This window comes from Kordia zhangzhouensis, from assembly GCF_001005305.1.
Classification (GTDB): Bacteria; Bacteroidota; Bacteroidia; order Flavobacteriales; family Flavobacteriaceae; genus Kordia; species Kordia zhangzhouensis.
On the sequence record NZ_LBMH01000018.1, the window covers coordinates 1 to 54,239 of the forward strand.

Sequence of the window (54,239 nt, forward strand, 5' to 3'; positions counted from 1 at the left end):
TCCTTCTCTTGATGGTATTAGTTGTATATTATAACAAGACATATATATTATAACTATTAATGCTTATTAAGCATGATGTCATTAATTCATTATAAGAAGCTACATTTAATCTCCCTCTTTTTTAAGAGAAGAAGTTCCATACAAGTCCAAAGCGAACTATAAAGTCACGATATGGATAATTAGGCGCAGAGAAAAAATCATATCCTGTGAAAGAAGAATTAAGATGTTCTAATTTAAAATAGATTCGTGTTCGACGTACTTTTGCATTAATAAATACATCAAAACGTGGAAAGTTCCCAATTTTTTGTTGATTTTGACTGTAAAACTCCCCTAATAATGGACTATATCCGTTTGCAAAATATTCAGTAAAGTAGTTAAATGTGATTCCTGTTTGAATGAATAACGCTTTTTTAAACCATTTATCTGTATAATATAGTGTATTTCTGGTTACCAATTCAGGCACATTAAATATATCTCCAGATTGCCCCACTTTTTGATACATGATGGTATTATTAAGCGCAAACTTCCCATAGCGAAATTCTTTTCCAACTTTCACTTTTAAGTAAGTAATTGCATCTTCTGTTTGTTGTGGACGTATTTGCGAGTCAACATCCAATCCAGAAAAATAGGTATAATTGTCTAATGACGTAAAGCTTACTTCCGCATTTCCCCATTTTTTTGAGCTTAGTTGAAAGTTTAGACTTTGTGAACGTTCATTTTTAAAGTTATTTCGCCAATTGTAATCTATATAGTCACTTTGATTTACCAAGAAATTAAAGTTAGGTGCTTTTGAATTGATTACAATTGAAGCTTCTGCTTTCATATCGTCATTTAATTGATATCGAGCACGACCTTTAAAATAGTTTCCTCCTAATTCGCCTGAAATATTTGCCAACAAATCAGCTCTAAGTTGTATTCCTGCAATCGTATGTTGCCATTCACCTCCTATAGCAAGCACATCTCCTTCTAGCCTATATGGTATGGCACTTCCATTAGATAAATACAATATTTTATCAAAGAAATAATCATATTTGGTATGATTTGCCTTAAATTTTACATCTCCAAAAGTATTAGTCTTATAGCTAAGATTTGCCTCATTAAAGAACTTTCGTAATTGTGATCGATCTCTTACGTTGGTAGAAACAAAACTTTCTCCAAAAAAATCATTTGCTCTAGTTTGATTGTATATATAGTATTTTGTTTCATAATTAAAAGTATGTCCTATTCGTAAGTTATTATCTCTGATAGAATCTTTCTTTCTTACAATTTTATAGTCATGCTCCAAATAATAGCGTTTTCCAACCAAGATATTTTCTGCATCTTGAAACTGAACTGGCAATCTAGACCGATCTGTAAATTCTTCTACTCCATTTTGAAAATCTTCAACGCCTTCAGTAGTAATTCCTCCATTTTCATTATTTAACACATCTTGAGAGTAAAAGTGCGCACGAAGTGCATATCGATCATTTTTTGTTCGGTAATTAGCTGTTAATCTAAAATTTCCCGTACTACTTAAAATGTTTTGATATTTCCCTAGCGAGCGCATCCCTTTGTAAGCAATTGAAAAGTTCATTCGTTTGGAAGTATTCATTGTAATAAATGCATCAAGAAGCTGCCCTTGTTCCATAGCTGTTTTAAAAAACAGTTCAGTTGTTGGTGTTGGCACATTGAAATACTTTACATCTTCAACTTCATCATAGTTAAAATGTTTAGCTCGCATACCTATGCTTGGAAATGCCGTAGGTATGTTAAAAGAATATGCCAAACTATTATAAGTTTGTCCTAAATTAGAGAAAGGTAACAGTTCAAAATCGTCTTTGCGCAAATAATTATACTTATAATCTTTTTGGATTGTTAACGTGGTATCAAACACCATCGTATCGCGCTCATGCGTAATGATTTTGTACAAATTGATATCGTATTCTTTTCGTTTTCCCGTTCGGTCTTTTTCAGAAGAATTGTTTGCATTCAAAGGTTGCTCCCCTTGCTGGTTGATTCTTGATTTTTTTTCTCCGATAGATTTAAATTTTTCCTGTGCATGTAGCGCAGGAATCATCATACAGGAACATATAAGGAAAAAGATGTACTTCACTTTTTTATTTTTTGGAGCGTATTCTTTCGCATTTACTTAAGCATTTTACGCATATATCGCAACAAAAGTATGCTTTTTGAACGAAATAAAAAGCTAAGAATTGTTATTGAAATCATAAATTGCCAGTTTTACGCCTAAGTGTTTTTTATTTTGAGTTTTGATTTCAGCATCATAACAAATAGATTTGTTACTTTATACCTTATATGTTAGCACTACAATTATTAGATGTATTAGAAGCAGGAACTGATGAAGCTGGGCGCGGATGCTTGGCGGGCCCTGTTACAGCTGCGGCTGTTATTTTACCTAAAGACTTTTCAAATTCACTTCTTAACGATTCGAAACAATTAAGCGAAAGAAAACGTGAAATCTTACGCCCAATAATTGAATTAGAAGCTACAACTTTTGGTGTGGCACATATTTTTCCGAAAGAAATTGATTCCATTAATATATTGAATGCCTCCATTTTAGGTATGCACAAAGCAATCGAGCAATTATCTATTACGCCTGAACATATTATTGTTGACGGCAATAAATTTAAACCGTTTCGCAGCATTCCACACCAAACAATAATCAAAGGTGATGGAAAGTTTCTCAATATTGCAGCTGCTTCAGTATTGGCAAAAACATATCGAGATGCCTACATGGAAAAGATTCACGAAGAATTCCCTATGTATAATTGGAAGAAAAATAAAGGTTATCCAACCGTAGAACATAGAGAAGCAATCAAAAAATATGGAACGACTAAGTACCACCGTATGTCATTTCGACTATTGCCAGAGCAATATACGTTGGATTTTTAATATTAATCATTGAAAAAATATTATGTGGGAAGAACGACTTCAACTTTTTGATGCGATTGTAGAAAAATGTCCGCAGTTTGAACGCCAAGGCAAAAGCATGATTTATGTTTCAGCCAACGGACACATGTTTGGTTTGCTAAACAAAGCTGGCGAAATTGGTTTTCGCTATTCAAAAGACATACAAGAAAAATACATCAAAGAGTTTACTACTGATTATTATAAATCGTACGGAGCTATTATGAAAGGCTATGTGTTAATTCCTGAAAATATGTTGGATGATTTGGACCGATTGGCAGAATTGCTCAACGAAAGTTATGACTATGTGATGTCGCTTCCGCCAAAATAATGCTTCGTTGTTAATAACAACTGGAATTCTATTCCCTGTATACTAATTTCTCTTTTACTAAGTTTTATATTTTTGTAGTCAGATTACTAAAGGGCAACAACATCGAGCGATGTTATAAATAGATTTTACATGAAAAGAATCTTAATTCTTCTTTTTATTTCACTTATAATCGGTTGTACAACCGAAACTCCAAAAGAATATTCTTTACTTAAATTTGCACCTCAAAATGCAGCTATTGTATTACAAATTAACGATTTAGAAAGCTTTCGAAGTGAATTAAAAAACAACCAACTTTTACAGTCATTTAAACAGCCACAGTTTAAGCAAGATTTTAATGGATTTGTTTCCTATTTGCAATACTTGCAACCAAAATCCAAATCGCTATTAACATTTAGCGAGGTAGGAAAAGATAAATTTGAATATACTTTTGTCACAAAAAATCACGAATCGCTTGTTACTTTAGATTCTCTCAAAGCCACTTCAAATCATATCTCATACGAAGGAACATCCATTCTACATACTACAATCAATAATCGTTCAAGTTATACATTTATTGCCGACAGTATTTTTGTAAACTCTTCATCTCAGTTATTGATTGAAAATTGTATTCGCTCGTACCAAAAAGTAACCATTCCTCAATCACTCAAAAAAATTTACGCGAGTTTAGACGAAAATAAATCTGCTAATTTGCTTACTTCCCCAAAAGAATTAGCCCCATTTTTTAAACACCTTTTTCCCAATACTACAAGCAATCTGATTGCACCATTTGGCGAACACGCCGCTTTGGATATCTCAATACTTCCTGATGAAATTTCATTTACAGGAATTATTACCGCCAATGATTCGCTTTCTCATGTTATAAGTTCACTGAAAAACACAAGTCCAAGAGAACACAACGTTGCTAAAGTAATTCCTCCTTTATTTGAATCTTTTTCTACAATCACTTTTGATTCTTATCAAAGTTTTCAACCTAGAAAATCAAATTCTTTGCTAGATGCTTTAGAAGAAGTTAGCTCATTTTCCTTTAATGGAAATAATTTTACAGCTTTACGATTTATTTCGCCTAGCAACGAAGCTATTACACAATTACAAAGCAATAATGTTCATAGTGAGACTAGGTACTTTCCTATTTTTGAAAACACAGACACCCCTCTTTTTATAGATGCTTTTACACCTTTCATCAAAGAGTTTCACAATCAGTTTTTTATGATTATGGATGAGTTTATCATTTTTACAAATGCTGAAGGCATAAAAGACCTTTCTACACTAGCCATTCTCTATAAAAATGAACAAACATTAGCTTTTCAAGAAAATTACCAAGCAACCATTGCAAATTTAAGCGACGAGTCTTCCTATTTAGTTTTCACAAATACACAGACGTTCAAAAAAACATTCGCAGAAAGTGCTCAAAAAGCCTATCAGAAAGAAATACTTAGCATTAACCTTGATGATTATCCGTTTGCAGCACTTCAATTTATTAATGAGCGAGGAAGCAACTATGCACATATACATGGTTTATTGAAACGAAATACGGTAAAGCCTACTGAAAATTCTGCTGCCCAATTTTTAAACATTGTATTGGATGCACCCGTAGCTTCAAATCCGCAATTTGTGAAAAATCATATTACCAAACACAGAGAAATTGTTGTGCAAGATGAAGCAAACATTTTGTATTTGATATCTACGAAAGGAAAAGTATTATGGAAAAAGCAATTGGACGGGCGAATTTTAGGAGAAATTACTCAAGTAGATTTGTATAGAAATGGCAGATTACAACTCGCTTTTACCACACCTCAATCTTTTTATATTTTAGATAGAAATGGAAACGAAGTTAAACCGTATCCTACAAAAGCTGATGTTGCTTATACACAACCTGTATCTATTTTTGATTATGACTCTTCCAAAAATTACCGTTTTGTTTTTACAGAAGGCAACAAAGTTATTATGCGTGATAAAGCTGGGAAACAGGTAACAGGTTTCAAATTTGCAGGTGCAAACACAAATTTTATCAATCCGCCACAACATTTTAGAGTACAAACTAAAGATTATATTGTTTTACAAGAAAGCAACGGGACATTACACATCTTGTCACGTACCGGAAAGCCAAGAATTACTCCTAAAGAAAATATTCAGTTTTCTAACAATACAGTATATATTCACAACAATTTATTTACCACTTCTAATAAAGATGGACATTTAATCCAAATAGATAGTAAAGGGCAAATTGAAAAGACCAAACTACCTGTTCAGACCAATCATGATATAACTATGACTGCCAAGACATTGGTAAGCTTTTCTGAAAACAAATTGCGTATCAAAGATAAAACTGTCGAATTAGACTACGGCTTATACAGCAAACCACAAATTTTCTTAATCCGAAATAAAATATACGTAACAATTACCGATAAAGATGCCCAAAAAGTATATTTGTTTGATAGTAACGCTGAGTTGCTTCCTGGATTTCCTGTATATGGCAGTAGTGTAATTGATCTTGAAAATTTTGACAAGGATAGCAATTTAGAACTCGTTACTCAAGGAGAAAAAAACACAGTTTTAGTGTATAAATTGAATTAGTTTTAGAAACAAACCTTATGACAATTCTTCATTTCCGATTGAACTAATATCGTTTTTCAGTTCACGTTCTTTTCGCAACCTACGTATTCGTTTAATTAGTACAGAAACTTCTATAAAACCTAATATCCCAGGCACTAAAAATATCAAGATAGATACAAAATCTTTGAATGAAAACCCATAGTCCAATTCTAAAAGACGAATCATTGTAAAAAGTAATGATCCTGCAGCAAACAACAAAAACGCATAAAAACTATATGCTCCTACAAAATAGAATTTCGGAAGTTTTTTATCAAGATTCCAACGAGATTCTCCTCTGTAGTATCGAAAACTTTTTATATGATATAGCACACTACATACCGAAGACAAAATCCCTATTCCTAAGTAAATAAAAGCCTCATAATATATCTGTAACTGAAAATCATTTCGTCTGCTCAATTCAAACCAAAACAAATAGCAAGCCAACCCAAAAACAACCACGGAAAACAAAATAAGAAGAATTTTGAGAATACGCATAAAGATTGGTTTTAGATGGTTAATATCGGTAAAATTATTTAGAATGCGGAGTTCCTTGTATTTCTTCAATACTTTTTTGTTGGGCTTTTCTACGTTTATAAATGGACACAAACTGGTTCAATTGGTAAACTTCCCATAAGGTTGTAAGTCCAAAAACACATAGTGATATTGACAACAATTTAAGAATCGTCCCAATCATTATTGTATTTGAAAGAGGTATTAAAAACAGTAATCCTATTCCTAACAATAAGTTGATTAAACCAAAAGCGATATGCAATGCCCAATATTTTTTTGAAATTTCTTCGATTGTCTTACCAAAAATAAATAATGGATAATAGGAAAGAGTTTTGAGATGAAAATATATACTAAAAGCACTTGCACAACCTAAAAAAAAGAATGTCGATACAGACTTCCCAAAATTCTTTTCCTCCAAGAAAATAATCAAACTCATTAAGAATAGTAAAATAGTAATTAGAATCGTAAAGATCAACAACCCTATTTTTACAGCTCTCATTTAGAAAATTTGTTTTAATTCTGCTTCAAATAATTCTTGAAAATGACGCAATAGTTTTTCTTTAACTTCCTCTTCATTCACTTGTGCTTTTCCTAACTCAACATGTAAAGAAGTGACAGCTTTTCCTCGAATTCCACAAGGAATAATATTGTCAAAATACCCTAAATCAGCATTCACGTTCAACGCAAATCCATGCATGGTTACCCATCTACTTGCCCGCACTCCCATAGCACAAATTTTACGAGCAAATGGTGTTCCTACATCTAGCCAAACTCCTGTTTCTCCTTCACTTCGCTCTGCTTTCAAACCATATTCTGCCAAAGTCAGGATAATCATTTCTTCTAAGAGTCGTAAATATTTATGAATATCTGTAAAAAAATTTTCAAGATCCAAAATAGGATACCCTACAATTTGTCCAGGTCCGTGATATGTAATATCTCCTCCGCGGTTTATTTTGTAAAAAGTAGCTTCTTTAGCCGCAAGCTGCGTTTCATCTAATAACAAGTTAGAGATATCACCACTTTTCCCTAATGTATATACATGTGGATGTTCCACAAAAAGAAAATGGTTTTGCGTTATCAAACCTGCATTTTCACGTCGGTTTTTAATCTTTGTATCTAAAATTTCCTTAAAAAGTTCTTCTTGAAAGTCCCAAGTTTCTTTATAATCTTTAAGTCCTAAATCTCGTACTTGTATTGTTTTGTTCAAAGCCTATCAATTTACAAATACAAAAGTACGACATTATCAAAAAAAGCCTTCTGTTTTTGGCGAAAGTATTTCCTTCTGACAATAAACCCCGTGTTTTTCCTCAATCATTTTTAGGGAAATCGCTGTTTTGTAAAAACGGCACTTTAGAGTTCTTTGCCATGAAACAAAAAATAATATATCATGAAGAAAAAAAATTTAAAATCATTGTCGCTTAAAAAAAGTAATGTTGCCAACATTACAGGCGGTTTACAAGACGGCGAAGCAAATCAGGCTCAAAACGCAGTAACACTTGGATGTCCTTTAACCACAATTACATTGACAATTCACTCAATTAGTCCTTTAGTTTGTGAAACACAATGTTGTAGATCAAAATGCGAATCTTGGTGTATTTCATGCTAAGAAAAATAAAAAGCGGCTGTCAATGAACGACAGCCGCTTTTACTTATAACAATTTAAAAGTGAGTTGGCATACTATTTTTCCAATTCAACCTCTACATTTAGTATTTCTGGGTTTTTAATATATTCCATAAAATTAATTTCTGCTGTAAAGCTTTTTCCATCTTCACTAATCACTGCATTTTCCAATGAAACAGATTTGATTTTTTTAGGAAAATGATATTTCAATGTATAATTGGAAGAAGCAAACATCATTTTTGCTTGTCCTAAATTTTGATACAATGAATCAACTTTTTCTTTATCTAAAACTTTTACTGTACGTGTAAATTTATTCCCCTTATATGAATATTGTGTTTTTGTAGAACCGTCAGAACCTAAAGATGCAAGGGGATTTCCTGCTCCACCTGCTTGAGAGCGCTGACTTTTATCCATTTTCCCAGCAGTATTCATTGCCTTGAACATGTCTTGCAATTCGTTTGCATTGTTAAAATCTGCAAACATGTTAAACTTCATCTTTTTATCTTTAGAATTCATCAACATATGCATGTTAAAAGACTCTAATGCTTTAATTTTATTTTGCTCCTCAGCAGATAGTTTAGAAATACTGTCTCGTTCCGCATCAAATATTTCCTTAAACGAAACAATAGAGTCAATAGCAACATCTTCTTCATCAGAAGCCATTTCATCACCCATCATACTCATTAATTCAGATCCATCCATATCAAAAGAAACTTTTCCGCTTCCATCTTCATTGATATAAATATTTTCTGTAAAATGACAGCTCGTAAGTAGCATAGTACACACAGCTAATAGTCCTAAATAAATTTTTTTCATTTGTTTTTAATTAAAGTTAAAGTGTTATTTATCGGTTTGGATTATTTACAATTACCAGCGCAGCAATTGTTCCAGGAACCCAGCCACACAGCCACAAAATAAAGACAATTACTATAGATCCGCAACCTTTATCCAATACAGATAATGGTGGGAAAATAATTGCCAGTAATACTCTCCATATACTCATACTTTTATTTTTATTGATTGATGATGTATATAGGACACAAAAGTCGTAAAAATGTTACAGATTATTCAGGTTGGCACTGAAATTAACACATCAAATATTTCCAAATCAATACATTGGTATACTAATGAAATGTAACTATCTTTGCAAACTTAAATTTACACATCAAAAAATTATGCAATTATCAGAACAAGAAATCGTTCGTAGAGAAAAGCTAGCGAAGCTACGCGAACTCGGAATCAACCCGTATCCAGCAAATTTGTATCCTGTAAACCACACTTCGAAACAGGTAAAGAAATCATTTGCTGAAGGAAAACAGGTGATTATTGCTGGAAGATTGATGTCACGACGTATTCAAGGTTCTGCTTCTTTTGCAGAATTGCAAGATGCTGAAGGAAGAATTCAAGTATACTTTAATAGAGATGAAATTTGTTCAGGAGACGACAAATCTCATTATAATGAAGTGTATAAAAAATTACTAGATATTGGTGATTTTATAGGAATTGAAGGAGAATTATTTACCACAAAAGTGGGAGAAAAAACAGTGATGGTAAAAAACTTTACCTTATTAAGTAAAGCTTTAAAGCCTTTACCTCAACCACGTACGGATAGTGATGGAAAAGTACATGACGCATTTACCGATCCTGAACAACGTTATCGTCAACGATATGCCGATCTTGTTGTAAATCCTCAAGTTAAAGAAGTTTTTGTAAAGCGCACAAAGTTGTTCAATGCTATGCGTACTTTTTTTAATGACGCTGGCTATTTTGAAGTTGAAACTCCAATTTTACAACCTATTCCTGGTGGTGCAGCCGCACGTCCATTTGTAACACATCACAATTCATTAAACATTCCATTGTACATGCGAATTGCGAATGAATTGTACTTAAAACGTTTAATCGTTGGTGGATTTGATGGTGTTTACGAGTTTTCGAAAAACTTTAGAAATGAAGGAATGGACCGCACACACAATCCAGAGTTTACCGCAATGGAAATCTATGTTGCTTACAAAGATTACAACTGGATGATGGAGTTCACTGAAAAGTTATTAGAGTATTGTGCAATTGCCGTTAACGGAACTACAAAAACCACATTTGGCAAACATACAATCGATTTTAAAGCTCCTTACAAACGTGTAACCATGACACAATCGATTATTGACTTTACTGGATTTGACATTACAGGTAAAACTGAAGAAGAAATCCGTGAAGCAGCTCAAAATATGGGCGTTGAAGTTGATGACACGATGGGAAAAGGGAAATTAATCGATGAAATTTTTGGAGAAAAATGTGAAGGAAATTATATAGAACCAACGTTCATTACTGACTACCCAAAGGAAATGAGTCCACTATGTAAAGAACATCGTGACAATCCGGAATTGACAGAACGTTTTGAATTGATGGTTTGCGGAAAAGAAATTGCCAACGCATATTCAGAGTTGAACGACCCAATTGATCAACGAGAACGATTTGAAGCTCAGTTGAAACTCTCTGAAAAAGGAGACGACGAAGCAATGTTTATTGACAATGACTTTATTCGTGCGTTAGAATATGGAATGCCACCAACTTCTGGTTTAGGAATTGGAATGGATCGACTAGTTATGTATTTGACCAACAATTCATCTATTCAAGAAGTTTTGTTCTTCCCACAAATGAAGCCAGAACGCAAACAAGTTCCATTAACCGACGAAGCAAAAGCTATATTAGAGCTATTGAAAAAAGCAGAATCTTTACCATTAGCTGATCTTAAAATACAAGCTGGCTTATCGAATAAAAAATGGGACAAGTCCATCAAAGAATTAACAAAAAACAATTTAGCAAAAGTTGAAAAGAATGATGACGGACTATTTGTTAAACTAGCATAACTTTTAAAGAATACGTTTGAGCTTTCCTCAACGTACTTTTTAAAAAATCAAAAAAGGAACTGCAAAATTGCAGTTCTTTTTTTAATTTACCAACTCCAATGTTGTTTCATACAAATTAGCCTTATTCATTTTTGCTTTCAACCACGCATAAAAACTCATCACAAATATATCTTCTTCTACACGTGCTTTCCACTGAAAAGAATTTTCTACAGTAGTTTTAAACTCTACCGAAGTGACTTTTTCTGGTGTGTGATAGTAGTTTTTTACAAATTTTAAAAAAGTGATTACGCGTGTTTCCTCCACTCTTTTCAAAAATGGATAATAGGACCTTTGAAAGCTTGCAAAACGAGAATCTACATAGGAAATATTCCCCAATTCAATGTGTAATAATATTTCTATGAGATTTTTTTTTATTACCCATTCAATTCCCACTTTCTCTTCGTACCATTTGTCTGTATGGTAAAATTCAGAAAATAGCTGTTGCGCTTTTTTAAAAAGACCTTGCTGAAAGTAACAAACAATTAGACTTATATATACGTCCAACATTTCTTCAATATCATATTTTTTTAAACTTTTGACACGTTCCAATATCGAAATAGCTTTGACTGCATTTCCCAAATAATTATGATTTAATGCATATAAAAATTGATATTTAAGCTCTGAGTCTTTGTAAAACCGTTGTTTTTGTCGCATCATTTGCTCTTTCATTATATCTAAGTAATACAAGCTTTCTCGGAATCTTTTTTTGCGAAAAAAGATGTTCGCTATTAGATAGAGCACTTTAATATGATATATTAAATGCTTGTCTGTTTGCTTTAATCGATTTGATATGTCCTTATAATTATCAACCACAAATGAGGTCACGTTAAAATAATCTCTCTTAACGGCTGCTACGGAATTTATGATTTGCACCAACTGATATAATGATTTGTATGTCAGCCCAATTTCCTTAGAAATATCAAAGCGAGTGTAGGTTTCCTGGAGTAGCTCATTGAGCGATATTACAACTCCTTGATGTTCGACTTTTTGCAGTTGTTCTTTAATAACCGCATACGCCATATTAAGTTTTTCTTCTTGCAAAAAATCTTGTTGATTGGTAGAAAATTTAGCAATCAGCACTTCCAAATCAGGTGCAAACTCTGTAGTATGTGCGTATTGAATTTGTGTATGATAGATTTCATTAAGCAATGAAAAATGCAACGAATCTTTTGCTTTTCTTTCAGCTTTCTGCAATACTTTATATGCTGTTTTATATTGTTTTTGAAGCAATAAATTACGTGCCACAAGTATGTATTTGGTAATTTCTAATTCTGTAGAAACTTCATGTGTTAAACTTTGTGTAGCCATAAAGTCTAACAACGAATTCCATAATCGTTTTCGCAAACCATGATAAGCAGACTTATTCGTAGTTCCATAAAGTTTTTGAGGAATTTCTTTTGAAGGATATTTAGCCAATAACAATTTTACTAATTGAATATTTTTAGTATCCTGACGCTTATTTTTAAGCGATAAATATTTTATAAACTCTTGTTGTTCTTCTTTGGCAAACTGTAAAATAATGGAAGAAATAGCAATCATTATATCATCCTTTTTTTATTATTTAAAAAACTAATATACAATTATTTATGATGAAATATAAACATACTATATAATCCTTTTTCAATAAAATTTAAATTTACAAATAACTATAGCTTTTGCACATTTGTTCCATCAACAACAAAAACAAATCAATCATCATTTAAAAAATTAAAATTATGGAACAACAAACATTTGTAAATTCAGAAGAAACAAAAGAAAAATTTCCTAAAAATGTAATCGAAAAGAATCCTTTCAAACCAACACCGGCTTTTGTTTCTGCATCTTGGGCAGCTTTATTTATAGGAATGGTATCGTATTGCGTTGGTTTATGGAATGCTAATATGGAGTTAAACGAAAAAGGCTACTATTTTACCATTTTACTATTTGGTTTATTCTCTGTAATCTCTGTTCAAAAAGCTGTTCGTGATAAAATGGAAAAAATTCCCGTTACTGAGATTTATTATGGTATTAGTTGGTTTACCACGATTGCTTCTATTGTATTATTAGTGGTTGGATTGTGGAATGCAGAGCTGGCATTAAGCGAAAAAGGATTTTACGGAATGGCATTTACCTTAAGTTTATTTGCTTCAGTATCTGTACAGAAAAATACAAGAGATTTACAAGCATTCAAGAATCAAAACGATTAAATGTTGGTTGATTCACAAACCTCGCAATAACATCATGATACGTTGCGAGGTTTATTTCTCAATATACATAAAATAATATTTGTAAAATGAACGATCATCTAAAGTCTTATATCATCATGAGTAGTGGTTTTTTAACGCTACTGATGAGCTTCTGTATTCCTGTTGGAAATGGCGGTATAAGTATTATACTTGTAATTACAACTCCTCTATGTATCCTTTTAGGAATCATTTTTGGAGTATTTTACCAGATTTTTACTAGAAAAATAAGCAACAAGTCTCTTAAAAATAGTATCTTTTTAGGACTCTTAATAGTACTGCTTTTTTTAACATTAGTAGGATATCCATATCGATAATCACAAACACTCAAAATTTAAAATTATGAGTTCTAAAATTACAAACGACCTGCCAGAATTAGTAGAGAATGGCATTATTTCTACTGAAATTGCGCAACGAATTGAAGCATATTATCAGCAACATAACGAACCTGATTCCAACAAATTATTCACTATTTTCGGAATTTTAGGCGGCACATTAATAGGATTGGGAATCATCCTTATTACGGCACATAATTGGGATCATTTTTCGAGAATAACCAAATTATTTTTTGCCTTCCTTCCCATGTTAATTGGGCAATTTGTATTAGGGTTTAGTATCATAAAAAACAAAAGCGCAGCTTGGAAAGAAGCAGCTACTGTATTCTTATTCTTTTCTGTTGGTGCTTGTATTGCTTTGATAAGTCAAATTTACAACATTCCAGGAAGCTTGGCTGGTTTCTTGCTCTTATGGACTTTACTTTGCGTTCCACTATTGTTCGTTACCAAATCTAAGGCAGCTATAATTTTACATTTGTTTTTTTGCACCTATTATGCTTTAGAAACTGGATATCGTGTGTTTGGCTCAAACGAAACTATTCCTCAGTTTTACTTTTTATTGCTGCTTTTTCCATTATGGAGATATATTCAAATAATTCGGTCACAACAACCAAGTGCAGTCATTCATATACTACATTGGTTATTTCCACTGAGTATTACTATTTCGTTACCAGTATGTATTGAGCAAAGTGAAGGTGTTGGTTTTTTACAATACTTACTCTTATTTGGAATTTTATATAACATTGGACAACTTCCGTATTTTACTAACAAATCTTCCATTAAAAATGGATACCAGGCTTTTGGAACTATTGGAACCACTATTGTGTTACTAATTACCAGTTTCCGTTTTATGTGGAAACACGAATTTGATGATGTAATTTTTAATTCCTTAGAATTTTTCACAGCAGTAGTATTGTTCATGATTGCAAGCGGATTATTATACATAAATAGCAAGCGATTTACTTCTCAGAATTTCAATCTATTCTATTTTGTTTTTCTTTTCTTCGGAATTATCTTTTTCATAGGAATAATCAATGATATTGTGGCAACTATTCTAATCAACGTGTTGCTCTTTGCCTTAGGTGTTACTACCATTCAAATTGGCGCAAAAAAATTAGACTTTGGCTTGCTCAACTTCGGAATGCTAATTATTACAGCAATGATTATCTGTCGCTTCTTTGACACCAATATCGCTTTTGAATTAAGAGGACTCATGTTCGTTTTGGTTGGAATTGGTTTTTTTACCACCAATTATTTTATGTTAAAAAAGCAAAAACGCAGTGAACTCAAAAAATAATACTCATGAAAAAAACATATATCTATCTACTATTTAGCATTATGGTAATTGCGCAAATTGCAGTTGCTGGGCAAATTGTATACAAATACGAACGCACAATTGCTTCTAATAACATGTACAAGTTTAAAACTGCTCCAATTGACCCAAATGACCCTTTTCGCGGCAAGTACATTGCATTGCGATATGAAATCAATTCATTTGCAACAACCGATGACGATTGGGAATATGATCAAAAAGCGTATGTGTATATTTCTAAAGACGAAGATGGATTTGCCGTTTTAGAAACTGTTTCTAAAACCTTGCTCCCAAATACCGATTTTGATTATATAGAAGTTGATAATTTGAATTATTACAGTGGCAAAGTACACTTTGAACTGCCTTTTAATCGCTATTACATGGAAGAATCTAAAGCGTATGATGCAGAAACTTTAGCCAGAGAAGCCCAGCGTGGGGATGCGCCTGCAACAGTTTACGCAGTGGTACATATTGAAAATAATTTACATGTCTTAATCGATATTGTGGTAAATGGTGTTTCTATTAAAGAAGCCGTTGCAAAATAAATCAAGTTGGCAAACTCCCTTCAGAAATATATTTATAATCTTCCAATTCTGTGAGTTTTTTGATACGTGTAGAGCTTCCATTTTTGATTAAATAAAGAGCATCTGAAACTTCTGTAATTTCACGATAAAGATGATCTGTAATAACTATGGCTTTATGCTTTTTCTCTTTTTGCATAAGCTGTTTGATGGCTTCAACTTGTAAAGGTGATATATGTGAAAAAGGTTCGTCTAATAAAATGATTCTTGAAGGTGTTTTTAGCGTCATAAAAACTTCAACAATACGTCGCTGTCCTCCAGAAAGTGTTCCAAACTTTTGATGCATCTCAAAATGATTTGCTTCAAAAAAAGACAGGAAATCACTTTCTGAAACTTGGTATAATTGCAAAGCTTTACGAATGGATAAAAAATTAGGAACGAAATGATGTTGTGGTAAATACTTCACTATACCCGTTTCATACAACTTTTTCAAAACAACTTCCCCATCTACTTTTATCAATTTATACTTAGACCGAAGTGATCCAAAAATAATCTTTAACAAAGTACTTTTGCCACAACCATTACTACCTAATATTCCTGTAATTTGCCCTTCTTCTGCTTTTAAGTACACCCCATACAACAATTGCACACCATGGTAGTACTTCTCTATATTATCTACTTCTAACATATTAATAGTAAAAAAATTGAAGCAGAAAAATATCTACTGTAATGAACAGAAGTAGCAATAATATAATTGTCCGATTACGTATTCCTAAATTGTATAAAAAATACAACGAACTCTGATTATTTACTTTTTTTGAGAGAAAAAATATAAAAGGAAGAAAAATTTTAGCAGAAATGAGTAACGGTTCAGCATGTACTGAAAACCACTTGCAAAGAATATACATAAAAGTCAAAAAAACAGAAAGCATCAGCAATTCCTTTGCGTAAAAAAAGACATATAGAATATTTTTCATTTTTGTTTTGGTTGTTTTTCAAAGAAAAGAATTTCAGTAACGTCAAATCGTTAAGTCCTACCTAAATTCTGTTAAACAATTGCCAAAAATAACTTACACGTTAAACCTTTTGCTTACTAAAAAGTCATAGAAGCAAAATTTAAAACGATAGAAATTATGAAAAACATCCTGTATGCCCTTGCCATCGTATTTACTTTGAATGTAGCTGCTCAAGAAGGCAATGAACGCCATGAACAACACGAAAGAAGAGAAATGAAGAAAGAGTTTTTGCAAAAACTCACACCAGAACAAATTGCAACGTTAAAAACTAAAAAATTAACACTTGCGTTGGATTTATCTGAAGCGCAGCAGCAACGTATATTAGCACTAACTACAGCCGAAGCAAAACAGCGCAAAGCAAAAATGGAAGCGTTACAAGTTAAAAAAGAAAAAGGGGAAAAACCAACAGAAGCAGAACGCTACCAACATATGAATGAACGTTTGGACGCGCAAATCGCTTTGAAGAAAGAAATGAAAAATATCCTCTCTAAAGAACAATATGAAAAATGGGAGAAGATGCAAATGCATAAAAAGAAAGGGAAGAAAAAAATGAAAAGAAAGCACAAAGCGCACAAAGAGTAAAACAAAAAAAGGGAAGCTAAAAAGCTTCTCTTTTTTTGCTATTTCTGTACAATTTTAGTATTATTGATGCATTATTCAGCTAACAACTACTAACAATTATGAAAAAATACATTACACTATTCACGTTCGTGTGTGTTTTATTTTTAGGAATGAATTCCGCAACAGCACAAGAGACGCCTGAAGTAAAGGCCAAAGCGAAAACGCTTGAATTAGTTAAAATGCTTGAATTGTCTGAAGCACAAGTAAAACAAGTATTCGCTATTTATTTAAAATATGAAAACGACCGATTAGAGCAAGGTGCTTCAATGGCAGATGTTCGTAAACAAATCAATCAAGTACTTCTTCCTGCGCAGCAACGAGAATTTAAAGCTAGCTACCACCAAGAGTTAGTAAGAGAAAAAAAAATGAAAAAAGGAAAGACAGTTGTTGACGAACAATAACTGTTTACTTGATACAAAATAAAAAACTCGGCTATTTGCCGAGTTTTTTATTTTGTATCATTAGGAAAAGCTATTTTTTTAAAATTATAATTCAGCAGCCACCTCTTTTACTGCTTGAATAGTTACATCCAAATCTTCATAGGTTAGGGCATCTGATAAAAACCACGTTTCAAAAGCAGATGGCGCAATATATATACCTCTCTCTAAAAGACCATGGAAAAATTTCTTGAACCGATCATTGTTCCCCTTAGCAGCAGAAGCAAAATCTACTACAGGTGCTTCACAAAAATGAACTGAAATCATAGAACCTATTCGGTTAATATAATGATTTACACCTGCTTCAGTAAGCACTTTTTTCATTCCTTCATGTAAATACGCAGTTTTTGCTTGCAAACTAGAAAAAACGGCTCCTTCGTTCAATTCTTTTAGCATTGCCAATCCAGCTGCCATTGCCAACGGATTTCCACTTAAAGTTCCTGCTTGATACACTGGTCCTAATGGAGCTAAATGACTCATAATTTCTTTTCGAGCTGCAAATGCACCCACAGGTAAACCACCTCCTATCACTTTTCCGAAACAAACAATATCTGCATGAATTCCTAACAGTTCTTGTGCTCCTCCTTTTGCCAAGCGAAAACCTGTCATTACCTCATCAAAAATTAATAAAATTTCATGGGCATCGCAAAGGGAACGAAGTCCTTCCAAGAAACCTTTTTTTGGCGGAATGCATCCCATGTTTCCAGCTACTGGTTCAATGATAATACAGGCAATTTCTCCCTGATTTTGAGCAATAATTTCTTTAACATTCTCCAAATCATTAAACCGTGCCAACAAAGTATCTTTTGCAGTTCCTTGAGTAACACCTGGACTATTTGGGCTTCCAAATGTTACAGCACCACTTCCTGCCTGAATTAAAAATGCATCACTATGACCGTGGTAGCAACCTGCAAACTTGATTATTTTGTCTTTCCCGGTATACCCACGTGCCAAACGAACTGCACTCATACAAGCTTCAGTTCCACTGTTTACAAAACGTATCATATCTATATTTGGCACCATAGAAACAGCTAGTTCTGCTATTTTAGTTTCAATTTCTGTAGGCATTCCAAAAGAGGTTCCTTTTTGAGCCTTTTCAATAACCGCATCAATTACAGGAGTATGTGCATGTCCTAAAATCATTGGCCCCCATGAATTGATATATTCAATATATCGTTTCCCATCTTCATCTGTGATATATGCTCCTTTGGCTTCCTTCACAAAAATAGGAGTCCCACCAACTGCTTTAAAGGCACGAACAGGAGAATTGACACCTCCAGGAATTACTTTCTGTGCTTCAGCAAATAACGCGCTGCTACGTTTATATTCCATGTTATATGTTATGTTTTTTTAATTAAAAATCTTTTGGAAGAGGTTTTACAAACAGTACTTGACCTTCAAAAATATCATTACTTTCAAGTCCGTTTAAAGATTTCAACTTTTCTACACTAATTTTATGTTTTCTAGCAATGCTATACAATGTATCTCCTTTGGTTACTGTATATCGATCATTATGTGTAGTTACCTTTTGGGCATCTTCTGGTTTTTTACCTAATACTTCTGCGTCGTATTTGTATAATTCATATCGCTCAATTAAAGAAATCAACTTTGCTGGATATTTTCGGTCGGTGGCATAACCTGCTTTTCTCAATCCTTTTGCCCATGCTTTATAATCATCTTTAGGTAATTTAAAAAGGAAAGCATACCGAGATCTGCCAGTTAAAAACAAGGAATGATCTGTAAAAGAGTATGCTGGATTTGCATATTTTCGAAAACATTCTTGATCTTCATCGTCATCGTGATATACTCGTTGTCCTTTCCAACCTTTGTGACATTTTATACCAAAGTGATTATTAGAGCGAAGAGTTAATGGGCCTTTTCCTGAGCCTGATTCTAAAATTCCCTGAGCCAATGTAATACTTGCAGGAATTCCATGACGTTCCATTTCTTTCTTAGCAACTTCACTGTAAGTCTCAATATATAATTCTGTTGCTGTTTTTCCAGCTGAAGGATTCGGCACAGTTACTTTTACTTCTGGCGAAGTGGTTTCCACTTCCTCAGTTTCCGTTACAGGAGGTTTGGTCTTTACAATTCGTGTTGTTTTTTTTGTAGGCTTTTTTGTTTTAGCCACGCGATTTTGCGTACCACAACTTGATAGTATGAGTAATCCTAAAAGGGTGTAGATGAGTTGTTTTTTCATGAATTATATAATCGTTTCTCGTCCTTTTTTGCGTAATTTCTGATTCATTCCGGCAATTCCTTGCAATCCTCCTGAATGAATTGCTAAAATACGGTTTTGTTTGGCAAAATATCCATTTTTGATCAAATCTACGATTCCATATAGCATTTTTCCCGTATATATAGGATCTAAAGGAATCGCTGTTTGCTCTTTGAAATCATTTATAAAGCGAATCAATTCGTTCGAAACTTTTCCATAGCCGCCAAAATGATAGTTATGGATTAATTGCCAATTTTCTTTTGGTGTGTATTTTTGAATCTCTGCTGATAAAAAATTGCCTTTTAATGCCGGAAAGCCTAAAACACGTTGATGTGGAAAAGCACCATTACTGATTCCTGCTATAGTTCCTCCTGTTCCAACAGCACAGCAAATTACTTCAAAATCACTCGTGGCTGTCGTAATAATTTCTGAGCAACCTTTTACTGCTAGTGTATTTGTTCCTCCTTCTGGAATGATATATAAACGCCCAAATCTTTGTTTTAATTGTGTACGAAATGTTTCCGACGTTTTTTCTCGGTAAGCTTCTCGTGATACAAACTCTAAGTGCATGCCTTGATTTACGGCAAATTGCAAGGTTGGATTACTCCCAACTTTATCAAGCAATTCTTCTCCTCTTATAACACCAATTGTTTGAAAACCGTATAACTTTCCTGCGGCAGCAACTGCTGCAATATGATTGGAATAAGCTCCACCAAACGTAAGTAAGGTATCGTATTGTTGCGCCTGAGCTTCCTTTAGATTATATTTTAGTTTTCTAAACTTATTTCCAGAAACAAATGGATGAATTAAATCTTCTCGCTTTATAAATAAGCGTTTATCGGCAGCAAAGTTCAAGCTTACTTCTTGGATTGGTATGTTTGTCGTTTGAAAATCCATTCAAGCCTCAAAAATACAGCAAAAATTACAACCATCACTTCTTGGAGAAAAACAAATTCCCTACTTCCAATTCTCCTTTTTTCTTTTCCAATCGGACCACTGTAGTTTTCTTTGTTTGGTTCTTCTTTCCATAGTTTGTATACAACGTTACTTTTAATATGGTAGGACCGGATACTTTTTGCATATCATCCGAGTAATGGTTAACATATACAGTATACATTCCTTCAATAGCATCTTTTAGCATAAAATCTTCTGGACCATATCCTTCAGTCAAATCGTTTGACATTCTACCTCCTATTTGTGTAGCAGGATTTTTATAAAATGCTTTTTCTCCATTAGGATCTACTACCCACAAATCAATATCTGTATCTACATGATTCCAATCAATCACCACACGTACATCTACTGGCATGTTTGGTAGTTTTTTTAGCGTTTCTTTGTTTATTTTCAATGTTTGTGAATGTTGCTGCGTTAAGCGCGCTAATTCTGTGAATGCAATCGCTTCCATTCCTAGATAATTTTCTTGTTCGTCTTTTTCGAGTAATTGCCCGTCATAAATTTTATAAAGTAAGTCATAACTCTCTTTAATCTTTCCTACTTGCTCGTATGCTAGTGCCAAATCTCTGTACGATTGCGGTTCTTCTGGGCGCAATTCCAATACTTTTTCATACAATTTCACTGCCGTTTCCATTTGTTCAAAATATTCTAACTTGTATGCAGCCGCTTTTAATAGTTCATAATTAGCCAACTCTATTTCTACAAGATTCGTAATAATGGTTACAGCTAATTCTTTTGCATTTCGCACATAAAAAAAGTCTGCTACATCTATATAGAACGTTGGCATGTTGGTGTATTCACTTCGTATTTGTATATATTTTTGATACGCTGCTGCTACTGATTTTTCTTTTTCCAGCAGCTTGATATATGGCATATCTGCATTCCACGATTTGAGCTGAATTTTTCCTTCTATTTTTTTGTTGAGCGAATCGATTTCTTTTGTATAGGTGCTAGCTCCTTTTTTCGTAGTGATAATCATTACCCCATTTCGTCCACGGATTCCATAAAGTGCTGTGGCGGCAGGTTGTTTAAGTACCGTAATACTTTGAATATCGTCAGGTGGTACGTTTTTAGTTGATGGAACACCGTCAATTACAAATAAAGGATCTCCATTCGAAATAAAAGAACTTCTTCCGCGGATGATGATTGAACTATTTTGCCCTGGCTGTCCTGAACCTGTAGAAATCTGTACACCAGCTGCACTTCCTTGCAATACACGATCTATGGATTCTGACTCTACCGTGGCAATAGCAGAAGCTACTGCTTTCCTTTCTCTTACAGAACCGTAGGCTACTACAACAACTTCGTCCAATACTGCATTGCCCTTCAATTGTATACGCATTTCTGTAGCACTTGCAGGAACATCAACAGCTTCAAAGCCTACATACGCAATTCGTAACATCATACCTTCTGCTCCCTGTAAGGTAAACTTTCCATCAAAATCAGTAGTAGTTCCTCGATTTTCTTCTATTATATACACATTCGCACCTGGAAGCGGCTCACCTTCGTCATCTAAAACAATTCCTGTAATGGTATTCGGTCTTGTCGTATTGGTTGCTTGTTGCATAGTGTTTGATGCTATCGTTGTTGTACTTGTTTTATTTGCTGTATTTTCAGTAGTAGTCGTTGTTGCCTGTGCAGTCCTTGTTGTATTTGCAGTGTTCTCTTTCTGTGGCTTCACTACTTTTTTCTTCCCAAAATACCAATCGATAATATCTTGATAATCTTCTTCAATTTCTTCTTTGTTAAGTTCAATTCTTTTATTTCGTTCTCGTGCTTCCTCAGCTTCTTCTGCCAATAATTCTTTATAATTTTCCATCAGTTCTGCCGGCGGTTCAATTTTATAACGCACATAGTCTTCCAAACGATCCAACACAATCATAGACGTGTAATCTGTTAGGATACGAAATTGTTTAGAGAGTGTAATAATCTTCTCTTTGTTAGCTTCTTTGTCTTGATTGAGATATGTTAATTTTTTCTTTGCCCATAATCGTTTGACCTCTTGGGTTCCTTCGGAAACATTTATATCTAATAAAACTTTCTCCGTTACTTTTCCGCCATAGCCAAACAACAGTGTTACTTGTGTCGCTTCTGCAAACTGTCCACTAATCGAAAAATTTTCCCATACATTTACCTGTGTTTTAGGATATACTTCAAATACTTTGTTATTCTTTTCAATTCCTAAAAACTGGAAGGTTTCTCTTTTTAATGTTTGTACGGCTTTCGGTACAGAAGCTCTAACAAGATTCAAATAATTACCGCCTGTCGCTGTTGCTAACTGTTGCAAATATTCATGATTAGAAGCTCCCAAAGAGTTAATGGTATAAACAGGAATGTGTTGTTGTGTGGTAAGCGTACCCAAATTCAGCAGTCCATCAGAAAACAATAGAATTTCATCTGTATGAAAACGCTTATTATTAAAAATACCCATACTTGTTCCTCCATCATACACTGTATTCTTTATTGATGATATTAATGCACTTGTATCTCCATTTTGAATACTTATTTGGTCTTGTCGCTTAATTTGATTGTTAAACGTAATCAAATCTACGTGAACATTTTGCACATATTTCAAATAACTTTCTAATACTTGCAGCTCTTTGGTTACATCCCGAAATTGCATTGAATACGATGCATCCCAAAGCAAGGTGATTTTTTTCGGTTTCTTTTTAAGTCGTGAAGTAGGTTTAAAAACTTTTGTATAGTAAAAATAACCGTTATAGGTATTCAGATTTTCTTGCTTTATGGAATTTTGAATCCGAACTACGATTGCTTCCGTCGGTGCATGATTTGTTTTTGAAACTGTTGCAACAAATGCATGTTGTTGTTTTTGAAAATAAAAATCTTTGTAGTTGCTTTTTCCTACCAAAGGTGTTTGCTCGGTGTATACATTAATTGTTGCAGAAAAGTTAGAGAGTTTTTCTGTAAAGCCTAGTGGCAACTCGTAAACTTGCATTCCATCAAGTGTATGTAGTTCCTGTTCAAACGTAATGACAATGTGTTTGTGTCGCTTGGCAAGGATTGGATATACGCGCGTTCTGTAATTATTCCCTTCTGTCTTTTCTAACAGCCCTGGATCAATTACTTGTCGCATGGTATTTTCATAGGCAACTCTTCCTAATTCTTTTTCTACAATAACTGCTTCTCTCATAGCGCCATTAACATCCATAGAAAAACCAGACACTATTTGGCCTTCTCCCAAAGGAAAAACCAATTCTCCTTCCAAGGTTCTATCCAAACCATTATAAAATTTCATATCGTAGGTAGTAACAGCTACGTTTCCTATAATCTTTACCTCTACCGCCAGATCCGTAAGTTTCAAATCTGCTGCATCCTTTACTGTTACTTTAGGAATTTGTTGTGCTACTAAAGTGGCGCTAAAAAGGAATATCCAAAAATGTAATATGTGTTTCATACTGCTAGAATTGTAGTTTTCATCAAAGCTCTACATTCTATCCTCTCAAAAAAAACACGAATGAGTTAATCCCCTTTTTTATTGAGTTAACAAGAATACAATTCTTCTTGTTACATTCATTTTATATCCTTATAAGTAGTAAATAAAACTAAACCATTTTTTATTTTTCAAATAGGTAAAGTCATGCTCATTGCAATAAGCTTCCCGCTCAAAACTTAGGTTTACGTATGCTTTATGTCGGTTTCTATAATAGCACAATCGTACCAACCACTCAAGAATGTATAAAACATAAAAAGGAATAACAAGCAGTTCCAATTGTTGACGCAAATGTATACGCTCATGATACACCAATTTTTTATTAAGCATATCATGAGTAGATCTCAAAAAAATAAAAGGATACAATGTGATTCCACGAAAACCCTTAGGAACTATATATTTTGATACAAAAACCATATGTATGTACATTCAAAATTTACGCCAATTTAAGTACCTTTGTAGAAATGAAGAAAATAATTCCTATTGAAGAAGGTGATTTTTACCTTTCACCAGAAGGTTACAAGGTATTTACCGAACAGTTTCATCTAAAAAGAGGGTATTGTTGCGAGAGTGGTTGCAGGCATTGCCCATACGGATTCAATAAAAAAAGAAAATAGATTTCATGGATCGAACCTTAATGAAATATAAAAAAGCTACTGCACATTTTCATCGTGTAGATATTCGTTATCCATAGAAAAAAGTTGTTACATCAGCTTAATAGTATACATAACGAACCTTTCTACAATTTAATTTAACAATGACAGTACAAGAACATATTTTACAAGGAATCCCTAACGAATTACCAAGTCCAAAACCATACGATTCTACCATTAATCATGCGCCTAAGCGCAAAGAAATATTATCTCCTGAAGAGAAAAAATTGGCACTCCGAAATGCATTGCGCTATTTTGATAAAAAACATCATGAAGTGCTACTCCCTGAGTTTAAAGAAGAACTTGAAACGTATGGTCGAATTTACATGTATCGTTTCCGTCCAGACTATAAAATGTATGCTCGTCCTATTAATGAATACCCAGGCAAATCGACACAGGCGAAAGCTATCATGTTGATGATTCAAAACAACCTTGACTATGCAGTTGCTCAACATCCTCATGAACTTATTACCTATGGCGGAAATGGTGGTGTTTTTCAAAATTGGGCACAATACCTACTCACCATGCAGTATCTAGCTACCATGAATGATGAACAAACATTGGTGATGTATTCAGGACATCCGCTAGGTTTATTTCCTTCTCATAAAGATGCGCCACGTGTAGTTGTAACAAATGGTATGATGATTCCTAATTACTCACAACCAGACGACTGGGAAAAATTTAACGCACTAGGTGTAACTCAATACGGACAGATGACCGCAGGAAGCTATATGTACATAGGTCCACAAGGTATTGTACATGGAACCACAATCACTGTATTGAATGGAGGACGAAAAATCTCTAAAAACGGAGAAGGCTTAGAAGGTAAGCTTTTTGTCACAGCAGGTTTAGGAGGTATGAGTGGAGCACAACCTAAAGCGGGAAATATTGCAGGTTGCATTACAGTTTGTGCTGAGGTTAATCCGAAAGCTACCCAAACACGTCACTCGCAAGGATGGGTTGATGAAGTGATTCATGATTTAGACAAATTAGTAAGCAGAGTTCGAACAGCAAAGGCAAATAAGGAAGTTGTTTCAATTGCTTATCAAGGGAATATTGTAGATGTTTGGGAAAAATTTGATGAAGCCGATATATATGTTGACCTTGGAAGTGATCAAACATCTCTCCATAATCCTTGGGCTGGAGGTTATTATCCAGTAGACCTTTCTTATGAAGATGCCAACGACATGATGGCAAATCAACCTGAACTTTTTAAAGAAAAAATACAAGAAACTCTTCGCAGACATGCTGCTGCTGTAAATAAGCATACTGAAAAAGGAACTTACTTCTTTGATTATGGAAATGCGTTTTTACTAGAAGCATCCCGTGCTGGTGCAGATGTGATGGCTAAAAATGGTATTGATTTTAAATATCCTAGCTATGTTCAAGATATCATGGGCCCAATGTGTTTTGATTATGGATTTGGTCCTTTCCGTTGGGTTTGTGCTTCAGGAAAACCAGAAGATCTTGCAAAGACTGACCAAATAGCGTGTAACGTTTTAGAAGAGATTATGAAAGTATCTCCTACTGAAATTCAACAACAAATGGCAGACAACATTCGTTGGATTAAAGGAGCTCAAGAAAACAAACTCGTTGTTGGCTCACAAGCTCGTATCTTATATGCAGATGCTGAAGGACGTATGAAAATTGCCCAAGCATTTAATGAGGCTATTGAACGTGGTGAAATTGGTCCTGTCGTTTTAGGACGTGATCATCATGATGTTTCCGGCACCGATTCTCCATATAGAGAAACCTCCAACATATATGATGGTTCTCGTTTTACTGCTGATATGGCTATCCATAATGTTATAGGAGATAGCTTTAGAGGAGCCACTTGGGTTTCTATTCACAATGGCGGTGGTGTTGGCTGGGGAGAAGTCATCAACGGCGGATTCGGCATGGTTCTTGATGGTAGTATAGAAGCGTCGAGGCGATTACATTCTATGTTATTTTGGGATGTAAACAATGGAATAGCTAGAAGAAGTTGGGCTCGAAATGAAGAAGCTATTTTTGCTATAAAACGCGCCATGGAAGTTGAACCTAATTTACAGGTGACACTTCCAAATATCGTAGACGATACGTTATTAGGCTAAAGTTGTAATCCAAAAAAAGCAGTGATATGAAAACAGTTAAATTACTTTTCCCTGTAGTAGCTCTCCTACTCGTTACTTCTTGTGTTTCAGTCAGAGTGGTTTCTGATTATGATAAAGAAGCAGATTTCAATTCGTATAAAACATTTGCGTTTTACAAAACAGGAATTGATCAAGTAGAAATTTCAGATCTTGATAAAAAACGTATTCTTCGTTCCATTGAAAAAGAACTTACCGACAGAGGCTTTGTAAAATCTGAAAACCCTGACTTGCTAGTCAACATTATGACCAAAGCCAATAAGCGTGTTGATATTAATAATAATGCATACTTTGGTTGGGGATGGGGATTTCAGCCATGGTTTTGGGGAGGTGCTCCTATGAGTACTGTCAGAACTCGTACCGAAGGCGTACTATACATTGATTTAATCGATACTAAGCAAAAAGAGTTGGTTTGGCAAGGAAGAGGTACTGGAAACCTTAACAACAACCGAAGCATTGAGAAAAAAGAAGAGCGTATCCGTGAGTTTGTAGCCGAAATTATGAAAGAATACCCGCCGATGGCAAGCGCAAACTAAAAACATACACACATTACTAAAAGCCTTGAAGCCTTGTGTTTCAAGGCTTTTTTTATGGATTTTTCTCATTTTTACAACGGTATAAAAAAAGCGCTGCACCTTTGCTCAGATTCTGTGCTGCTGTGCATAGGAAAAAACTCTTATTTCGGTTAATTTCAGTAGAAAAAAATACTACAAAGAATAGCCTCTCTTCTATATTCATACTACTACAACGTTGGAATGATTTTTGTTTCCTGTTAAACAAATTAGATTACAGATAGTTACTGTTGTAGATTCTAATTTATGAGTTCATTTATAAACTTGAACGCCACATTTTTATATATTTACCCTTATAAAATATAAGTCCTATGTCGCTAAAAACAGTCTTTTTATTTTTTTGCTGTACACTCTTTTCCATGACACTACTTGCACAAGCGCAACTCTCAATAAAGCTTGACAAAAAAAATTATCTAAAAGAGATTAGCGTAATAGAAAATGGAGAGAAAAAAGGATTATTTTTTCGTTATAAAGCGAATGGTAAACACAAATCATTCATGTATGAGAACGGTAAAAAAAGAAAGCTTTATGAATCAGAACTTTCAGTTCAACATGTATACGATCCGCAATCGAAAGGACAAATTCTTGAAGAGAGTTTTGGCATCCTCCATGACGGAAAACGTGAAGGTTTGTGGCTCACTTTCAATAATAATAAAAAACTAGCTACGGCTACTTTATACAAAGCTGGCATCAAACAAGGAAAAGCATATCGTTTTCACCCTGATGGAGAATTACTTGGTGTAGATACATATGAAAATGGTATAAAACATGGACTGTGTACTGAGTTTCATGCGGGCGGCGCACTACACTACAAAACTGAGTATAGGAATGGAAAAATAGTTGATGGAGAAAATATATACTATCATCCCAATGGAAACAAAAAAATTGTAACTCATTACAAAAATGGGAAAAAGTATGGAAAAAGCACTGTATACTACGAATCAGGTGCCATCGAAATAGAAGGAGAATATCGAGATAAAGGGTTGCCTGAAGGTCCTTGGAAAGAATATTATGAAAATGGTGTCGTGAAAGAAGAATACTATTACAAGCACGGACTTTTTCATGGAGAGTATACTATTTACGATGAACAAGGGAAAATAGTAGAACAATATATTTACAAGGACGATAAACTTATTAAAACCATTATAAATTAGGGACATAATTATTTTCTTGCGCATTTAAAATGAGAAAAGAGGTATATCCTTTTTATCTCCATAACATATTATGATACTTTTTGTATCATCTTTTTCTTAAAAAGCTAGTTTTTAAATTCTTAGCGTTTGTATTTTCAAGATACAAAAACAAAAAAACCATACTCTTATTACAGTTTTCCCCTTTTTTGTCTGCTTCTAATTTTAGTACATTCATCAAAACTTAAAATCACAATTATGAAGAAAAAGAATGTACAATTGGGAAAATTAAAGCTTTCAAAGTCTAACATTGCTTCTTTCAATCAATCGTATAAGATTGTTGGAGGATCGGTAGTAGGACCAGGATGTAGCTTTGGATGTCCACCATTAACGAGTGACTGTCCACCAGCTGAAACGGAAGGATGCCAAACACAATTCCCAGAATGTCAAGCAACCGATGTAGCTTGTGGCTCTGCGTATAACCCAACAAAGTGTAACTGTGGATCTAGTCCAGGAGACTTTTTATGCGAAGCAGGAACCTTTGGAGGACTCGCTTAGTTTATAGTTTTCACTTAACTTTTAATACTAATAAAAAACCCACTTAAAATTTCAAATCATGAAAAAAAAGAATGTACAATTAGGAAAGCTAAAATTAAACAAGTCTAGCATTGCCTCTTTTGACCGAGCAAAACAAATTGTTGGAGGTTCTAACGTTGGGCCAGGTTGTAACTCAGATATTGAATGTACTTTAACATGTGCACAAGACACCTGCACTTCTGTTCCTCAACCAAGTCCTTCGGATAATTGCAATACTCAATTTCCGCAATGTCAAGCGACTGATGTGGCTTGTGGTTCAGCATACAATCCGACACAATGTAACTGCGGATCAAGCCCAGGAGATTTCTTGTGTGAAGCAGTAACTTTTGGCGGAGCATTTTAATTTTTAGTAGACTAATAAAACATAAAAAAGGCTGTTTGATCACGATTTTCAAGCAGCCTTTTTACTTTTTAAGTAGTACAACAGGATACTACATAAATTATTAATACTTCATTAACTCTTCTATTTTTTGTTTCACCTTTTCCGTTGATGGAATCATCGTTTGCTCTAAGGTACTATTCAGCGGAATAGCAGGCATGTTTTCTGAACCAATGACCATGACAGGTGCATCTAGATACTTGAAGCATTTTTCTTGTACCATTCCCGCAATAGCTCTCGCAAATGAATTATTGACAGGTTCTTCGGTTACCACCAAACATTTTCCTGTTTTTTGTACAGACTCAATAATTGTTTCTTCATCTAACGGATAGAGGGTTCGCAAATCAATAATCTCAATTTGCTCGCGTTGTCCCTCAGCTGCATTCATTGCCCAATGTGTTCCCATTCCATACGTAACCACCGTCATAGTTTCTTTTTGATCCTGCTTCCAAATTTCTTGCAACACATTTGCTTTCCCAAACGGCAGCATATAATCTTCCGCAGGTTCAACGGAAGTTGCGCCTTTAGTTCCTGGCACTTTAGACCAATATAATCCTTTATGCTCTAAAATCACTACTGGGTTCGGATCATGGTACGCTGCTTTCATCAATCCCTTTAAGTCTGCCCCATTACTAGGATAGGCAATTTTTATCCCTCGTATGTTTGTCAATACAGATTCTACAGAAGAGGAGTGATACGGTCCACCACTTCCATAGGCACCTATAGGTACGCGCAAAATCATTGAAACTGGCCATTTCCCGTTAGACAGATAACAAGAACGACTTACTTCTGTAAACAATTGATTAAGCCCTGGCCAAATGTAATCAGCAAATTGTACTTCCACGATTGGCTTCAAACCAACTGCACTCATCCCCACAGTTGATCCTACAATAAAAGCTTCTTGTATTGGTGTATTGAATACACGATCGTCCCCAAATTTTTGCGCTAACGTAGCTGCTTCACGGAACACTCCTCCTAAACGCCCTCCTACATCTTGTCCATATAACAAACATTCTTTGTGAGCTCTCATGAGTTCTTCCACAGCAAACAAAGCACAATCAACCATCACAACTTTTTCTTCGCGTTTTGGACTACGCTCTCCAACTTCTTCTGTAATGGTAGTTGGTGCAAAATCATGCGTAAACAAATCTGCAGGTGTTGGATCTTCAGCTTGCAAGGCTTCTTCAAAATCTGCTTTTACTTGAGCAATAGCAGTTGCTTCGATAGTTGAAATTTCCTCATCAGAAAAACCATTATCCTTTAATTGTTGTTTGAGTACTGGATACGGATCGCGCGAACGTGCTTCTTCCAAATCGTCACGATACCACTCCATTCGCACACCAGATGTATGATGATTTAATAATGGAACTTTGGCATGTACGAGTATAGGGCGGCGTTCTTCACGAATCGTCTTAATCACTTTTTCGAGTGTTTCATAGCTTTCAATGAAGTTAGCACCATCAATAGAAACTGCCTCTAATCCTTTGAAACCTTCTGCGTATTCAGCTGCATTTTGCGCTCTGGTTTCTGCGGCATTCGCTGAAATGTCCCATCCATTGTCTTGTACTAAGTATAGAATTGGCAATTGTTTTAAAGCCGCCATTTGAAATGCTTCCGCAATTTCTCCTTCAGTTACAGAAGCATCTCCTAAAGAACAAACAGTAATTGGTTTGAGATGGCGAGTTTCGCCAAAAGGAGAATTTTTCGCCGCTTGATCTTCTATATGTTGCAGTTCTTTATATTGCATTCCCATAGCAGTTCCTGTAGCAGGAATGGCTTGCATTCCCGTAGCGGAAGACTGATGTGGAATTTTAGGTTTATCAACATCTTTCAAGCTTGGATGCGAATAATACGTTCGTCCGCCTGAAAATGGATCTTCTTTTTTAGCCAACAATTGCAACATCAAATCATACGGACGCATTCCTATTGAGAGCAACATAGCATCATCACGATAGTATGGAAACGCATAATCTTGTGGAAGTAATTGCATCCCAACCGCACATTGGATAGCTTCGTGTCCCCGCGAAGTAGCATGTACATATTTGGAAACGACTTTAAAATTGTCTTCATATAATGTTGCCATTGCTTTGGCTGTGCAGAGCAATGAAAATCCTTTTTGTAATATTTCTTTGTTCATAAAAGTTTTATCCTATTTGGTTCCCTTTTACTCCGCTGATATACATATGTACCCTGTTTTTAAAGTGCGTTGAGCGGAGTTAAAACATACTTTTTAATGATTGCTTATTCAGCTACAGCAACCATCCAGTTGTATTTATCTACTAACTTCCCAGAACGAATTCCGTTGATTGTATCCATGACCATTTGTCCCACAGGGCTTTCATCAGATACATGAATTTCTTCTTCTCGATGTCCAATGGCTTGAATCATCGCAATTCCAACAGCAGTTCCTGTTCCAAAAGCTTCTTCTAAAGTTCCGTTGGAAGCAGCTTCTTTTATTTCAGATAGTTTAATTGGGCGTTGCTCTACTTCGTATCCATTATCTTGCAAAATGGAGATTACACTTTTGCGTGTAATTCCATCTAAAATTGCACCATCCAAACTTGGCGTCATGAATTTTCCATCAATCTTAAAGAAAATATTCATTGTTCCTACTTCTTGGATGTATTCGAACTCATGTGCATCCAACCACAAGACTTGATCAAAACCTTTGGCTTTTGCAATTTCTGTAGGACGAATAGCTGCGGCATAATTTCCTGCGGCTTTAGCTTCCCCTGTTCCTCCTTCTGCAGCGCGTATAAACTTAGTTTCTGCATATAGTTTGATACGTTTGGTAAAAAATGGTCCTGCTGGAGACGCAATAATGATAAAATTGTAGCTTGTGGCTGCACGCATACCAATGAATGGTTCTGTTGCGTACATAAACGGACGTAAATACAAAGCACTTCCTTCTTGTGGTGGAATCCAACCACGCTCCATATCTACTAATTTTTTAAGCCCTTCAACAAATAGTGTTTCTGGAAATTCTGGCATTCCCATACGTCTGGCACTAAAATTCAATCGTTTTGCATTTTCATCTGGACGAAAAAGTAAAGGCTCTCCTTGCGCATTTACTGTTGCTTTCATTCCTTCAAAAATGGCTTGTCCATAATGCAATGCCATAGCGGCTGGATGTGTCGGAATCATTCCTAACGGAAGTATTTTTGGTGTTTGCCACTCTCCATCTTCATATGAACAGATAAACATATGATCTGTAAAAGTTCTTCCTAAAGGAATATTGTCAAAGTCAAGCTTAGACACATTTGATGTTGCTGCTTTGGTGATTTGAATTTGTTGTGCTACTTGCATTTTATGGGGAATTTAGTGGTTTGTTTATTTTTATTCAAAACCAAGTTTCTTTGGTCTTTAAAACTATGTTTCAGTTTTTGTATTTATTATTATATATAAATTGGTTGAGTACATCTAGTATTGTCTTGTACTACTTAGAAAGTATTATATCTTTCTTTTTGGATCAAATTCTTCTAGATAATCGCCTACTTTACGTAAAAATGACCCTCCTAGATATCCATCAACAACTCTATGATCAAATGACAAGGATAAATACATCATACTTCTGATTGCAATTTCATCTCCTTTGTTTGTCGTAATTACTTCCGCTCGTTTTTTAATAATTCCTAATGCAAGAATGGCTACTTCTGGCTGATTGATAATTGGTGTTCCCATTAAACTTCCAAAAGTTCCTACATTGGAAATTGTGAATGTACTTCCTTGAATTTCTTCGGGTTTAAGATTGTTGTCACGCGCTGCATTTGCCAAATGATTTACTTCCGAAGCTAATCCTTTTAGATTTTTTTCATCTGCATTTTTTACGACAGGTACTATCAAGTTTCCTGTTGGTAAGGCTGTTGCCATTCCAATATTAATGTCTTTTCGTTGAATTACCTTTTTTCCATCTTCTGAAACAGAAGCGTTGATTCCTGGAAAATCAATGATTGCTTTTGATACAGCTTCAACAAATAGAGGCGTAAACGTTAAACGCTCTCCATATTTTTCTTGAAAAGCTACTTTTTGTTCGTTTCGCCATGCTACCATATTGGTTACATCAATTTCTATATAGGCTGTTACATGAGGCGATGTATGCTTAGAGTACACCATATGATCAGCAATCATTTTGCGCATGCGATTCATTTCGACAATGGTATCATGACCTTCTACAAATTTGATTGGCGATGGGTTGTAAGTACTTTTAGCAACTTTAGGTGCAGTTTGTGGACGACTTGCTAATGGGTATTTTCTATTTTTTAAATAGTTAAACACATCACTCTTTCGAATACGCCCGTCAGCTCCAGTCCCTGGAATGCTTTGCACTTCTTCGATTGTCATGTTTTCTTTTTTTGCAATACTAACAATCAACGGAGAGAGAAAAGCATCTGGATTTCTTACAAATTGAGAGTCTTCTGCCTTTATAGCTGCATGATTTACTACTGCTTTTTCAGTTACTTTTGAAGTTTCTTTCTTTAACTCATTATTTGAAACTTCTGATTGTGTATTTGCTATTTCTGAAGCATCAATCAGTGCCAATATTTCACCTACCGGCACTACTTCATTTGCTTGGTATCTAATTTCAGTTATCGTTCCAGAACAAGGAGAAGGAACTTCAGAGTCTACTTTATCCGTAGCTACTTCTAGTATTGTTTCTTCAATTTCAATGGTATCTCCTACATTTTTTAACCAACTAATAATTGTGGCTTCGGAGATACTTTCTCCCATTTTGGGCATTTTCAACGGTACAATAGGCATGAGCGTTTATTTTATTTTTTCATTTTTCTTCAAAAAAAACTAATCAGATACAAATGAAAAAGTCAGGTTTTATAAGGGAACTTTTTAATCAGAACAAAAATACTGTTTTTGCAACATATAAACGTTAATACACTAACTTCAATATGTTAACTAGATTTTTTTTCTTTATTTTTGAATTTTATAATTGTTTTTTTCTTTTATAGATGAATTCATCTCCTTTTTTTATAATTTTTATCTAAATACTAATGAAATTAGACCGTATAGACTTACAGATTTTAAGACTTTTACAAGAGAATAGCAATCGAACTACTAAAAGCCTTGCCGAAGAACTTAATATGTCAACCACACCTGTTTTTGAACGTATTAAAAAACTTGAAAAAGAAGGATATATTAATAAGTATGTTGCATTATTGAATGCTAAGAAAATAGGGCTCAAGCAAACCGTTTTTATTGGAATTACCTTACAAGGACATACGCGCAGTTATCTAGAAAAATTTGTGAAACAAATCAACGAATTCCCTGAAGTAGTCGAATGTCATCGCGTTACGGGAAATTTTGATTATTTATTGAAACTCGTCGTAAAAGATGTGGAAGCTTACGAAAAATTTATTATTACAAAATTGACGTTACTACCGTATTTGGGAAGTGTACAAAGTTATATTGCATTGTCCAAAGGAAAACAGACACATGAGTTGAATTTGGATGTGTTGTGATTTTAATCGCTATTACTATTGTGTTTTCCACTATCTTTGACCATTAATTTTACAGCATGCCTACTATCTCCAACAGTAAACGAAATTTAGTTCGTATTGTATACGATATTGCCAACGAACATGAAATCACAATTCAATCTTTTTCGTATGACTGGATTTTGAAGTTGTCTAAAAACGATGTCCACAAGCATATTTTTGGCTATAATTTTGAACTGAACTCTGCGACTTCTAAAATGATTGCTGGCGATAAGAGTGCTACAACAGATTTATTAGAAGCTGCACAGATTCCTACAGTACAGCATCGTCTTTTTTTAAATCCTGAGCTAGAGAAATACGTAGGTATTGCTGGAAACTGGCAACACATTTTACAGTTTTTTCAAGACAATGCTCAAAAAATTGTCTGCAAGCCTATTGATGGAACTGGCGGAAATGATGTATTTGTTGTAAAGTCGGTTATACAGCTAGAAAAAGCGCTACATTTATTATTTTCTAAGTATCGAAGTATTTGCTTATCCCCTTTTTATTCGATAAAAAAAGAATACAGAGCTGTAATGCTTGATGGAGAAGTTGAGTTATTGTATCAAAAAAACATTCCTTTTGTTAAAGGCACTGGCACTTCTACTATTTTAGAGCTATTGCAACATACGTTTTCTGAAGAAACGCTGCAGAATATAATTTATGCTTTTGCAAATAGAAGTGACCGCAATTTGAGTGATATTCCGCAAAAAGATGAAATTGTTGAAGTTAATTGGAAGAGTAATTTGGGAGAAGGAGCTCAAGCAGAGATTATTGAAAATAATATAATTTCAGCACTTGCTACCAAAGCTGCTAAAGCAATCAATATTCGCTTTTGTTCTGTAGATATTATTGAAACTGTTACTGGAGAATTTTTTGTCTTAGAAATTAATTCTGGTGTAATGATTGAGCATTTTTTAAATAATCAGCCGCAAGAATACAATCGTGTCAGAGCGATTTATGAAAAAGCCGTATTGCGAATGATGGGAGAATAATATTGCTTTTGAGGGAAACCGTAATTTTTTTTTATTCTTTTCAGATATTTTTATGTGAGAATTAATCAACTGTAAAAAATTATGAATAAAGTATTCTTCTTTGCAATCGTATCACTCATGCTAGTATCTTGTGGAAATTATATCCGCATTGGCGATTTAACAGCTATTAGTAATAGAAATCTTGATGATAGTCAAAATTATGTTTTATTAAAGAGAGATGTTGAAGCTATTGCCAAATCAAAAAATGACGATGCTTTAGAACAAGCTGTAGATAATCTAACTAAAGAGTATGAGGGTGAATTTTTGAGAAATGCTAAAATTTACGTAAAAGATAATGGTAAAAAAGTGAAAGTCATTGGTGATGTTTGGGGCGTACAACTAACTAATGTTAATGTTTCTACAAATGCTAGCGCTAAAATTGAACTCAAGATTGGTGATAATGTTATTTTTAGAAGAAGAGGAAAATTAATAGAAGGGAAAATTGTTGGATTAAATCCAACATCTGTTATTGTTGAATATGGTCGTAAAAATAAGAAAGTAGAGTTAAAGTATGATGAAGTCACTAAGACTAAAACTGAATAACCATTTTATTTTTCATCCATAAAATCGCGCAAGGTATCATAGAATGCTTCTTGTGTAGGACGTTCTTTGGGAATTTCACGTAACGGCTCAACTTCACGTAAAGTTTCATGACAATCTTTCGGTAATTGTTGATACAATTGCGTTCCTTTGGTTTTCCAAGCAATCATTTCGTCACTTACTTGTTTAATGATTTTTGCAGGATTTCCTACGACCAAACTTCGACTCGGAATCACAGTTTGCGCCTTGACAAACGCCATCGCACCAATGATACTTTCGTCACCGATTTCTGCATCATCCATGATTACCGTGTTCATTCCGACCAACACATTTCGTCCAATATTGGCACCGTGAATGATTGCGCCGTGCCCAATGTGCGCACTTTCTTTCAATACAATTGATTTTCCTGGAAACATGTGAACAGTACAATTTTCTTGCACATTCACGCCATCTTCCAAGATAATTTCTCCCCAATCACCACGAATGACTGCACCTGGACCGATGTAACAATCTTTTCCAATAATCACATTTCCTGTCACCGCCGCTAGTGGATGTACAAAACTGCTTTCGTGTACCACAGGAATATAGCCTTTAAATTCGTAGATCATGTTTTATAGTTTGAGCTATGAGTAGTGAAAACTTTGAACTAATCTCAATTCTCACTACTAGTAGCTTTTATTTAAATCGTTTTAATGTTTCTTTGGTAAACTCTGACAATACCAATCGTCCCGAAATTGCTGCACGTTCTGCTAGCAATTCATCCCAGTTTTCTGTTCCTGTCCAAAAGGCTTTTTTCATTTCTGCCATTGCCTCAGGATTGTAGGTACATAAGTGATTAGCAAATGCTGTTACTGCTTCGTCTAATTCTTCATTGGTTTCAAAAACTTGCATATACAAACCTTTGCTTCTTGCCCATTCGGCATCGTAAAAACTATTGGCATCAATGGCAATTTGCGACATACCACTCAATCCTAATTTGCGTTCTACAGCAGGACCTACCACAAAGGGACCAATTCCAACATTCAATTCACTGAGTTTGATTGATGCAAATTTAGACGCCATACAATAATCTACGGCTGAAGCGAGTCCAACGCCTCCACCAACAGTTTTACCTTGTACGCGTCCGATAATGAATTTTGGACATTTACGCATGGCGTTTATCACATTCGCAAAACCAGAGAAGAATACTTTTCCTGTTTCCGCATCGTTGATATTGATGAGTTCTTTAAAGCTCGCTCCTGCACAAAACGTTCGATCTCTTCCGCTTTTCAAGATAATCACTTTAATTTCATCATTCGTTCCAGCATCGATAATAGTTTGTGCTAATTTTGCTAAAATATCACCAGGCAACGAGTTATGTGCTGGATGAAAAAATTCGATAGTGGCTACTCCGTTTTCTATGTGTTGTTGTACGTATGGATCGGTCATATTCATTTCCCGCGAAGGCGGGAATCTTTTTAAGGGTTATACTTATTTTCCCGTGAAAATAGGAATTTTGTTTTTGTTTATTCTATTTTATTTTATCTACTAAATTTTCACAATCAGGGTTTTCTTTTTCTATCAATTCAACTTTCCAATCACGATTCCATTTTTTCATGCGCTTTTCTCTCAAAAGTGCTTCATCTTTGGTTTCAAAGCTTTCAAAATACACCAATCTACTCAAATTATATCGTGCTGAAAATGTTGTTGGTTGTACTTTATTTTTATGCTGCCTGATTCTTCTTTTTAAATCTTTAGTAACTCCAATATACAGAACACCGTTTGGTTTATTTGTGATAATGTAAACGGAGTAAATTTGCATTTTGATTAACTTTTGCTGTTAATTTCTAAGAAATTATTTTCAACAATTCGATTTGTTAGAATACGTTTTGACTTCACATTACAAGGTTCCCGATTTCTCGAGAATTACTTTGAGCAATTTGGCTTGTTACAACAAACCAAATTGCTCAAAGTGGTGATTAAAATGCTTGGTATTCATCAAATCCCACTCAAATTTATCCAAATGCCCAAAAACTGCATTTTTTGTAGTCGCTTCTGGATGTTCTTTGAAATAGGCTTCAAATTCGTCATACGCTTCTAGTAATTTCGTTTTGGCTTCCGCCAGATTTTCATAACGCATGTTAGAAAGCTCTTTCTCTAATAACTTTGGCGCATCATAATTTCTCGGCATTGGATTGTGATTGTACAAGGTTTCGTGTACTTTTTCCAATATTTTTTCAGGTGTTTCAATCTCAAAATCTTGAATTTCTCCAGAAGCCACACGCAAGGAATATTCCAAATGTTCTACCATTTGTTGTGCATTCATTGTTCCCCAAGCAGGTTTGGCATCTTCCATGAGTTTTCCTAGATAGTTTTGTATTGTATTTTTGTTGATGGTTGCAAATGGATTTTTCTTTTGAACCATTGTTAAAATTGTTGCTACAGCAACCAATTCATCTTCTTGATCAAATACTTCCACAAACCATTTTACAATGCCGCTTGGCAATTCTTTTCCTCGTGAATCGCGATCTACTTTTTCTCTACATGTCAATCGCACATAAATGGTATCATTATGATAGATTGGACGCAAGAAACGACATTCTTCCAATCCATAATTTGCCGCAACTGGCCCTTTGTTTGGATAGACAAATAATCCCGCTGCTGCAGAAATGATAAAGTAACCATGTGCCGTACGTTTTTCAAAAATACTTCCATCCAACGATGTAATGTCTGTATGCGCATAGAAATGATCCCACGTTAAATTTCCAAAGTTGATGATATCAGTATCGGTAACCGTACGTTTGTGCGTTTTGATGGACATTCCTGCTTCAATGTCTTCCCAATGATACGCAAACGGATGTTTGTCTGTTTCTTTGTAATTGGCATTCGCCTGATAGATTCCTGTTACTTCCGTCAATGTAGTTGGAGAACCTTGAATGGCACAACGCTGCATATAATGTTTGATGCCTCGCATTCCGCCCATTTCTTCGCCGCCACCAGCACGTCCTGGACCTCCATGAACCAATAACGGTAATGGTGAGCCATGCCCTGTACTTTGCTTTGCCATATCACGATTTCCAACCAAGATACGTCCGTGATGTGATGCTGCTCCAACCACATATTTTCTTGCAATTGTATCATCATTCGTAAAAATAGAAGACACTAGCGAACCTTTCCCCATTTGTGCCAATTGGATAGCTTCGTCCATATTTTTATATGGCATAATAGTACTTACAGGTCCGAAGGCTTCAATTTCGTGTACACTTGTATTTTTGAATGGATTGTTTTCTCTGAGTAAGATAGGGCTCAAAAACGCTCCTTTTTCTCCATCAGCACCAACTGCTTCAATCGTATCTAAGGTTCCATAAACGATATCAGCTGTTTTTGCGAGTTTAGATACTTGATCTTTTACACTTTGTACTTGTGTTTGATTAATCAATGCACCCATGCGAACTTCTTTGAGTCTCGGGTCTCCGATAGTGACTTTACTAAGTTGATTTCTTAAAGCAATTTGCACATCTTCTACTAAGTTTTCTGGCACTACAATTCTACGGATAGCGGTACATTTTTGACCTGTTTTTACGGTCATTTCTTTACGAACTTCTTTGATGAATAAATCAAATTCTGGAGTTCCAGGCACTGCATCTTCACCAAGTACAGAACAGTTTAAAGAGTCTGCTTCCATTGTAAATGGTACTGCTTCTTGGGTAAGTCTTGGATGTGCCTTTAAAATACGTCCTGTATGTGCCGAACCTGTAAATGTAACCACATCTTGCGATTCAACCGTATCTAAAATTGATTTGGTCATCCCGCTTAGCAATTGCAACGCTCCTTCTGGTAAGATTCCTGAATCTATAATAACTCTAACCACAGCTTCGGTTAAATAGGCAGTTTGCGGCGCTGGCAAAACCACTGCTGCCATTCCTGCCATCCAGTTAACCGCACATTTTTCCAACATTCCCCACACTGGAAAGTTGAATGCGTTGATATGTACAGCCACTCCTCGTTTTGGCACTAGAATATGGTGCGCCATAAAACGACCTCCGCGAGAGAGATCGATTGGATCGCCTTCTACATGAAATGGTTGGTTTGGAAATAGTTTACGCAGTGAAGCATTCGCAAATAAGTTCCCAAATCCGCCTTCTATATCTATCCAGCTATCTACACGTGTCGCACCTGTTTTGTAGCTAATTTCATAAAATTCTTCTTTGCGTTTGGTAAGATATAATGCTAGTTTTTTGAGCATGTTTCCACGTTCTTGAAACGTCATTTTTCGAAGCTGCTCTCCTCCTTTTGTCCTTCCGTATTCTAGTGCAGCAGGAATATCTAGTCCTGCTGTAGTTGCAAATCCGATAGTTTCTCCGGTAACAGCATCAAACATTGGCGTTCCATTACCAGTCCCTTGTGTCCATTGTCCGTTAATATAGCTTTGTAAAATCATGTGTTGTATTTTTATTTTTAGCTATTGGTTTTTTTGTTGATTTGTTTTTCGCATCAGCGTTGAAGCAGTTAAATTACACTCAACGCAGGCATTTGTTGGGCTTTTTAGAAAATTAACTCCTGCCTTTGCAAAAATGACAGTTGTCAAAAAGCTACTAGCGACATAGCCACCATAAAAGCACACATTTCAATGTTGTTCAGTACCTTTCATGAAAACGCCCTAATCACTTTATATATTTACATTTTCAATAATTGCGGCATAGCCTTGACCTACACCAATACACATGGTAATAAGTGCATAACGCTTGCCTGTTTCCTGCAATTGTAGTGCCGCCGAATAGGCTATACGCGTTCCGGTAACACCTAATGGATGACCAATGGCAATAGCACCTCCATTTGGATTGATTCGCTCATCATCATCGGCCAATCCCCATTCGCGAATGCATGCCAAACTTTGCGCTGCAAAGGCTTCGTTGAGTTCTATGATATCCATGTCGTCCATTGTGAGTCCTGCTTTTTCTAGGGCTTTGTTGGATGCGTTTACAGGTCCGATACCCATGATGCGTGGCTCTACTCCAACCACCGCCGAGCTTACAATACGTGCTATCGGTTTAAGATTGTATTTTTCAACCGCTGTTTTGGAGGCAATGATAGTTGCTGCTGCACCATCATTGAGTCCAGAGGCATTTCCTGCAGTAACACTTCCATCTTCACTTTTGAAAGCTGGTCGCAGTTTGGCTAAAATTTCTGGTGTGGTCGTTGGTTTTATAAATTCGTCTTCCGAGAAAATGATCGGATCTTTTTTACGCTGTGGAATGGCTACTGCTACAATTTCTTTCGCCAATCGTCCAGACGCTTGTGCTTGACTGGCTTTCATTTGACTTCTGTACGCAAACGCATCTTGATCTTCGCGAGAGATGTTGTATTTTTCTACGAGATTTTCAGCCGTTTGTCCCATGCCATCCGTTCCATACATTTTTTCCATTTTTTGATTAATGAATCGCCATCCAAAACTCGTGTCATACATTTTAGCGTCTGTTCCAAAAGCACTTGATGGTTTCGCTATAGCGTACGGCCCGCGCGTCATGTTTTCTACACCGCCAGCAATAAATACATCACCATCTCCTGCCTTAATAGCACGATTGGCGTGAATGATAGCGGATAATCCTGAACTACAAAGTCTATTGACCGTTTCTCCTGGAACCGTGTATGGTAACCCTGCCAACAGTGATGACATACGCGCTACATTCCGATTGTCTTCCCCTGCTTGATTGGCACATCCTAAGATGACATCGTCATAAGCATCTTTTGGTATGTTGGGATTGCGATTAGTTAGCTCCTTAATAACCAATGCGCCTAAATCATCAACACGTGTAGTAGCTAATGACCCTTTGAATTTTCCTATGGGAGTTCGAACTCCGTCTATGATGTATGATTCCATTTTTTGAATATTGAATGTCAAATAAAGAATACTGATTGATGAAGTTTATATTTTAATGAACTTCAGGTATTCTAAATTCATATTTTATTTAATTAATTAGTTCTAATCTTTTATGGTTAAATTTCGGCATTTAGTTTATAATTTTCAAACTTCAGCACTCGTTATTATGCTGTTTTATATTCGCAATTTTATTCTTCCCAGTCCTTTTGCGTTCGATATACAACACCTTTAAACAACGCAATGAGTTCGTTACCTCGCTTAACTTCTACTATATTGAACCCTAGTTTGTTTTTTACTTTTTCGATGACCGATTCGGCAGTGATAAAATCACCTTCTTCTAATGCTTCAATATGATTGATGGACGTTTCAATAGAAACTGCATATTTTCCATGCGTATTTGCTGCAAAACCAAAAGCCGTATCTGCCAGCGAGTAACTGATACCTCCATGCGCCTTCCCCATACTGTTGAGCATTTCTTTTCTGATAGTCAATCCAACTTTGCAGCGTCCGATTTCACATTCTAGAATTTCAATTCCCAGCCATGTACTGAATGGATCTTGGCTTAGCATTTTGGTTGGTATTTTTTTTCCTTTGATAGGCATTAGTTTTTTGGGATTAGGGATTAGTTTCTTTCTTTTATCCTTTTTCGTAAAGAAGACATCATTTTAGTTAACTCGGAATGTAATTTTCTGTTTTCTTCGTCTTCCTCAAAATTAATATAGTTTCTTTTTCTTGCTTTAGTGCTACAGCTAACGCATTCGTTTGCACTATAGATAGCATGATTCAGATGTTTTATAAATTGAGCGTCCGAGCCAGGATAGCCTTCTGCAATATTTAGTGCGATAGAGTCCGCAGCTCTTCTAAATTGCGATGACAAAGCATACAATTCATGATTTGGAAATTTTTTAACAATTTTATCGATAAGCTCTCCAAAATCCATTGCTTTTTGATAGTTTTTTAAATCTTCAAACTTAAAATTGTATTTACTTATTTCACTCATACCTACTACCAAATTCCTAATACCTAGTTAAAAAACGTTGTTTTTTGACGATTCATTTTCCGCAATAACGGTGAGCAACGATATCTATCTTCACGATATTCGTCGTATAATTCGTCTAGAGTTTTCACGCACCAGTCAATTCCTTTTTCGTCTGCCCACGCTAATAATCCTTTCGGATAATTTACTCCTTTGGTCATTGCATTGTCAATGTCTTCTGCAGAAGCAATATTTAGAAATAATGCATCTGCTGCTTCATTGATGAGCATGACTAGGACGCGATTAAAGATTTGTTCTTGTAACTCACTGCTGTGTGATTCTGCATTTCGACTCCGCTCAATGTCAGCGCTCGACATGAAACGACCGTTTTCATCATAATCGTAATAGCCTTTTCCAGTTTTTCTTCCCAAATATCCCGCTTCAGACAAACGCTTTTGTGTAAATGAAGGTTTGTATCTTGGGTCAAAATAGAACGCTGTAAATACGGTTTCTGTTACAGTATAGTTTACATCATTCCCAATAAAATCCATCAACTCGAAAGGTCCCATTCGAAAACCTCCTAATGATTTAAGCGCATAGTCAATCGTAGCAAAGTCTGCAATTCCTTCTTCATATATACGTAACGATTCTCCGTAAAAAGGGCGAGCAACTCTGTTCACAATGAATCCAGGTGTATCTTTGGCAACTGCCACCACTTTTTTCCAATCCGTAATTGTGTTTACAGATATATCTAGTACCTTTTTTGAAGTTTGAACGGCAGGAATCACCTCAACCAGTTTCATTAATGGTGCTGGATTGAAAAAGTGAATTCCTATACAGCGCTCTGGTTTTTGTAATGCCGAAGCTATAGAGGCAATTGATAACGAAGACGTGTTTGATGCTATAATTGCCTCGTCAGAAAGATATGTTTCTAACTCTGCAAATACTTTTTGTTTTACATCCAGATTTTCTACAATGGCTTCAATAGTTATATCGGAATCTCCTAAGTCTTTGAGTGAACTGACATACGAAATGCTTCCTTGAATTCTGTTTTTTTCTGCTTCATCTATACGTCCTTTTTGGACTAAACGCGCTAATATTTTTTCTAAAGCATCCTTACTCTTATTAAGAGCTGACTGCTGAGTATCATATAATTTAACCATGCATCCAGCAGTTGCCGCTACTTGTGCAATTCCGCTTCCCATGGTTCCTGAACCTATGATTCCTATTTTTTTCATATTTAACGATTGTAGATTAACGATTTTTGATTTTTGAAGTAGCTGTTTTGATACTTGCAACAAAAATTGAGATTAGTTGATTATTCTCATCTATTAATCTATTTATTATTCTTTATCTTTAATTAATTGTGCTTGTTTTTAGAATTTTCATATTTACTATACTCGCAACTCTTTTAAACATAATTTAAAGCTACTGAAGTAGCTGAACGAATGAACTGTTTTACTAAATGCTGTGACGCGAAAGAATCATCTGCTTTTTTACAACAATTAATCACATTTACAAAGAATTCAATAAGTCTGTCTTCTAATTGATTTGACTTCATAGTTAGTTCTTACATCACAATTCAACAATCAGCAATCGTTCCTCATTTTCCTTTAAAGTTTGGTTTGCGTTTTTCAACAAATGCTACAACTCCTTCTCGATAATCTTCCGATTCGCTGGCTTCAATTTGATGTTTCGATTCTAACGCAAGTTGAGTTTCCAAATCATTTATGAGTGATTGGTTGAGCACTTTTTTGGTTAATCCTAAGGCTTTTGTAGGCATTTTAGCTAGTGTTTCTGCTAAAATAATTACTTCTTCTTGGAATGTTTCAAATGGCAATACTTTATATAGCATTCCTAATTTTTCCGCTTCTTCTGCAGAAACTTTGTCGCCCAACATCATTAACGCAGATGCTTTTTGAAAACCGATGAGTCGTGGCAAGAAAAACGTTCCCGCACTGTCTGGAATAAGTCCAATTTTACTGAATGCCTGGATGAAACTTACTTTTTCATGAGCTACCACAATATCACAAGCCAAGGCAATATTTGCTCCCGCACCAGCGGCAACACCATTTACTGCGCCGATAATAGGTTTTTCAATGGAACGAATTCGCGTAATGATAGGATTGTAATGTTCTTCGAGTATTTTTTTGAATCCAGGATTTAGCTCGGGATGCGTGACTTCTTTTAGATCCTGTCCAGCACAAAATGCTTTACCTTCTCCCGAAAGAACAATTGCTCGAACTTCGTTATTTTGCTCACATTGATCAAGTGTATCTTGCAGTCGTAATGCCATTTCCCGATTGAAGCTATTGAATACTTCTGGACGATTAAGCGTGATATATGCTACTTGATTTTGGATGGTTAATGTAATAGATTGGTCACTCATATTTCATTTTTATTATAAACAGAGATTCCCGCTTTTACTTTGAAAGGTTTAGTACTGGCGGGAATCATTATTTTAAACATTTAAAATAGTCAAATGGTTCTTGACAGTCATCACATTTAAACAATGCTTTACACGCTGTAGAACCAAACTGACTTACTAATTTTGTATTGGTTGAACCGCAATTGGTACATTTTACGATTCTTTTTTCTCCTAGCAAAGCTTCTTTATCTGCATCAGGATTTAGTGGTGGGGCAATTCCATATTCTTGCAATGCTTTTCGCCCGCGTTCAGTAATCCAGTCTGTTGTCCACGCCGGAGCTAATATTAGTTTAACTTTAGCTTCGTATCCGTGTTCTTTTAGAGCTTGTGTAATATCATCACCTATTACATCCATTGCAGGACAACCAGTATATGTTGGTGTGATGCTCACCTCTACTACTCCTTTAATCAATTTTGCAGAACGTACCACTCCCATATCCATAATAGATAGCACCGGAATTTCCGGATCAGATACTTTTTCCAGGATAGGAATAAGTTCTTTATCTATATGTTGTTTTGTCGAAATCATACTGAACTTACATCGTGATTTATAAAATCTTTATTGTTCTTCGAATCTTTATAGGATATGAATAGGAGTGAAACACAAAAGGTATTACCATGTCATATTTGGATAAGCGCGTTGCATATATTGCATATCCGCTAGTAGATAGCCTAAATGTTCTGTATGAACTCCTGATTTTCCTCCTTTTTGAAAATATTTAGATTCAGGAATCGTTAGTGTAGCTTCTTCCAACAATGCAGATACTTTTTCGTAATATGATTCTTTTAGCGTAGCAGCGTCTATCGCAATTCCGTCATCAATAAGTGATTTTGCCGCTTCAGTCACTTCAAATAGCTCATTTGTATAGGTCCAAAGGTCATTGATTGCCGCTTGCATTTTTTCATGACTTTCGTCCGTACCATCTCCCAAACGTTTAATCCAATCGCCCGAAAAACGCACATGATAAGACACTTCTTTGATTGATTTTTTAGCAATTGCACTTAATGTCATGTCTTGACTAAACTGTAATTTTTCTAGTAATAGTAGATGAAAAACATCAAAAAGATATTGCCTTGCTACTGTGTAAGCAAAATCTCGGTTAGGTTGCTCAACCAATAAGACATTTTTATATTGTTGTTCATACCGTAAAAAAGCAATACTATCTTCTGTAGCATTGTCGCCTTTAACATCTGCCGCATATTGAAAATAGCTGCGTGTTTGCCCAAACAAATCCAAAGATATGTTTGTACACGCTATATCAGTTTCCAAACTTGGTCCATGACCGCAAAGTTCACCCAATCGCTGACCTGCAATCAGACAGTTGTCTCCAAGTTCAAGTATGTAGTTGTAAAGATTTGTTTTCATATGTTTTCTCCGTAAAACGAGAATATTTTGTTGTTAATTTCAAAAGTACATCTCAACTTCGTTCAATGTACATTTGACTATGTAAGATGTAAACCGTTAGAGTACTACTACGAATTACATGTGCTTTACATCGTCTGGTAAATCGTAAAATGTTGGGTGACGATATACCTTATCTTGTGCTGGTTCAAACAACTCTCCATTATGTTCAGGATTGGAAGCCGTTATGTATTTGGATTCAACTACCCAAATGCTTACACCTTCACTTCGTCTTGTATATACATCTCTTGCATTTTCTAATGCCATTTCTGCATCTGCAGCATGTAAACTTCCAAAGTGTCTGTGTTCTAATCCGTTTTTACTTCTTACGAATATTTCCCAAAGAGGCCAGTTTTTGTTCATATCTATGTCCACGACAGTGGTATCTTTTAGTTAGTATTTATTCTATATGAATTCCTGCTTACACAGCTTTCGCCGCATTTTCTTTTCTATTTTGTTGTTTTTCTGCATACGCCATGGCTGCATCACGAACCCACGTTCCACGTTCCCATGCACCAACTCGCGCATCCATTCGTTCTTTATTGCATGGCCCATGTCCTTTGACTACTTGCCAAAATTCATCCCAATTTATTTCTCCAAAGTCATAGTGTCCTGTTTTTTCATTCCACTTTAAGTCTGGATCTGGAATAGTTAATCCAAGAATATCTGCTTGCGGTACAGTTTGATCAATAAATTGTTGACGTAATTCATCATTTGTTTTACGCTTTAATTTCCATTTCATTGATTGTTCCGTATGAACCGAAACGTCATCCGTTGGTCCTAACATCATTAAAGCAGGCCACCACCAACGATTTAACGCATCTTGAGCCATTTGTTTTTGTACTTCTGTTCCCTTACACAAGGTTAGCATGATTTCAAAACCCTGACGTTGGTGAAAACTTTCTTCTTTGCACACACGAACCATCGCTCGGGCATATGGCCCATAAGAAGTATTACATAATGGAACTTGATTGATTATTGCAGCTCCATCTACCAACCATCCAATTGCTCCCATATCTGCCCAAGTAATTGTTGGGTAATTAAAGATACTTGAGTATTTTGCTTTTCCTGAATGTAGTTGTTCGTATAATTCTTCTCGAGAAACTCCCAAGGTTTCACAAGCACTATATAAATACAGTCCATGTCCCGCTTCATCTTGCACTTTTGCCAATAAAGCTACTTTTCTACGCAATGAAGGAGCTCTCGTTATCCAGTTGCCTTCTGGCAACATTCCAACAATTTCTGAATGTGCATGTTGAGAGATTTGACGGATATGAGTTTTTCTATATTTTTCAGGCATCCAATCTTTCGGTTCAATTTTTTCGTCATTGGCAATACGTTGCTCAAAAATCTCTTCCAAACTCAAGCTTGAATTGTTTTCTGATTCATTTTTCATACCTGTTTGTTTTAGTTATTGTATTTCAATAATCATTTTTTGAATGCTTATTGTTTTTTTCTACTTCTTTGTAGATGTTTTTTTGTTAGATTCTCGGTTTTCCGAAAAACTGTTAGTGTTACGAACTTTACAACGTCCCTTTGCGTTAGGGATAGAGCAATTTGTTTAAGCTCCTTGCGAAATTATGTTCAGCATAATAAGCAAGAGCGAGTTGCGAAAGCCCGACCCAACGGGAAACGCTCAAGTTATATCTCTATACATCAAAATCGACTACAACCTTTTTGGTCGTTGGCACCGCTTGGCACGAAAGCACCAATCCACTTGCTAGTTCTTCTTCAATCAATGCATAGTTGATTTTCATTTCTACAGCACCTTCTACAACTTTACATTTACAAGTACTACATACGCCTCCTTTGCAAGCAAAAGGCAAATCGGCACCTGCTGCCAATGCTCCATCGAGAATGTTATCATATTCATCTTCCATTACGAAATGGAATTCTTTTCCTCCGTCAACAATTGTTACTTCTGTCCCATCTACTTTTTGCTCAAGCGCATGGGCAATTTGTGCTTCGTTTGCTTTTTTCCCTCCAGAGAAGAACAATTCATAATGAATTTTTTCCTTTGGTAATCCTGCGGCTTCTAGTTCGTCACGAATTAGAAAAATCATTTCTTCTGGCCCACAAATAAAGCAATCGGCAGTGTCATCAATATCAATGAACGTTTTGGTGAGAAGTTGTATTTTTTCAGGAGTAAAACGTCCGTTCAAAAATTCAATATCACGTTGCTCTTTTGTTAAAAAATAAAAGACATTAAAACGTTCTAAGTATTTGTTTTTCAACTGCTCTATCTCTTCTTTAAAGATAATAGATTTAACCGTTCGATTCAAATAAAACAACTTAAATGTGCTTTGAGGTTCCAGCTCTAAGTGTGTTTTAATAATAGACAACATTGGCGTAATTCCACTTCCTGCTGCAAATGCTATGTAATTTTTCTTGCCGTTGGGATCTACTTCTATATAAAATCGCCCTTCTGGCTTCATTAATTGAAGGGTATCACCCGCTTTTAATTCTGTATTTGCATAGGTAGAAAAAATTCCACCCGGAATTTGCTTAACCGCTACCTTCCATTGTTTGTCAATTGGACTAGAGCATAATGAGTATGACCTACGCACGTCTTCTCCATTAATCATTTTTCGTAACGTTACGTATTGTCCTTGTTTGTATTGAAACTCTTCCTGCAGAGATTCAGGAATAGTAAAGGTAATCACAGTACAATCTGAAGTTTCTTTATATACTTCAGCAACTTCTATTTCATGAAACTTAGCCATGCATTTTTACTTTTATTTACACAAAACTAACAATTGTTAGTTTGACTTACAACTAATTTTTTGTTAAATAGTATCTATCAATTCTTTACATAAAAAAAAGAGCGTTTAAAAAACGCTCTTTTTCCCTCTTATTTAGTTAAAAAAACTAACAGGTACGGTCGCATGTTTCCTGACAACTAACTCCTTCATACGTTAAGCATGTTTCTTCTTGAACACAGGAGTTACTTCCTGGCGGTGGTGGCGGGCCGCCAGCTACGATAGCATTAAGATTTGAGACCACATGTTTTTTTAGCCTCAAATCATTGGTAGGTTTTTTTTTCATTTATGATAAGATTTAAATAAATTAATACATTTCAAATGTACGTAAGACAAATCTTATTAATGAAGGGTTTTGCAATAGAGTTTAGAATGTAAAAACTATTGCTCATGTATTGAATTACCTTTGTTAAACAGCTACTCCTGTAAGCAATACCTTACCTAGATTTTCAAGTAATTCGTTTTTGCTAAGTTCCTCTTTTTTAGGAATCCACAGGTATAAGGAACGTAGCGTAGATAGTATTGAAAACAGAATAATTTCGGGATTGACATTTTTGAGTTCTCCTTTTTCAATTCCATCTTTTAGGATTTGACGAAAGCTTTCTTCATAGTTTCTCCGTAATGACAAATAATAGTCCCTCTTTTCTTCTAGATGCATCCAATCATTGTTCATGGTTGCCATTTTTGACGGGTTCTCCATAGTAATATGCACATGCAATGCTATAATTTGTTCTAATTTTTCAATACTGGTAGTAGATGTTTCCTCAACAATTTTAGACATTCCGTGTGTAAATTGTTCACCGATTGAAATAATGATATTAGAAAGGATTTGTTGTTTCGATTGAATGTGATTATACAAGCTTGCAGCTTTTATTCCCATTGCTTGTGCAATATCTCGCATCGTAACAGCACTATACCCTTTTTGCTTGAATAACATTTCGGCAGTACGAACAATTTCTTCTTTTCTAGTTTCTGGTTTCTGTATCATATCCTCCTTATATCGTTTGTGAAGATACATATTTTACAAAATACGTTGTATTTCTACATTTTATTGTTTGAATATTTTCTGTTTTAATAGCTTTGTGAAAATTTTGCTGATGAACTCATTTATTGAAACAAATCCTCTACTAGATAGACTTCCACCACATTTACAGCAGTATATCAAACCTCAAAATTATGACGAATACACTGCTATCAATCAAGCAGTTTGGCGCTATGTGATGCGAAAGAATGTTTCTTATTTAAGTTCTGTAGCACATGAATCATATTTGGAAGGTTTGAAAAAAACAGGAATATCCATAAACGATATTCCTAGTATGTACGGCATGAACCGAATTTTAAAAGAAATTGGTTGGGCAGCCGTAGCTGTAGATGGTTTTATTCCTCCAAATGCTTTCATGGAATTCCAAGCATATAAAGTATTGGTAATTGCTAGTGACATACGCCAACTAGAACATATTATGTACACACCTGCTCCAGATATTATTCACGAAGCTGCAGGACATGCTCCCATTATTGCCAATCCTGATTATGCAGAGTATTTACGTCGCTTTGGCGAAATTGGAGCTAAGGCTATTTTATCATCACATGATAATGATATGTACGAAGCTGTACGCAAACTTTCTATAGTGAAAGAAGCTCCTGGAAGTACAGATGCTGAGATTGCTTCTGCAGAAGCACGTGTTAACGAATTACAAGAAAAAAAGGTAGAACTGTCGGAAATGGCCATGATTCGAAATTTACATTGGTGGACAGTTGAGTACGGCTTAATTGGTAGCGTAGAGAAACCCAAAATATATGGTGCGGGCTTACTTTCATCTATCGGAGAAAGCAAATGGTGTATGACTGACCATGTAAAAAAACTTCCTTATTCAATAGATGCTGCATATCAGGAATTTGACATTACACAACCTCAACCACAATTATATGTTACACCAGATTTTTCTTATTTAATGCAGGTTTTGGAGCAATTTGCAAATACAATGGCATTGCGAAAAGGCGGTTTTAGAGGTTTGCGAAAATTAATTGAGTCTAAAAGAATTGGAACAATCGAATTAAGTACGGGCTTGCAAGTTTCAGGTGTTTTTACTGAAATGATTACAAATGAAGATAATGAAGTTGTATTTTTTCGTACGGAAGGACCAACTGCATTGTCTAACAGAGAAAAAGAACTGATTGGACATGGTATAGCAGCTCATCCTCACGGTTTTAGTTCGCCATTAGGCAAACTGAAAGGCATCAATTTAGCAATTGAAGACATGAGTCCTATCGACTTGAAAGCGTATAATTTTTATGACGGAGAACGTATTTCTTTTGAATATGAAAGCGGTATTAAAGTAGAAGGCTTAAACGTAACAGGAATTCGAAATATTTTTGGGAAATTAATTTTGATACAATTTACCGACTGCACTGTTACTTATAAAGATCGTGTATTATTTAAGCCAGAATACGGAACGTTTGATCTTGCGTTAGGAAAAAATATTGTGTCCGCATACGCTGGAGCTGCAGACTACAATTCATTTGATAGTCAACACTTCAAATCAAATACTTTAACCGTTAAAACATCTTCTTCTGATGAAGATAAAGCCCTAGAAGTATTATATGCAAAAGTTCGCAGCTATAGAACAGGAACAGATAGAAGTGTTTCTTTATCAACAATTTTTGACAAGCTCACTGCCAATCACGCGAACGACTGGCTTTTATTAATAGAGCTATACGAAGTAGCTACGAATGATTCTTCCTTACAGGAAACCATAGTAGAACGCTTACAAAGTTTACAAAATGAGCGACCAGAAATTGCACATTTAATTGCTGATGGAATCGAATTGATACACAATCAAGCTTAGGTTAGCTATTTAAAAAGTCTTTGAATTGTTTTGTGGTAAATAACTTCCATATCCCTAGTAATAATGCCAAGCCTTCTGTGAGTGACCCCGAAGTTATCAATTCCGAACCATATGGCCAGTGTTGTATTTTGAACAAAGCTCCAATTGTGGTGATAAAAACTCCTAAAAGAAAAATAGCTATAATGTGTTTTACTTTCATAGACTATGAGTTGATGTGCAATTTTAAATTTACATAAAAAATACAGCTTTCTAGATAAAAAACTGATTGTTAGATGTTTTAAAAATCGAGAGTATTGAAAAACTATCATTTTAGATACTTTTCCATACTCTAAATACTCCAGCAAATCAATCAATTTTGTGCTTTTCTAGCCACAAAAGAGTAATAAGATAAGTCAAATATAGACGTTTATACAAAATATTTAATGCTTACTAAAAGTTTAAATCAACTACTTACAACTTCCGTATATTCCACATATTTGGAGCAATAACAGGAATTTTTCATGAGAATTATAGAGATTTTTTATAGAAATGCATCAAGTATTTAAAAAAATGAAAAGGTATTTTGACAAAGAAAGTAGGTATTTCAAGAAATGTTACGTCACATACATACACCTAAGCATAGCTTTGCAACGCATTTATTAGAAAAAGGCATAAGTTTACGATACATTCAATATATATTGGGACACCAAAACTCAAAAACCACAGAAATCTATACACATATCACACAAACGGGTATTGAAAACATTAAAAATCCTTTAGATGACTTTGACTTTGAATGAAAATAGTGTAGCTTTAAAAATAACTAAATTTATGATAGATAAAAAGGTTTAGTTATACTAGAAATAACAGGAATTCCTGTTATACATACGTTGGCGTGCATTTGATAAAACCGAGTAAATGATTAAAAACAGCAAAATATCCAGTAATATTAACCAATGGAATATAGAATATGACCAGAACGGATTCGCATCTGATGAAAATTGGTTAATAACTGCTGAAAAAAAAGAAGATATTTTACAATTAAGTCATATTTATCAAGAAGGACCGGTTTTAGATGTTGGATTTTACACGGAGAATTATAAAATATATTCATTTATTGCAACGATTGGGATAAACCAAAAGAAGTCTTTGAATCCAAAATAGCGGAATCTATTACGGAAAAACTTTACGAATTAATTGACAAATACGCAAATGGATAAATATGAGTAGGTCAAAAAAGAAAACCAAAATTCACGGAATTACAACTGCAACGTCTGAAAAGGGAAATAAACAAGACGCAAACAGAAAATTTCGCAGAATTATAAAACAAAAAGTTAAATCAGAGGAAACCGAATTGCCTGAATTACGTGAAGTTTCGAATGTTTGGAGCTTTGACAAAGATGGAAAAAGATATAACCCTGAAATGACTGAAAAAGAATTACGAAAATAAAAAACGACACGCCAACAATGGCTATAAGTAATTGCTTGTTCTTGCCCACTTCTGAAAATCCTCGCGGA

Annotated in this window: 57 protein-coding genes; 24 read left to right on the top strand and 33 right to left on the bottom strand. The window is 35.0% G+C overall.

The window, feature by feature from the left end; all coding sequences use genetic code 11:
- Positions 1–121: 121 nt before the first annotated feature.
- Complete coding sequence (locus AA088_RS16880; protein ID WP_241483431.1) at positions 122–2,092, bottom strand: putative porin; 1,971 nt, start codon at positions 2,090–2,092, stop codon at positions 122–124.
- A 203-nt stretch (positions 2,093–2,295) separates the two neighbouring features.
- Between AA088_RS16880 and AA088_RS16885 the strand changes: the two genes are divergently transcribed.
- From AA088_RS16885 to AA088_RS16895, 3 genes are all read left to right on the top strand, one after another.
- Entirely contained in the window at positions 2,296–2,892 is a 597-nt protein-coding gene (locus AA088_RS16885) for a ribonuclease HII (RefSeq protein WP_046746225.1), read from the top strand.
- A gap of 22 nt (positions 2,893–2,914) precedes the next feature.
- A complete protein-coding gene (locus AA088_RS16890; RefSeq protein ID WP_046746226.1) occupies positions 2,915–3,238 on the top strand; it encodes a hypothetical protein in 324 nt (107 codons plus the stop codon).
- Between the two features lie 129 nt (positions 3,239–3,367).
- The gene (locus AA088_RS16895; protein ID WP_046746227.1) at positions 3,368–5,812 is read left to right on the top strand and encodes a hypothetical protein; all 2,445 of its coding nucleotides are present in this window, start codon (positions 3,368–3,370) and stop codon (positions 5,810–5,812) included.
- 15 nt (positions 5,813–5,827) lie between these two features.
- Here AA088_RS16895 and AA088_RS16900 read toward each other — a convergent pair whose 3' ends face one another.
- The 3 genes from AA088_RS16900 to lipB are packed head-to-tail and all read right to left on the bottom strand — an operon-like array spanning position 5,828 to position 7,547.
- Entirely contained in the window at positions 5,828–6,325 is a 498-nt protein-coding gene (locus AA088_RS16900) for a hypothetical protein (protein ID WP_046746228.1), read from the bottom strand.
- Positions 6,326–6,359: 34 nt separating this feature from the next.
- Positions 6,360–6,839 carry a hypothetical protein gene (locus AA088_RS16905; RefSeq protein ID WP_046746229.1) on the bottom strand — a complete coding sequence of 160 codons (480 nt, stop codon included), beginning with the start codon at positions 6,837–6,839 and terminating at the stop codon, positions 6,360–6,362.
- Positions 6,840–7,547 carry a lipoyl(octanoyl) transferase LipB gene (gene lipB / locus AA088_RS16910; RefSeq protein ID WP_046746230.1) on the bottom strand — a complete coding sequence of 236 codons (708 nt, stop codon included), beginning with the start codon at positions 7,545–7,547 and terminating at the stop codon, positions 6,840–6,842.
- A gap of 180 nt (positions 7,548–7,727) precedes the next feature.
- Between lipB and AA088_RS16915 the strand changes: the two genes are divergently transcribed.
- Positions 7,728–7,946: a hypothetical protein gene (locus AA088_RS16915; RefSeq protein ID WP_046746231.1), complete on the top strand. Its 219-nt coding sequence runs from the start codon at positions 7,728–7,730 to the stop codon at positions 7,944–7,946.
- A 72-nt stretch (positions 7,947–8,018) separates the two neighbouring features.
- Here AA088_RS16915 and AA088_RS16920 read toward each other — a convergent pair whose 3' ends face one another.
- Both AA088_RS16920 and AA088_RS18090 read right to left on the bottom strand, forming a co-directional pair.
- On the bottom strand, positions 8,019–8,777 hold the full coding sequence (locus AA088_RS16920; RefSeq protein ID WP_046746232.1) for a hypothetical protein: 759 nt from the start codon (positions 8,775–8,777) through the stop codon (positions 8,019–8,021).
- A 28-nt stretch (positions 8,778–8,805) separates the two neighbouring features.
- A complete protein-coding gene (locus AA088_RS18090; RefSeq protein WP_082106826.1) occupies positions 8,806–8,964 on the bottom strand; it encodes a YqaE/Pmp3 family membrane protein in 159 nt (52 codons plus the stop codon).
- A gap of 172 nt (positions 8,965–9,136) precedes the next feature.
- Here AA088_RS18090 and lysS point away from each other — a divergent pair, with 172 nt between their 5' ends.
- Entirely contained in the window at positions 9,137–10,825 is a 1,689-nt protein-coding gene (gene lysS / locus AA088_RS16925; protein ID WP_046746233.1) for a lysine--tRNA ligase, read from the top strand.
- A gap of 81 nt (positions 10,826–10,906) precedes the next feature.
- Here the strand turns inward: lysS and AA088_RS16930 are convergent, their stop codons facing one another.
- Positions 10,907–12,403, bottom strand: coding sequence for a hypothetical protein (locus AA088_RS16930; RefSeq protein WP_046746234.1), 1,497 nt, complete (start codon positions 12,401–12,403; stop codon positions 10,907–10,909).
- Between the two features lie 176 nt (positions 12,404–12,579).
- On the opposite strand from AA088_RS16930, the gene yiaA reads away from it, so the two are divergent.
- From yiaA to AA088_RS16950, 4 genes are all read left to right on the top strand, one after another.
- The gene (gene yiaA / locus AA088_RS16935; protein ID WP_046746235.1) at positions 12,580–13,050 is read left to right on the top strand and encodes an inner membrane protein YiaA; all 471 of its coding nucleotides are present in this window, start codon (positions 12,580–12,582) and stop codon (positions 13,048–13,050) included.
- Between the two features lie 86 nt (positions 13,051–13,136).
- On the top strand, positions 13,137–13,403 hold the full coding sequence (locus AA088_RS16940; RefSeq protein ID WP_157547329.1) for a hypothetical protein: 267 nt from the start codon (positions 13,137–13,139) through the stop codon (positions 13,401–13,403).
- A 25-nt stretch (positions 13,404–13,428) separates the two neighbouring features.
- Positions 13,429–14,718: a DUF2157 domain-containing protein gene (locus AA088_RS16945; protein WP_046746237.1), complete on the top strand. Its 1,290-nt coding sequence runs from the start codon at positions 13,429–13,431 to the stop codon at positions 14,716–14,718.
- 5 nt (positions 14,719–14,723) lie between these two features.
- Positions 14,724–15,278, top strand: a complete 555-nt coding sequence (locus AA088_RS16950) for a GDYXXLXY domain-containing protein (RefSeq protein ID WP_082106828.1) — start codon at positions 14,724–14,726, stop codon at positions 15,276–15,278.
- A 1-nt stretch (position 15,279) separates the two neighbouring features.
- Here AA088_RS16950 and AA088_RS16955 read toward each other — a convergent pair whose 3' ends face one another.
- Positions 15,280–15,942 (bottom strand): ATP-binding cassette domain-containing protein, encoded by a 663-nt coding sequence (locus AA088_RS16955; protein WP_046746239.1) that lies wholly within the window; start codon positions 15,940–15,942, stop codon positions 15,280–15,282.
- 445 nt (positions 15,943–16,387) lie between these two features.
- Here AA088_RS16955 and AA088_RS16965 point away from each other — a divergent pair, with 445 nt between their 5' ends.
- Both AA088_RS16965 and AA088_RS16970 read left to right on the top strand, forming a co-directional pair.
- Entirely contained in the window at positions 16,388–16,852 is a 465-nt protein-coding gene (locus tag AA088_RS16965; RefSeq protein WP_046746241.1) for a hypothetical protein, read from the top strand.
- A 98-nt stretch (positions 16,853–16,950) separates the two neighbouring features.
- Positions 16,951–17,292: a hypothetical protein gene (locus tag AA088_RS16970; RefSeq protein WP_157547331.1), complete on the top strand. Its 342-nt coding sequence runs from the start codon at positions 16,951–16,953 to the stop codon at positions 17,290–17,292.
- Between the two features lie 84 nt (positions 17,293–17,376).
- Here AA088_RS16970 and hemL read toward each other — a convergent pair whose 3' ends face one another.
- The 4 genes from hemL to AA088_RS17840 are packed head-to-tail and all read right to left on the bottom strand — an operon-like array spanning position 17,377 to position 23,915.
- The gene (hemL, locus tag AA088_RS16975) at positions 17,377–18,660 is read right to left on the bottom strand and encodes a glutamate-1-semialdehyde 2,1-aminomutase (protein ID WP_046746243.1); all 1,284 of its coding nucleotides are present in this window, start codon (positions 18,658–18,660) and stop codon (positions 17,377–17,379) included.
- Positions 18,661–18,682: 22 nt separating this feature from the next.
- On the bottom strand, positions 18,683–19,528 hold the full coding sequence (locus AA088_RS16980) for a glucosaminidase domain-containing protein (protein WP_046746244.1): 846 nt from the start codon (positions 19,526–19,528) through the stop codon (positions 18,683–18,685).
- A gap of 3 nt (positions 19,529–19,531) precedes the next feature.
- A complete protein-coding gene (locus tag AA088_RS16985) occupies positions 19,532–20,443 on the bottom strand; it encodes a 1-aminocyclopropane-1-carboxylate deaminase/D-cysteine desulfhydrase (protein WP_046746245.1) in 912 nt (303 codons plus the stop codon).
- A gap of 34 nt (positions 20,444–20,477) precedes the next feature.
- A complete protein-coding gene (locus tag AA088_RS17840) occupies positions 20,478–23,915 on the bottom strand; it encodes a VIT domain-containing protein (protein ID WP_052752947.1) in 3,438 nt (1,145 codons plus the stop codon).
- A gap of 500 nt (positions 23,916–24,415) precedes the next feature.
- Here AA088_RS17840 and AA088_RS18565 point away from each other — a divergent pair, with 500 nt between their 5' ends.
- From AA088_RS18565 to AA088_RS17020, 6 genes are all read left to right on the top strand, one after another.
- On the top strand, positions 24,416–24,568 hold the full coding sequence (locus AA088_RS18565) for a DUF5522 domain-containing protein (RefSeq protein WP_162199699.1): 153 nt from the start codon (positions 24,416–24,418) through the stop codon (positions 24,566–24,568).
- A 140-nt stretch (positions 24,569–24,708) separates the two neighbouring features.
- Entirely contained in the window at positions 24,709–26,697 is a 1,989-nt protein-coding gene (locus tag AA088_RS17000) for a urocanate hydratase (RefSeq protein WP_046746247.1), read from the top strand.
- 26 nt (positions 26,698–26,723) lie between these two features.
- Positions 26,724–27,269: a DUF4136 domain-containing protein gene (locus tag AA088_RS17005; protein ID WP_046746248.1), complete on the top strand. Its 546-nt coding sequence runs from the start codon at positions 26,724–26,726 to the stop codon at positions 27,267–27,269.
- Between the two features lie 395 nt (positions 27,270–27,664).
- Positions 27,665–28,459 (top strand): toxin-antitoxin system YwqK family antitoxin, encoded by a 795-nt coding sequence (locus tag AA088_RS17010; RefSeq protein ID WP_046746249.1) that lies wholly within the window; start codon positions 27,665–27,667, stop codon positions 28,457–28,459.
- 234 nt (positions 28,460–28,693) lie between these two features.
- Positions 28,694–28,993: a hypothetical protein gene (locus AA088_RS17015; RefSeq protein WP_046746250.1), complete on the top strand. Its 300-nt coding sequence runs from the start codon at positions 28,694–28,696 to the stop codon at positions 28,991–28,993.
- Between the two features lie 58 nt (positions 28,994–29,051).
- On the top strand, positions 29,052–29,375 hold the full coding sequence (locus AA088_RS17020) for a hypothetical protein (protein WP_046746251.1): 324 nt from the start codon (positions 29,052–29,054) through the stop codon (positions 29,373–29,375).
- A gap of 100 nt (positions 29,376–29,475) precedes the next feature.
- Here AA088_RS17020 and AA088_RS17025 read toward each other — a convergent pair whose 3' ends face one another.
- The 3 genes from AA088_RS17025 to AA088_RS17035 form a co-directional block, all read right to left on the bottom strand.
- A complete protein-coding gene (locus tag AA088_RS17025) occupies positions 29,476–31,548 on the bottom strand; it encodes an alpha-ketoacid dehydrogenase subunit alpha/beta (RefSeq protein WP_046746252.1) in 2,073 nt (690 codons plus the stop codon).
- Between the two features lie 104 nt (positions 31,549–31,652).
- On the bottom strand, positions 31,653–32,717 hold the full coding sequence (locus AA088_RS17030) for a branched-chain amino acid aminotransferase (RefSeq protein ID WP_046746253.1): 1,065 nt from the start codon (positions 32,715–32,717) through the stop codon (positions 31,653–31,655).
- Positions 32,718–32,861: 144 nt separating this feature from the next.
- Positions 32,862–34,169, bottom strand: a complete 1,308-nt coding sequence (locus AA088_RS17035) for a dihydrolipoamide acetyltransferase family protein (protein ID WP_046746254.1) — start codon at positions 34,167–34,169, stop codon at positions 32,862–32,864.
- 245 nt (positions 34,170–34,414) lie between these two features.
- Here AA088_RS17035 and AA088_RS17040 point away from each other — a divergent pair, with 245 nt between their 5' ends.
- The 3 genes from AA088_RS17040 to AA088_RS17050 all read left to right on the top strand — a co-directional run bounded on the left by AA088_RS17040 (position 34,415) and on the right by AA088_RS17050 (position 36,474).
- Positions 34,415–34,882, top strand: a complete 468-nt coding sequence (locus tag AA088_RS17040; RefSeq protein WP_046746255.1) for an Lrp/AsnC family transcriptional regulator — start codon at positions 34,415–34,417, stop codon at positions 34,880–34,882.
- 56 nt (positions 34,883–34,938) lie between these two features.
- Positions 34,939–35,892 (top strand): ATP-grasp domain-containing protein, encoded by a 954-nt coding sequence (locus tag AA088_RS17045; RefSeq protein WP_046746256.1) that lies wholly within the window; start codon positions 34,939–34,941, stop codon positions 35,890–35,892.
- Between the two features lie 81 nt (positions 35,893–35,973).
- The gene (locus AA088_RS17050) at positions 35,974–36,474 is read left to right on the top strand and encodes a hypothetical protein (RefSeq protein ID WP_046746257.1); all 501 of its coding nucleotides are present in this window, start codon (positions 35,974–35,976) and stop codon (positions 36,472–36,474) included.
- 5 nt (positions 36,475–36,479) lie between these two features.
- Here AA088_RS17050 and AA088_RS17055 read toward each other — a convergent pair whose 3' ends face one another.
- From AA088_RS17055 to AA088_RS17130, 17 genes are all read right to left on the bottom strand, one after another.
- On the bottom strand, positions 36,480–37,079 hold the full coding sequence (locus tag AA088_RS17055) for an acyltransferase (protein ID WP_046746258.1): 600 nt from the start codon (positions 37,077–37,079) through the stop codon (positions 36,480–36,482).
- Positions 37,080–37,146: 67 nt separating this feature from the next.
- Positions 37,147–37,899, bottom strand: a complete 753-nt coding sequence (locus AA088_RS17060; protein ID WP_046746259.1) for an enoyl-CoA hydratase/isomerase family protein — start codon at positions 37,897–37,899, stop codon at positions 37,147–37,149.
- 82 nt (positions 37,900–37,981) lie between these two features.
- Positions 37,982–38,272 (bottom strand): GIY-YIG nuclease family protein, encoded by a 291-nt coding sequence (locus tag AA088_RS17065; RefSeq protein WP_046746260.1) that lies wholly within the window; start codon positions 38,270–38,272, stop codon positions 37,982–37,984.
- A gap of 126 nt (positions 38,273–38,398) precedes the next feature.
- Positions 38,399–40,891, bottom strand: coding sequence for a phenylacetic acid degradation bifunctional protein PaaZ (gene paaZ / locus AA088_RS17070; protein WP_046746261.1), 2,493 nt, complete (start codon positions 40,889–40,891; stop codon positions 38,399–38,401).
- A 228-nt stretch (positions 40,892–41,119) separates the two neighbouring features.
- Positions 41,120–42,331, bottom strand: coding sequence for a 3-oxoadipyl-CoA thiolase (gene pcaF / locus AA088_RS17075; protein WP_046746262.1), 1,212 nt, complete (start codon positions 42,329–42,331; stop codon positions 41,120–41,122).
- A 188-nt stretch (positions 42,332–42,519) separates the two neighbouring features.
- Positions 42,520–42,933, bottom strand: a complete 414-nt coding sequence (locus tag AA088_RS17080; protein WP_174442411.1) for a PaaI family thioesterase — start codon at positions 42,931–42,933, stop codon at positions 42,520–42,522.
- Between the two features lie 20 nt (positions 42,934–42,953).
- Positions 42,954–43,331, bottom strand: a complete 378-nt coding sequence (locus tag AA088_RS17085; RefSeq protein WP_082106834.1) for a four helix bundle protein — start codon at positions 43,329–43,331, stop codon at positions 42,954–42,956.
- A gap of 23 nt (positions 43,332–43,354) precedes the next feature.
- Complete coding sequence (locus AA088_RS17090) at positions 43,355–44,545, bottom strand: 3-hydroxyacyl-CoA dehydrogenase NAD-binding domain-containing protein (RefSeq protein WP_046746263.1); 1,191 nt, start codon at positions 44,543–44,545, stop codon at positions 43,355–43,357.
- A 173-nt stretch (positions 44,546–44,718) separates the two neighbouring features.
- Positions 44,719–44,868, bottom strand: coding sequence for a four helix bundle protein (locus AA088_RS18500; RefSeq protein ID WP_157547333.1), 150 nt, complete (start codon positions 44,866–44,868; stop codon positions 44,719–44,721).
- Positions 44,869–44,910: 42 nt separating this feature from the next.
- The gene (locus AA088_RS17100; RefSeq protein WP_046746264.1) at positions 44,911–45,696 is read right to left on the bottom strand and encodes an enoyl-CoA hydratase-related protein; all 786 of its coding nucleotides are present in this window, start codon (positions 45,694–45,696) and stop codon (positions 44,911–44,913) included.
- Between the two features lie 67 nt (positions 45,697–45,763).
- Positions 45,764–46,264, bottom strand: coding sequence for a 1,2-phenylacetyl-CoA epoxidase subunit PaaD (gene paaD, locus AA088_RS17105; protein ID WP_046746265.1), 501 nt, complete (start codon positions 46,262–46,264; stop codon positions 45,764–45,766).
- An 84-nt stretch (positions 46,265–46,348) separates the two neighbouring features.
- Entirely contained in the window at positions 46,349–47,101 is a 753-nt protein-coding gene (paaC, locus tag AA088_RS17110) for a 1,2-phenylacetyl-CoA epoxidase subunit PaaC (protein ID WP_046746266.1), read from the bottom strand.
- A 114-nt stretch (positions 47,102–47,215) separates the two neighbouring features.
- Positions 47,216–47,500, bottom strand: a complete 285-nt coding sequence (gene paaB / locus AA088_RS17115; protein ID WP_046746267.1) for a 1,2-phenylacetyl-CoA epoxidase subunit PaaB — start codon at positions 47,498–47,500, stop codon at positions 47,216–47,218.
- A 58-nt stretch (positions 47,501–47,558) separates the two neighbouring features.
- A complete protein-coding gene (gene paaA, locus AA088_RS17120; RefSeq protein WP_046746268.1) occupies positions 47,559–48,533 on the bottom strand; it encodes a 1,2-phenylacetyl-CoA epoxidase subunit PaaA in 975 nt (324 codons plus the stop codon).
- Between the two features lie 253 nt (positions 48,534–48,786).
- Positions 48,787–49,860, bottom strand: a complete 1,074-nt coding sequence (gene paaE, locus AA088_RS17125) for a 1,2-phenylacetyl-CoA epoxidase subunit PaaE (RefSeq protein ID WP_046746269.1) — start codon at positions 49,858–49,860, stop codon at positions 48,787–48,789.
- Between the two features lie 145 nt (positions 49,861–50,005).
- The gene (locus AA088_RS18505) at positions 50,006–50,182 is read right to left on the bottom strand and encodes a hypothetical protein (RefSeq protein WP_157547335.1); all 177 of its coding nucleotides are present in this window, start codon (positions 50,180–50,182) and stop codon (positions 50,006–50,008) included.
- 123 nt (positions 50,183–50,305) lie between these two features.
- Positions 50,306–50,884 (bottom strand): TetR/AcrR family transcriptional regulator, encoded by a 579-nt coding sequence (locus tag AA088_RS17130; protein ID WP_046746270.1) that lies wholly within the window; start codon positions 50,882–50,884, stop codon positions 50,306–50,308.
- A gap of 109 nt (positions 50,885–50,993) precedes the next feature.
- Here AA088_RS17130 and AA088_RS17135 point away from each other — a divergent pair, with 109 nt between their 5' ends.
- Entirely contained in the window at positions 50,994–52,742 is a 1,749-nt protein-coding gene (locus tag AA088_RS17135; protein ID WP_046746271.1) for an aromatic amino acid hydroxylase, read from the top strand.
- 1 nt (position 52,743) lies between these two features.
- On the opposite strand, the gene AA088_RS17140 is transcribed toward AA088_RS17135, so the two are convergent.
- Positions 52,744–52,941 (bottom strand): GldL-related protein, encoded by a 198-nt coding sequence (locus tag AA088_RS17140; protein ID WP_046746272.1) that lies wholly within the window; start codon positions 52,939–52,941, stop codon positions 52,744–52,746.
- Between the two features lie 391 nt (positions 52,942–53,332).
- On the opposite strand from AA088_RS17140, the gene AA088_RS17145 reads away from it, so the two are divergent.
- The 3 genes from AA088_RS17145 to AA088_RS17155 all read left to right on the top strand — a co-directional run bounded on the left by AA088_RS17145 (position 53,333) and on the right by AA088_RS17155 (position 54,171).
- Positions 53,333–53,521: a tyrosine-type recombinase/integrase gene (locus tag AA088_RS17145; RefSeq protein WP_046746273.1), complete on the top strand. Its 189-nt coding sequence runs from the start codon at positions 53,333–53,335 to the stop codon at positions 53,519–53,521.
- A gap of 118 nt (positions 53,522–53,639) precedes the next feature.
- Positions 53,640–53,885, top strand: coding sequence for a hypothetical protein (locus AA088_RS17150; protein ID WP_046746274.1), 246 nt, complete (start codon positions 53,640–53,642; stop codon positions 53,883–53,885).
- 58 nt (positions 53,886–53,943) lie between these two features.
- A complete protein-coding gene (locus AA088_RS17155; RefSeq protein ID WP_046746275.1) occupies positions 53,944–54,171 on the top strand; it encodes a hypothetical protein in 228 nt (75 codons plus the stop codon).
- Positions 54,172–54,239: the final 68 nt, after the last annotated feature.

Bases quoted from the DNA above. Each gene is read 5' to 3' on its own strand.
- AA088_RS17030 (WP_046746253.1), bottom strand. From the start codon at position 32,717: ATGCAAGTAGCACAACAAATTCAAATCACCAAAGCAGCAACATCAAAT.
- AA088_RS16915 (WP_046746231.1), top strand. From the start codon at position 7,728: ATGAAGAAAAAAAATTTAAAATCATTGTCGCTTAAAAAAAGTAATGTT.
- AA088_RS17010 (WP_046746249.1), top strand. From the start codon at position 27,665: ATGACACTACTTGCACAAGCGCAACTCTCAATAAAGCTTGACAAAAAA.
- paaZ (WP_046746261.1), bottom strand. From the start codon at position 40,891: ATGATTTTACAAAGCTATATTAACGGACAATGGACACAAGGGACTGGT.
- AA088_RS16885 (WP_046746225.1), top strand. From the start codon at position 2,296: ATGTTAGCACTACAATTATTAGATGTATTAGAAGCAGGAACTGATGAA.
- AA088_RS16945 (WP_046746237.1), top strand. From the start codon at position 13,429: ATGAGTTCTAAAATTACAAACGACCTGCCAGAATTAGTAGAGAATGGC.
- AA088_RS17035 (WP_046746254.1), bottom strand. From the start codon at position 34,169: ATGCCTATTGTACCGTTGAAAATGCCCAAAATGGGAGAAAGTATCTCC.
- AA088_RS17150 (WP_046746274.1), top strand. From the start codon at position 53,640: ATGATTAAAAACAGCAAAATATCCAGTAATATTAACCAATGGAATATA.
- AA088_RS17085 (WP_082106834.1), bottom strand. From the start codon at position 43,331: ATGAGTGAAATAAGTAAATACAATTTTAAGTTTGAAGATTTAAAAAAC.
- AA088_RS17140 (WP_046746272.1), bottom strand. From the start codon at position 52,941: ATGAAAGTAAAACACATTATAGCTATTTTTCTTTTAGGAGTTTTTATC.
- paaD (WP_046746265.1), bottom strand. From the start codon at position 46,264: ATGATTTCGACAAAACAACATATAGATAAAGAACTTATTCCTATCCTG.
- AA088_RS16905 (WP_046746229.1), bottom strand. From the start codon at position 6,839: ATGAGAGCTGTAAAAATAGGGTTGTTGATCTTTACGATTCTAATTACT.
- AA088_RS16955 (WP_046746239.1), bottom strand. From the start codon at position 15,942: ATGTTAGAAGTAGATAATATAGAGAAGTACTACCATGGTGTGCAATTG.
- AA088_RS17090 (WP_046746263.1), bottom strand. From the start codon at position 44,545: ATGAAAAAAATAGGAATCATAGGTTCAGGAACCATGGGAAGCGGAATT.
- AA088_RS17145 (WP_046746273.1), top strand. From the start codon at position 53,333: ATGTTACGTCACATACATACACCTAAGCATAGCTTTGCAACGCATTTA.
- AA088_RS17040 (WP_046746255.1), top strand. From the start codon at position 34,415: ATGAAATTAGACCGTATAGACTTACAGATTTTAAGACTTTTACAAGAG.
- AA088_RS17155 (WP_046746275.1), top strand. From the start codon at position 53,944: ATGAGTAGGTCAAAAAAGAAAACCAAAATTCACGGAATTACAACTGCA.
- AA088_RS17055 (WP_046746258.1), bottom strand. From the start codon at position 37,079: ATGATCTACGAATTTAAAGGCTATATTCCTGTGGTACACGAAAGCAGT.
- AA088_RS18500 (WP_157547333.1), bottom strand. From the start codon at position 44,868: ATGAAGTCAAATCAATTAGAAGACAGACTTATTGAATTCTTTGTAAAT.
- AA088_RS17130 (WP_046746270.1), bottom strand. From the start codon at position 50,884: ATGATACAGAAACCAGAAACTAGAAAAGAAGAAATTGTTCGTACTGCC.
- AA088_RS17100 (WP_046746264.1), bottom strand. From the start codon at position 45,696: ATGAGTGACCAATCTATTACATTAACCATCCAAAATCAAGTAGCATAT.
- AA088_RS16965 (WP_046746241.1), top strand. From the start codon at position 16,388: ATGAAAAACATCCTGTATGCCCTTGCCATCGTATTTACTTTGAATGTA.
- pcaF (WP_046746262.1), bottom strand. From the start codon at position 42,331: ATGGAATCATACATCATAGACGGAGTTCGAACTCCCATAGGAAAATTC.
- hemL (WP_046746243.1), bottom strand. From the start codon at position 18,660: ATGGAATATAAACGTAGCAGCGCGTTATTTGCTGAAGCACAGAAAGTA.
- AA088_RS16895 (WP_046746227.1), top strand. From the start codon at position 3,368: ATGAAAAGAATCTTAATTCTTCTTTTTATTTCACTTATAATCGGTTGT.
- paaA (WP_046746268.1), bottom strand. From the start codon at position 48,533: ATGAAAAATGAATCAGAAAACAATTCAAGCTTGAGTTTGGAAGAGATT.
- paaB (WP_046746267.1), bottom strand. From the start codon at position 47,500: ATGAACAAAAACTGGCCTCTTTGGGAAATATTCGTAAGAAGTAAAAAC.
- AA088_RS18090 (WP_082106826.1), bottom strand. From the start codon at position 8,964: ATGAGTATATGGAGAGTATTACTGGCAATTATTTTCCCACCATTATCT.
- AA088_RS17060 (WP_046746259.1), bottom strand. From the start codon at position 37,899: ATGACCGATCCATACGTACAACAACACATAGAAAACGGAGTAGCCACT.
- AA088_RS17015 (WP_046746250.1), top strand. From the start codon at position 28,694: ATGAAGAAAAAGAATGTACAATTGGGAAAATTAAAGCTTTCAAAGTCT.
- AA088_RS16930 (WP_046746234.1), bottom strand. From the start codon at position 12,403: ATGATTGCTATTTCTTCCATTATTTTACAGTTTGCCAAAGAAGAACAA.
- AA088_RS17135 (WP_046746271.1), top strand. From the start codon at position 50,994: ATGAACTCATTTATTGAAACAAATCCTCTACTAGATAGACTTCCACCA.
- AA088_RS17045 (WP_046746256.1), top strand. From the start codon at position 34,939: ATGCCTACTATCTCCAACAGTAAACGAAATTTAGTTCGTATTGTATAC.
- AA088_RS17025 (WP_046746252.1), bottom strand. From the start codon at position 31,548: ATGAACAAAGAAATATTACAAAAAGGATTTTCATTGCTCTGCACAGCC.
- AA088_RS17050 (WP_046746257.1), top strand. From the start codon at position 35,974: ATGAATAAAGTATTCTTCTTTGCAATCGTATCACTCATGCTAGTATCT.
- AA088_RS16900 (WP_046746228.1), bottom strand. From the start codon at position 6,325: ATGCGTATTCTCAAAATTCTTCTTATTTTGTTTTCCGTGGTTGTTTTT.
- AA088_RS17080 (WP_174442411.1), bottom strand. From the start codon at position 42,933: ATGCCTATCAAAGGAAAAAAAATACCAACCAAAATGCTAAGCCAAGAT.
- AA088_RS17840 (WP_052752947.1), bottom strand. From the start codon at position 23,915: ATGAAACACATATTACATTTTTGGATATTCCTTTTTAGCGCCACTTTA.
- paaE (WP_046746269.1), bottom strand. From the start codon at position 49,860: ATGGCTAAGTTTCATGAAATAGAAGTTGCTGAAGTATATAAAGAAACT.
- AA088_RS16980 (WP_046746244.1), bottom strand. From the start codon at position 19,528: ATGAAAAAACAACTCATCTACACCCTTTTAGGATTACTCATACTATCA.
- AA088_RS17005 (WP_046746248.1), top strand. From the start codon at position 26,724: ATGAAAACAGTTAAATTACTTTTCCCTGTAGTAGCTCTCCTACTCGTT.
- lysS (WP_046746233.1), top strand. From the start codon at position 9,137: ATGCAATTATCAGAACAAGAAATCGTTCGTAGAGAAAAGCTAGCGAAG.
- paaC (WP_046746266.1), bottom strand. From the start codon at position 47,101: ATGAAAACAAATCTTTACAACTACATACTTGAACTTGGAGACAACTGT.
- yiaA (WP_046746235.1), top strand. From the start codon at position 12,580: ATGGAACAACAAACATTTGTAAATTCAGAAGAAACAAAAGAAAAATTT.
- AA088_RS17065 (WP_046746260.1), bottom strand. From the start codon at position 38,272: ATGCAAATTTACTCCGTTTACATTATCACAAATAAACCAAACGGTGTT.
- AA088_RS16950 (WP_082106828.1), top strand. From the start codon at position 14,724: ATGAAAAAAACATATATCTATCTACTATTTAGCATTATGGTAATTGCG.
- AA088_RS18505 (WP_157547335.1), bottom strand. From the start codon at position 50,182: ATGAAAAAAAAACCTACCAATGATTTGAGGCTAAAAAAACATGTGGTC.
- AA088_RS17020 (WP_046746251.1), top strand. From the start codon at position 29,052: ATGAAAAAAAAGAATGTACAATTAGGAAAGCTAAAATTAAACAAGTCT.
- AA088_RS16970 (WP_157547331.1), top strand. From the start codon at position 16,951: ATGAAAAAATACATTACACTATTCACGTTCGTGTGTGTTTTATTTTTA.
- AA088_RS16985 (WP_046746245.1), bottom strand. From the start codon at position 20,443: ATGGATTTTCAAACGACAAACATACCAATCCAAGAAGTAAGCTTGAAC.
- AA088_RS16920 (WP_046746232.1), bottom strand. From the start codon at position 8,777: ATGAAAAAAATTTATTTAGGACTATTAGCTGTGTGTACTATGCTACTT.
- AA088_RS16940 (WP_157547329.1), top strand. From the start codon at position 13,137: ATGAACGATCATCTAAAGTCTTATATCATCATGAGTAGTGGTTTTTTA.
- AA088_RS16890 (WP_046746226.1), top strand. From the start codon at position 2,915: ATGTGGGAAGAACGACTTCAACTTTTTGATGCGATTGTAGAAAAATGT.
- AA088_RS18565 (WP_162199699.1), top strand. From the start codon at position 24,416: ATGAAGAAAATAATTCCTATTGAAGAAGGTGATTTTTACCTTTCACCA.
- AA088_RS17000 (WP_046746247.1), top strand. From the start codon at position 24,709: ATGACAGTACAAGAACATATTTTACAAGGAATCCCTAACGAATTACCA.